At 67.2% G+C, this 57671-nt stretch carries 47 protein-coding genes (2 of these 47 only partly in view); 28 read left to right on the top strand and 19 right to left on the bottom strand.

What is annotated here, in order from left to right:
- From pks2 to IC40_RS0115465, 6 genes are all read left to right on the top strand, one after another.
- A protein-coding gene (gene pks2, locus IC40_RS0115490; protein WP_030135617.1) for a sulfolipid-1 biosynthesis phthioceranic/hydroxyphthioceranic acid synthase crosses the window boundary here: on the top strand, positions 1 to 633 show its 3' portion. The gene continues 5652 nt to the left of window position 1, outside the view; only the last 633 of its 6285 coding nucleotides appear in the window; its start codon lies off the left edge, out of view; its stop codon occupies positions 631 to 633.
- 61 nt (positions 634 to 694) lie between these two features.
- On the top strand, positions 695 to 2155 hold the full coding sequence (locus IC40_RS0115485; RefSeq protein ID WP_030135616.1) for a condensation domain-containing protein: 1461 nt from the start codon (positions 695 to 697) through the stop codon (positions 2153 to 2155).
- 31 nt (positions 2156 to 2186) lie between these two features.
- Positions 2187 to 3551 (top strand): condensation domain-containing protein, encoded by a 1365-nt coding sequence (locus IC40_RS0115480; protein ID WP_030135615.1) that lies wholly within the window; start codon positions 2187 to 2189, stop codon positions 3549 to 3551.
- Positions 3552 to 3565: 14 nt separating this feature from the next.
- Complete coding sequence (locus tag IC40_RS0115475) at positions 3566 to 4924, top strand: WS/DGAT/MGAT family O-acyltransferase (RefSeq protein ID WP_030135614.1); 1359 nt, start codon at positions 3566 to 3568, stop codon at positions 4922 to 4924.
- A gap of 50 nt (positions 4925 to 4974) precedes the next feature.
- A complete protein-coding gene (locus IC40_RS0115470) occupies positions 4975 to 6732 on the top strand; it encodes an AMP-binding protein (protein ID WP_030135613.1) in 1758 nt (585 codons plus the stop codon).
- 3 nt (positions 6733 to 6735) lie between these two features.
- On the top strand, positions 6736 to 8067 hold the full coding sequence (locus IC40_RS0115465) for a hypothetical protein (RefSeq protein ID WP_030135612.1): 1332 nt from the start codon (positions 6736 to 6738) through the stop codon (positions 8065 to 8067).
- Between the two features lie 12 nt (positions 8068 to 8079).
- Here the strand turns inward: IC40_RS0115465 and IC40_RS0115460 are convergent, their stop codons facing one another.
- Together IC40_RS0115460 and IC40_RS0115455 are read right to left on the bottom strand one after the other, a co-directional pair.
- The gene (locus tag IC40_RS0115460; protein ID WP_030135611.1) at positions 8080 to 8850 is read right to left on the bottom strand and encodes a GAP family protein; all 771 of its coding nucleotides are present in this window, start codon (positions 8848 to 8850) and stop codon (positions 8080 to 8082) included.
- Positions 8851 to 8893: 43 nt separating this feature from the next.
- Positions 8894 to 10165: a glycosyltransferase gene (locus tag IC40_RS0115455; RefSeq protein WP_030135610.1), complete on the bottom strand. Its 1272-nt coding sequence runs from the start codon at positions 10163 to 10165 to the stop codon at positions 8894 to 8896.
- A 108-nt stretch (positions 10166 to 10273) separates the two neighbouring features.
- Between IC40_RS0115455 and IC40_RS0115450 the strand changes: the two genes are divergently transcribed.
- Positions 10274 to 11509, top strand: coding sequence for an Rv1490 family membrane protein (locus IC40_RS0115450; RefSeq protein WP_030135609.1), 1236 nt, complete (start codon positions 10274 to 10276; stop codon positions 11507 to 11509).
- Positions 11510 to 11518: 9 nt separating this feature from the next.
- Here the strand turns inward: IC40_RS0115450 and IC40_RS0115445 are convergent, their stop codons facing one another.
- Complete coding sequence (locus IC40_RS0115445) at positions 11519 to 12253, bottom strand: hypothetical protein (protein ID WP_030135608.1); 735 nt, start codon at positions 12251 to 12253, stop codon at positions 11519 to 11521.
- An 88-nt stretch (positions 12254 to 12341) separates the two neighbouring features.
- Entirely contained in the window at positions 12342 to 12719 is a 378-nt protein-coding gene (locus IC40_RS0115440) for a hypothetical protein (RefSeq protein WP_030135607.1), read from the bottom strand.
- 134 nt (positions 12720 to 12853) lie between these two features.
- Here IC40_RS0115440 and IC40_RS0115435 point away from each other — a divergent pair, with 134 nt between their 5' ends.
- Both IC40_RS0115435 and ileS read left to right on the top strand, forming a co-directional pair.
- The gene (locus IC40_RS0115435) at positions 12854 to 13582 is read left to right on the top strand and encodes a hypothetical protein (protein WP_051644352.1); all 729 of its coding nucleotides are present in this window, start codon (positions 12854 to 12856) and stop codon (positions 13580 to 13582) included.
- Positions 13583 to 13813: 231 nt separating this feature from the next.
- Entirely contained in the window at positions 13814 to 16981 is a 3168-nt protein-coding gene (gene ileS / locus IC40_RS0115430; protein WP_030135605.1) for an isoleucine--tRNA ligase, read from the top strand.
- Between the two features lie 22 nt (positions 16982 to 17003).
- On the opposite strand, the gene IC40_RS0115425 is transcribed toward ileS, so the two are convergent.
- Complete coding sequence (locus IC40_RS0115425) at positions 17004 to 17216, bottom strand: RNA-binding S4 domain-containing protein (protein ID WP_030135604.1); 213 nt, start codon at positions 17214 to 17216, stop codon at positions 17004 to 17006.
- Between the two features lie 84 nt (positions 17217 to 17300).
- Between IC40_RS0115425 and IC40_RS0115420 the strand changes: the two genes are divergently transcribed.
- Entirely contained in the window at positions 17301 to 18614 is a 1314-nt protein-coding gene (locus IC40_RS0115420) for a DNA polymerase IV (RefSeq protein ID WP_030135603.1), read from the top strand.
- A gap of 3 nt (positions 18615 to 18617) precedes the next feature.
- Here IC40_RS0115420 and IC40_RS0115415 read toward each other — a convergent pair whose 3' ends face one another.
- Positions 18618 to 19541 (bottom strand): asparaginase, encoded by a 924-nt coding sequence (locus IC40_RS0115415; RefSeq protein WP_030135602.1) that lies wholly within the window; start codon positions 19539 to 19541, stop codon positions 18618 to 18620.
- A gap of 130 nt (positions 19542 to 19671) precedes the next feature.
- On the opposite strand from IC40_RS0115415, the gene lspA reads away from it, so the two are divergent.
- The 5 genes from lspA (at position 19672) to IC40_RS0115390 (ending at position 26896) form a co-directional block, all read left to right on the top strand.
- Positions 19672 to 20310: a signal peptidase II gene (lspA, locus tag IC40_RS0115410; protein ID WP_110783378.1), complete on the top strand. Its 639-nt coding sequence runs from the start codon at positions 19672 to 19674 to the stop codon at positions 20308 to 20310.
- Positions 20310 to 21239 (top strand): RluA family pseudouridine synthase, encoded by a 930-nt coding sequence (locus tag IC40_RS0115405; RefSeq protein WP_019513176.1) that lies wholly within the window; start codon positions 20310 to 20312, stop codon positions 21237 to 21239. The genes lspA and IC40_RS0115405 overlap by 1 nt, the downstream gene beginning before the upstream one ends.
- Entirely contained in the window at positions 21236 to 22213 is a 978-nt protein-coding gene (gene rarD / locus IC40_RS0115400; RefSeq protein WP_030135600.1) for an EamA family transporter RarD, read from the top strand. The genes IC40_RS0115405 and rarD overlap by 4 nt, the downstream gene beginning before the upstream one ends.
- A gap of 27 nt (positions 22214 to 22240) precedes the next feature.
- Positions 22241 to 25429: an MMPL/RND family transporter gene (locus tag IC40_RS0115395; RefSeq protein ID WP_234411583.1), complete on the top strand. Its 3189-nt coding sequence runs from the start codon at positions 22241 to 22243 to the stop codon at positions 25427 to 25429.
- A gap of 165 nt (positions 25430 to 25594) precedes the next feature.
- The gene (locus tag IC40_RS0115390; protein WP_030135598.1) at positions 25595 to 26896 is read left to right on the top strand and encodes a UDP-glucose dehydrogenase family protein; all 1302 of its coding nucleotides are present in this window, start codon (positions 25595 to 25597) and stop codon (positions 26894 to 26896) included.
- Here IC40_RS0115390 and IC40_RS0115385 read toward each other — a convergent pair.
- A complete protein-coding gene (locus IC40_RS0115385; RefSeq protein ID WP_030135597.1) occupies positions 26884 to 28182 on the bottom strand; it encodes a mannosyltransferase in 1299 nt (432 codons plus the stop codon). The two genes, IC40_RS0115390 and IC40_RS0115385, sit on opposite strands and share 13 nt — an antisense overlap.
- 277 nt (positions 28183 to 28459) lie before the next feature.
- On the opposite strand from IC40_RS0115385, the gene IC40_RS0115380 reads away from it, so the two are divergent.
- The gene (locus IC40_RS0115380) at positions 28460 to 29809 is read left to right on the top strand and encodes a mannosyltransferase (RefSeq protein ID WP_191293422.1); all 1350 of its coding nucleotides are present in this window, start codon (positions 28460 to 28462) and stop codon (positions 29807 to 29809) included.
- On the opposite strand, the gene IC40_RS0115375 is transcribed toward IC40_RS0115380, so the two are convergent.
- The 3 genes from IC40_RS0115375 to IC40_RS0115365 are packed head-to-tail and all read right to left on the bottom strand — an operon-like array spanning position 29699 to position 32171.
- Positions 29699 to 30508: an ABC transporter permease gene (locus tag IC40_RS0115375; RefSeq protein WP_030135595.1), complete on the bottom strand. Its 810-nt coding sequence runs from the start codon at positions 30506 to 30508 to the stop codon at positions 29699 to 29701. The genes IC40_RS0115380 and IC40_RS0115375 overlap by 111 nt on opposite strands.
- Positions 30505 to 31242, bottom strand: coding sequence for an ABC transporter permease (locus IC40_RS0115370; RefSeq protein WP_081843451.1), 738 nt, complete (start codon positions 31240 to 31242; stop codon positions 30505 to 30507). The genes IC40_RS0115375 and IC40_RS0115370 overlap by 4 nt, the downstream gene beginning before the upstream one ends.
- A complete protein-coding gene (locus tag IC40_RS0115365; protein ID WP_030135593.1) occupies positions 31239 to 32171 on the bottom strand; it encodes a daunorubicin resistance protein DrrA family ABC transporter ATP-binding protein in 933 nt (310 codons plus the stop codon). Before IC40_RS0115365 ends, IC40_RS0115370 begins: the two co-directional genes overlap by 4 nt.
- 131 nt (positions 32172 to 32302) lie before the next feature.
- Between IC40_RS0115365 and dnaE the strand changes: the two genes are divergently transcribed.
- Positions 32303 to 35845, top strand: coding sequence for a DNA polymerase III subunit alpha (gene dnaE / locus IC40_RS0115360; RefSeq protein WP_030135592.1), 3543 nt, complete (start codon positions 32303 to 32305; stop codon positions 35843 to 35845).
- Positions 35846 to 35869: 24 nt separating this feature from the next.
- Here dnaE and IC40_RS0115355 read toward each other — a convergent pair whose 3' ends face one another.
- Positions 35870 to 36313 carry a PPOX class F420-dependent oxidoreductase gene (locus IC40_RS0115355; RefSeq protein ID WP_036470082.1) on the bottom strand — a complete coding sequence of 148 codons (444 nt, stop codon included), beginning with the start codon at positions 36311 to 36313 and terminating at the stop codon, positions 35870 to 35872.
- A gap of 71 nt (positions 36314 to 36384) precedes the next feature.
- Between IC40_RS0115355 and IC40_RS0115350 the strand changes: the two genes are divergently transcribed.
- A complete protein-coding gene (locus tag IC40_RS0115350; protein ID WP_030135590.1) occupies positions 36385 to 36795 on the top strand; it encodes a MerR family transcriptional regulator in 411 nt (136 codons plus the stop codon).
- On the opposite strand, the gene IC40_RS0115345 is transcribed toward IC40_RS0115350, so the two are convergent.
- Positions 36792 to 36983: a hypothetical protein gene (locus IC40_RS0115345; RefSeq protein WP_030135589.1), complete on the bottom strand. Its 192-nt coding sequence runs from the start codon at positions 36981 to 36983 to the stop codon at positions 36792 to 36794. The genes IC40_RS0115350 and IC40_RS0115345 overlap by 4 nt on opposite strands.
- A gap of 113 nt (positions 36984 to 37096) precedes the next feature.
- On the opposite strand from IC40_RS0115345, the gene ilvA reads away from it, so the two are divergent.
- Positions 37097 to 38371 carry a threonine ammonia-lyase IlvA gene (gene ilvA / locus IC40_RS0115340; protein WP_030135588.1) on the top strand — a complete coding sequence of 425 codons (1275 nt, stop codon included), beginning with the start codon at positions 37097 to 37099 and terminating at the stop codon, positions 38369 to 38371.
- Here ilvA and treZ read toward each other — a convergent pair.
- The 4 genes from treZ to IC40_RS0115320 are packed head-to-tail and all read right to left on the bottom strand — an operon-like array spanning position 38359 to position 46669.
- Positions 38359 to 40092: a malto-oligosyltrehalose trehalohydrolase gene (treZ, locus tag IC40_RS0115335; protein WP_030135587.1), complete on the bottom strand. Its 1734-nt coding sequence runs from the start codon at positions 40090 to 40092 to the stop codon at positions 38359 to 38361. The genes ilvA and treZ overlap by 13 nt on opposite strands.
- On the bottom strand, positions 40089 to 42356 hold the full coding sequence (gene treY / locus IC40_RS0115330; RefSeq protein WP_030135586.1) for a malto-oligosyltrehalose synthase: 2268 nt from the start codon (positions 42354 to 42356) through the stop codon (positions 40089 to 40091). Before treY ends, treZ begins: the two co-directional genes overlap by 4 nt.
- Before the next feature lie 13 nt (positions 42357 to 42369).
- Positions 42370 to 44544 carry a glycogen debranching protein GlgX gene (glgX, locus tag IC40_RS0115325; RefSeq protein ID WP_042509705.1) on the bottom strand — a complete coding sequence of 725 codons (2175 nt, stop codon included), beginning with the start codon at positions 44542 to 44544 and terminating at the stop codon, positions 42370 to 42372.
- The gene (locus tag IC40_RS0115320; RefSeq protein WP_030135584.1) at positions 44501 to 46669 is read right to left on the bottom strand and encodes an acetyltransferase SucT; all 2169 of its coding nucleotides are present in this window, start codon (positions 46667 to 46669) and stop codon (positions 44501 to 44503) included. Before IC40_RS0115320 ends, glgX begins: the two co-directional genes overlap by 44 nt.
- A 91-nt stretch (positions 46670 to 46760) precedes the next feature.
- On the opposite strand from IC40_RS0115320, the gene IC40_RS0115315 reads away from it, so the two are divergent.
- The 4 genes from IC40_RS0115315 to IC40_RS0115300 are packed head-to-tail and all read left to right on the top strand — an operon-like array spanning position 46761 to position 50435.
- Positions 46761 to 48053, top strand: a complete 1293-nt coding sequence (locus tag IC40_RS0115315) for an adenosylmethionine--8-amino-7-oxononanoate transaminase (protein ID WP_030135583.1) — start codon at positions 46761 to 46763, stop codon at positions 48051 to 48053.
- Between the two features lie 29 nt (positions 48054 to 48082).
- Entirely contained in the window at positions 48083 to 49219 is a 1137-nt protein-coding gene (locus tag IC40_RS0115310) for an 8-amino-7-oxononanoate synthase (RefSeq protein WP_030135582.1), read from the top strand.
- Positions 49220 to 49229: 10 nt separating this feature from the next.
- Positions 49230 to 49907, top strand: a complete 678-nt coding sequence (gene bioD / locus IC40_RS0115305) for a dethiobiotin synthase (protein ID WP_030135581.1) — start codon at positions 49230 to 49232, stop codon at positions 49905 to 49907.
- A 3-nt stretch (positions 49908 to 49910) separates the two neighbouring features.
- The gene (locus IC40_RS0115300; protein ID WP_030135580.1) at positions 49911 to 50435 is read left to right on the top strand and encodes a 2'-5' RNA ligase family protein; all 525 of its coding nucleotides are present in this window, start codon (positions 49911 to 49913) and stop codon (positions 50433 to 50435) included.
- On the opposite strand, the gene IC40_RS0115295 is transcribed toward IC40_RS0115300, so the two are convergent.
- The gene (locus IC40_RS0115295; RefSeq protein WP_030135579.1) at positions 50425 to 51009 is read right to left on the bottom strand and encodes a TetR/AcrR family transcriptional regulator C-terminal domain-containing protein; all 585 of its coding nucleotides are present in this window, start codon (positions 51007 to 51009) and stop codon (positions 50425 to 50427) included. The two genes, IC40_RS0115300 and IC40_RS0115295, sit on opposite strands and share 11 nt — an antisense overlap.
- A gap of 70 nt (positions 51010 to 51079) precedes the next feature.
- Here IC40_RS0115295 and bioB point away from each other — a divergent pair, with 70 nt between their 5' ends.
- The 3 genes from bioB to IC40_RS0115280 are packed head-to-tail and all read left to right on the top strand — an operon-like array spanning position 51080 to position 53026.
- Positions 51080 to 52075, top strand: a complete 996-nt coding sequence (gene bioB / locus IC40_RS0115290; RefSeq protein WP_030135578.1) for a biotin synthase BioB — start codon at positions 51080 to 51082, stop codon at positions 52073 to 52075.
- A 25-nt stretch (positions 52076 to 52100) separates the two neighbouring features.
- Positions 52101 to 52349 (top strand): biotin synthase auxiliary protein BsaP, encoded by a 249-nt coding sequence (bsaP, locus tag IC40_RS0115285; RefSeq protein ID WP_396869476.1) that lies wholly within the window; start codon positions 52101 to 52103, stop codon positions 52347 to 52349.
- A 20-nt stretch (positions 52350 to 52369) separates the two neighbouring features.
- Entirely contained in the window at positions 52370 to 53026 is a 657-nt protein-coding gene (locus tag IC40_RS0115280) for a DUF2567 domain-containing protein (RefSeq protein ID WP_234797853.1), read from the top strand.
- Here the strand turns inward: IC40_RS0115280 and IC40_RS0115275 are convergent.
- Together IC40_RS0115275 and IC40_RS0115270 are read right to left on the bottom strand one after the other, a co-directional pair.
- On the bottom strand, positions 52962 to 54311 hold the full coding sequence (locus tag IC40_RS0115275; protein ID WP_030135575.1) for a lipase family protein: 1350 nt from the start codon (positions 54309 to 54311) through the stop codon (positions 52962 to 52964). The two genes, IC40_RS0115280 and IC40_RS0115275, sit on opposite strands and share 65 nt — an antisense overlap.
- Before the next feature lie 43 nt (positions 54312 to 54354).
- Positions 54355 to 55047: an NUDIX hydrolase gene (locus tag IC40_RS0115270; RefSeq protein ID WP_030135574.1), complete on the bottom strand. Its 693-nt coding sequence runs from the start codon at positions 55045 to 55047 to the stop codon at positions 54355 to 54357.
- Positions 55048 to 55094: 47 nt separating this feature from the next.
- Here IC40_RS0115270 and nadA point away from each other — a divergent pair, with 47 nt between their 5' ends.
- Positions 55095 to 56144 (top strand): quinolinate synthase NadA, encoded by a 1050-nt coding sequence (nadA, locus tag IC40_RS0115265; protein WP_030135573.1) that lies wholly within the window; start codon positions 55095 to 55097, stop codon positions 56142 to 56144.
- On the top strand, positions 56141 to 57671 hold the 5' portion of the coding sequence (locus IC40_RS0115260; RefSeq protein WP_030135572.1) for an L-aspartate oxidase. The gene runs 80 nt beyond the window's last position; the window shows 1531 of its 1611 coding nt (coding positions 1-1531); it begins with the start codon at positions 56141 to 56143; its stop codon lies beyond the right edge, outside the window. Before nadA ends, IC40_RS0115260 begins: the two co-directional genes overlap by 4 nt.

Raw genomic sequence — 57671 nt, 5'->3', positions numbered from 1 at the left:
GTGTTCTCGTCGGCGGCCGCGCTGGTCGGTTCGCCCGGCCAGGGCGCTTATGCCGCGGCCAACAGCTGGCTCGATGCCTTCACCCACTGGCGTCGCGGTCAGGGTCTGCCCGCGACATCGATCGCCTGGGGGCCCTGGTCGCAGATCGGTGCGGGCACGGCGCTGGCCGATTCGGGGGAGGCCGGGATCGATCCGGAGGAAGGCGCCTACGCGTTCGAGACGCTACTTCGCCACGATAGGCCTTACAGTGGTTATGCACCCGTGGTCGGCACCCCGTGGCTGGCGGCGTTCGCGCAGAGCAGCAAGTTCGCCGAAGCGTTCCAGTCGACGGGTCAGCGCAGTACCGGCAGCGCCTTCCTCGCGGAGCTGCACGAACTGCCGCGTGACGAGTGGCCGGCCCGGATGCGCCGCATGATCTCCGAGCAGATCAGCCTGATCTTGCGGCGGTCGGTGGATCCCGACCGGCCGCTTGCGGAGTACGGGCTGGACTCGCTGGGCACGCTCGAAGTACGGACCCGCATCGAGGCGGAGACAGGTATACGTATCGGATCCACAGATATTTCGACCATTCGGGTGCTCGCCGACCGTCTGTGTGACGTTCTTGCCCCCGAAGAAGTATCGGTTCCGTCATGATCGAAGGTCGTGCAACGTCGCTCGAACCCCGATCCGACGTCGTCGAAGCAGGAGACAGATTGTGGTAGCGATGAAACCGATCCATGACTGGGTCGGCGAACCAGGTGCCGTGATTTCCTGGCACCCCTCACGGTCGACCCTGGCCAAGGTCAAGGACGCCCCGGTCAGCGATGTCCCGGTCAGCTACCAGCAGGCACAGCACCTGCTGGCCTACCGCAAGCATTCCGCCGCGGGCACCGACATGGCCAGGCTGAACATCCCGTCCTGGGATATCCCAGGACGTTGTGACGTCCGTGCCATGACCCATGTCATCAACGCGTACCTGCGCAGGCACGACACGTTCCACAGCTGGTTCGAGTACCTTCCTGGACCGGACGGCGCCGCGGGCGAGATCGTGCGTCACACGCTCACCAATCCCCGCGATATCAAGTTCGTCGCCACCGAGCAGGGGGAGATGACGGCCCAGCAGTGGCGCGACCACATCCTGGCCACCGCCAGCCCGTGGGAATGGGACTGCTTCCACGTCGGCGTGATCCAGCGGGCCGACCACTTCACGGTGTACATCAGCGTCGACCATGTGCACACCGATGCCATGTTCATGGGTCTGGCCTTCGTCGAGATCCACATGATGTACAACGCCCTGGTCGAGGGCGCAGCGCCGCTCAAGCTGCCCGAGCCGGGCAGTTATGACACCTACTGCCGCGAACAGCACGAGTACGTCTCGGCGCTGACCACGGACTCGCCGGAGGTGGCCGGGTGGATCGACTTCCTGCAGAGCAGCGGCGGCTCGTTGCCGACGTTCCCGCTGCCGCTGGGTGACCCCTCGGTCGCCTACACCGGTGATGTCATCACGCTGAAGCTGCTGGACAAGGATCAGGGCGACCGGTTCGAGGCCATCTGCATCGCGGCCGGCGCGCGTTTCAGCGGCGGGGTGTTCGCCTGCGGTGCGATCGCACATGCCGCGCTGACCGGTGACGACGTCTACCGCGTCATCACCCCGACCACGACCCGGCGTACGCCCGCGGAGTTCATGACCACCGGCTGGTTCACCGGCCTGGTGCCGATCACGGTCCCGGTGGACACTGCGACCTTCGGTAACACCGCCCGCGCCGCGCAGGAGTCCTTCGACGGTGGTCTGGACCTGGCCCACGTGCCTGTCGAGCGGGTACTGGAGCTCGGTGCGGAATCGCACGGGCTGCGCGCTCCCAACGGTGGTGTGCCGATGCTGTCCTACCTCGACGTCGGCCTGCTCTCGCCCGGTGTGATCGCCGAGTGGCAGCGGCTCAACGGCACCATCTGGAGCGACTCGCGCGCCGCCTATCAGGTGGGGATGTGGGTCAACCGGGTCGAACACGAGACCACGGTGACCGCGGCGTTCCCGGCCAATCCGATCGCCCGCGAATCGGTCCTGCGCTATCTGGAGGCGATGAAGGCCGTGTACGTCAGCGTCGTCGAAGGCCGCGATCTCGCGGTCCTGCCGATCGGTGCCGACGCCGCGGGCCTGAATCTCAAGACGGCCTGATCGCCCTGTTCGCATCGGAGGTGTCGACGCGATGAGTCGTGCCGCCACACGGCCGGCGCAGCGGGACGACCGGATCGATTTCACCGATCAGGCGATGTTCCTCGGCCTGCGTGCCACCGGCCAGGAAGCCGTCATGCAGATCGTGTGGATCTACGAGCGTCCCGTCGATCTCGACGCCATCCGCGGGTTCCACCAACACATCGGGTACGGGCTGCTCGGCAGGCGGATCGAACGGTCCGCGCTGCCTTTCGGTCGGCACCGCTGGGTGTCGGCACTGGGCCCGCAGTCCGAGCTCGATTTCGCGGCACCGCGTCCGCGCGCCGAGCTCGGCCGCTGGATCGATGAGCGGTCGACCATGCCGCTGGATCCGGAGTACGGACCCGCCTGGCATGTCGGTGTGCTGCCCATGAGCGACGGGTCGACCGCGGTCAGCATCGTCATCTCGCACTGTGTCAGCGATGGTGGCGGTGCGCTGGCGGCCATGGTGAACGCGATTCATCGCCGTCGCCTGGATTTCGGCTACCCGCCACCGAAGTCGCGCACCCGGGCCGCGGCGTTGCGCGCCGATCTGCGCGACACCGTGCGCGGACTCCCCGAGGTGGGTCGCACGCTCGTCGAGGCCGCCCGCCAGGCGCTACGCCGACGCGACGAGCTGACCGCGTCCGGTGCCACCAAACCCGTGGTCACTGGCCCCGATCACCAGGTCTTCACCCCCTCGGCGACGGTCCGTGTCGCGCTCTCCGACTGGGACCGCCGCGCCGGCGAACTCGGTGGCAACGGTCATTCGCTGGTCGCCGGGTTCGTCGCCAAACTCGCCGAACAGATCGGTCGGGTGGGCCCCGACGGCATGGTGACCCTCAACATTCCGCAGGGTGACCGCAGGCCCGGTGACGACGACACGCGCGCCAACGCGGTGATCCTGGTCAACCTGGCCATCGACCCGGCCAAGGTCACCGTCGACCTCGCCGACGCGCGTGCGGCCCTGCGGGAGGGTCTGCGGGTGGCCCGTGAGGTGCCCAACGACGATCTCAAGCTGCTCCCGTTGACCCCGTTCATCCCGAAACGAGTGGTGCGCACGATGGCCGACGTGGCCTTCGGCTTCTCCACCGAACTTCCGGTGTCGTGCTCGAACATGGGTGATGTGCCCCCGGACCTGCCGAACATCGACGGCACCCCGGCCGATGTCGTCTTCCTGCGCGGTATCGACCGGGTGGCCACCCGGCACGCGTTGGAGCAGCGGTGTGGGCTGCTCACCGTGGTGGCCGGCCGGATCAACGGTGCCGAGGTGCTGACGTTCGCCGCGTACGCGCCGGGCGCACCGAACACCACCGCATGGTTGCGGACCGAATTGGACAAGACGCTGGCCGCATTCGAGCTGTCCGGTGTGATCGAGTAAAGAGGGGACAGTCTGTGGAGTTCACCAACGGCGACGCCGTGGGCAATCGGCTGACGCTGTGGGACGAGGCGATGGTGCGCGCCAACCGTGCGACCGGCCGGGTGCAGATGATCCAGGTGGTCTGGATCTACGAGCACCCGGTGAACATGGACCAGGTGCGCCGCTTCTACCGCAACTTCGGCTACGGGATGGCGGGCCGCCGGGTCGAACGTTCGCCGTTGCCGTTCGGCAGATACCGGTGGGTGGCGGCCCTCGGACCGGCCGCACCGCTGCACATCAACACCGATCCGCTGCCGCGCGCGGAGATCGGCGACTGGGCAGACCGGTGGGCCCAGGTCACGGTCGATCCGGAGCATGGACCTGGTTGGCAGATGGCCGTGCAGTCGTTCACCGATGGCGTGACAGCCATCTCGATGGTGGGTTCGCACTGCCTCGGCGACGGGGTGGCCGCGCTGCTGGCCGTCGGCACGGCGGTGGCCGGTGCCAACATCGACATCGGGTACCCGCCGCCGCTGTCGCGGCGGACCGGCCGTGCGATCGTCGAGGACCTGCGCGAGACCGTCCGGGAACTCCCGACCATCGCCCGCGCGGCGCGCAAGGCGGTCAAGGTGCTGCGCGCCGGCGCGCAGGAGGCCGGCCCGAAGGCCGCCCCCGTTCGCCGGGCGATCGCCGATCCGCACGAGCGCGTCATCGTGCCCGCCATCACCGCCTACGTCGATCTGGCGGAATGGGACGCCAAGGCCGAGTCCCTCGGCGGCAACGGCTATTCGATGCTGGCCGCGATCTGCGCCAAACTCGGGGAGCGGATGGGCAGGCGCAACCCGGACGGCAACATCTCGCTGCTGATCGCCATCAGCGACCGCACCGCCCAGACCGATGTCCGGGCCAACGCCATGTCGCTGGTGAACGCCAAGATCGATCCGACCGATCTGACCAAGGACCTCAGTGCCACACGCGCCACGCTGCGCACCGCCCTGAAGTCCGCCAAGGACCAGCCCGACGAGATCCTCGAGCTGATGCCGCTGACGCCGCTGGTTCCCAAGCGCCTGGTCAAGAAGGTCGCCGACATCATGATCGCCTCCGACGACAAGCCGGTGGTGTGCTCCAACATGGGTGATCTGCCGTCGATGCTGGCCAGCGTCGACGGCACCGAGGCCGAGTACACATCGTTCTTCGGCATCGACCAGGCCACCCCGCGCGGCGAGCTCGAAAGCGGCGACGGTCAGCTGGTCGTCGTGTCCGGTCGACTCAATGGCAAGGTCATCATCGGCATCGTCGCCTATGAGGCCGGGGCGGAGAACTCGAAGTCCCGGTTGCGCACGCTCACGACCGAGGCGCTCGCCGAATTCGACCTCACCGGCGTGTTCGTTTAATACTGCTTACCGATTGAGCTGGTTCTCGAAAGAGAATTGCCGAGAAAGGCATCACCGTGTCCGACACCAACCTCATCGGCGTGCTGCGCGAACGTGCCAGCCTGCAGCCTGAGGACATCGCGTACACCTTCATGGACTACGACCATGAGTGGGATGGCGTGGCCACCACCCTGACGTGGTCCCAGCTGTACCGCAGGGTCCGCAACCTGGCCTCCGAGATGCGCCAGATCGGTCAGCTCGGCGATCGCGCCGTCATCCTGGCGCCGCAGAGCCTGGAGTACGTGATCGGTTTCCTGGCCTCGTTGGAGGCGGGCATCATCGCGGTGCCGCTGTCGGTGCCGATGGTCGGCCAGCATGACGAGCGGGTGTCCGCCGTGATCAAGGACTCCGCGCCCACGATCATCCTGACCACCTCGTCGGTGGCAGGAGCCGTCGCGGAGTACGCCAAGACCGATGACGGGGCCGCCGCGGCGACGGTCATCGAGGTCGACACCTTGGATCTGGAGGCCCGGCGCAAATCGCTGTCCAGCCGCGAGCAGAAACCCGCGACCGCGTACCTGCAGTACACATCGGGCTCGACGCGCACCCCGGCCGGGGTGATGGTCACCAACCGCAACCTCACCTCGAACTTCGAGCAGATGATGTGTGCGTTCTTCCCCCACTTCGGCAAGGTGCCGCCCCCGGGCGCCCATGTGGTGTCGTGGTTGCCCTTCTACCACGACATGGGTCTGCTGCTCGGCATCGTCGCCCCTGTGCTGGGCGGGTGGAGCACCGTGTTCACCACCCCGCTGTCGTTCCTGGCCCGGCCCGCCCGCTGGATCCAGCTGATGGGCAGTTACCCGCGCGTCGTGACCGGGGGACCGAACTTCGCCTTCGAGCTGGCGGCCGGGCGGACCACCGATGAGGATCTCGACGGTATCGACCTCGGCGATGTGATCGCCGTCTACAGCGGGGCCGAGCGCGTGCACGAGGCCACCCTGAAGCGGTTCTCGCAGAGATTCGCCAAGTTCAACTTCGACGAGGGCGTCATCCGGCCCTCGTACGGCCTGGCCGAGGCGACGTTGTTCGTCGGCACCGGGGTGCCCGGTCCGCCCAGCGTGGTGGCCTTCGACCCGGAGAAGCTGTCCGCCGGGGTTGCCGAGCGAACCACCGACGGCAGCGGCACGAAACTGGTCGGCTACGGCCGTCCGGAGGATCCGGTGGTCCGCATCGTGGATGCGGAGACGCTGGTCGAGGTGCCCGCCGGCGGTATCGGCGAAATCTGGTCCTACGGTGAGAACAACTGCCTCGGCTATTGGGAGAAGCCCGAGCAGACGGCGCACACCTTCGGCGGGACGATCACCAACCCGTCCGAGGGCACTCCGGAGGGACCCTGGTTGCGAACCGGTGATCTCGGTTTCCTCTCCGACGGCGAGCTTTTCATCATCGGCCGGATCAAGGATCTGCTGATCGTGCGCGGCAGCAACCACTATCCCGACGATATCGAGGCCACCATCCAGGAGATCACCGGCGGCCGGGTGGCGGCGATCGCCGTCGACGGGGACCGCAGCGAAGAGCTCGTCGCGATCATCGAGGTCAAGAAGCGCGGTGACTCCGAAGCCGAGGTGGAGGAGAACCTCCTCAACATCAAGCGCTCCGTGGCATCGGCGGTATCGCAGACGCACGGTATTGCCGCAGCCGATCTGGTGCTGGTGCCGCGCGGGGCCATCCCGATCACCACCAGCGGCAAGATCCGCCGCCAATCCTGTGTGCAGAAGTACCGTGACGGCGAGTTCGCGCGCCTCGACGAAAACCTGCAAACGGTGTGACCGGTGGGTGACAACACCCTGGCCTATATCGACCAGGCCTCGTTCCTGGGGCTGCGTGCCCTCGGCCGCGGCCCGATCGTCCAGACGGTCTGGGTGTATGACCGGTCGGTCGACATCGACGGTCTGCGGCGGCTGCGCCGCGAACTGGGCCACGGTCTGCTGGGCAGGCGCATCGAACGATCGGTCCTGCCGTTCGGCAGACACCGGTGGGTGTCCGACACCAGCGCGCCGACGCTCGACCTCTCGGTGCAGGAGATATCCCGCAGCCAGGTGGGGGACTGGGCCAACAGCCGGCTGGCCGTGCCCATCGATCCCGAACGCGGCCCAGGGTGGCGGTTGGCGGTCCAGCCGTTGTCCGATGGTGGTGGCGCGGTCAGCCTGACCGCTTCGCATTCCCTCGTCGACGGGCTCGGGTTCATCGCCGCCGTCACCGATGCCGTCAACGGCGTGCGGCACGATCTGGGTTACCCACCACCCGGATCCCGGCCGCGCCGAAGGGCATTGGCGCAGGATGCCCGGCAGACGTTGGCCGCGATACCGGAGATGGCCGCAGCGGTGGTGGCCTCGGCCCGGGTCGCCAGGGCAGAGCGCGCGGATCTCACGACGTCGATCAAGGCGGCCGGGGACGTGCCGCCCGGTGACGACGTGCCGATGGTCCCGCCGTCGGTGATCACCTTCGTCGATATCGATCAATGGGATGCCTGCGCCAAACGGCTTGGTGGTAGCAGCAATTCGTTGTTCGCCGGACTCGCCACCCGCATCGGTGCCAGGTTGGGCCGGTTGAACCCGGATGGCCGGGCGAACCTGTCCTGGCCGGTGAGCGAGCGTACTGCCGGTGATACCAGGGCCAATGCGCTGGTGTCGGTGTCGATGACGGCCGACCCGGACGAGGTGCTCGGCGACCTGGGCGGGGTCCGTGCTGCCATGCGGCAGGCACTGGCCGAGTCGGAGCAGACCTCGGTGAAACTGACCGGGCCACTGCCGCTCACCCCGTTCACCCCCAAGATCGTCCTGCGGCGGCTGGAGGGCATGGTGCTCGCGGTCAACGATCCGATCGGCTGCTCGAATCTCGGCGAGCCCGAGGACGCGTTCAGCTGTCCCGACGGTACTCCCGCGGATTTCGTGTTGATGCGTGGTGTGGAGCCCAACGTGACCAGCAGGGAGCTCAACCGGATCGGTGGACAGCTCGTGTTGGGCGGAATCCGCGCCAGGGGACGGTTCGGCGTCTCGGTATCGGCCTGGTCGGTGCACGGACCCAATTCGAAAGCTGCGCTGCGCGAACTGGTCTCGGCGGCCTATGCCGACTTCGGACTCACCGGGCTCGTCGAACTCTAGCCGGTTCCGCAGTCACAGCCCGGTGATGCCGAGCCCGATCAGGATGACACCGACGACGGCCACGAAGATACCCGCCTGCTTGCGGGTTCGGCTGCGCACCCAGGCGTTCATCTGCTGCACCCATGTCCGGGTCTTTTCCGGCGCCACGATGAAGCTCAGCATCGGTACCGTCGCGGCCCAGCCGGCCAGCAGCAGGAAGGTCAGCAGCGCCAATCCCTGCTCCAGCGGCGGAGTTTGGGACGCGATGATGATGGCGAGCAGCGCGAAATAGTCGATACTCGGCATCGCCGTCGCGGCGCCGATGGAGGCGGCGAACACCGGTGACTCGCTCTTGAGGAACTGGCGGATCCGGGCCAGGAACCGCGTGCGTCGCCGCGGCGGTGTGGTTTCGGCGACCAGATCGGCGACGTGCTCCTCATGGCTTGCCGCGTGATCGGCTGTACCGTCGGCCGCGCCGGACTCGCCACCGCCGGCGGGGATCTTCTCCTTAGGCCGGAACCGGTCCAGCGGGATCTTCGAGGCCAGCAGGGCGCCGAGCAGTATCAGCACCGCACCGAAGGCGATCTGTAGCGGGGCCGGGTGAATATTGCTGTCGCCCAAGAAACTGCGGTGGAAGACGAACAGGACGGTCAGCCCGACGGTGAGGCTGATGGTCAGCCCGGTGCACTGGAAGACGATCAGGTGCCGAATGGGATGGCGCCTGGTCAGCAGCAGCGCGATCAACCCGAGGCGTGTGGGTTCGATGCTGACGGTGAGGCCGAGCAGCACGACGGTCGTCCACACGAGCGCAAACGGTACCGTTTGGGTTCGTCGTCGGCAACTTGCGTCACCTTCCGGCGCGCGCCTCCTGCTCGAGCAGGTCCGCGGCGGTGCCGACGCTCTCCGAAGCCGGACGCATCCGTCCGGCGAGCAAACGCGCGCGCTCGGCGACTCCCGGTGCCAGCACCGTGCGCAGGTCGGCGAGCAGGGTATCCCGGGTGCTGGCCGAGAAGCGGCGGTATGCGCCGACACCGAGGCGCTCGACCTGTTTGCCCCACAACGGTTGTTCGGCCGCGACCCACAGCACCAGGGTGGGTATCCCGGCGCGCAGGCCGGCCGACGTCGTCCCGGCACCTCCATGGTGGACGACGGCGCGACAGGACGGAAACACCACGGAATGGTTGACCGCGGGCACAACCTTGACCGCATCGGTCGACGTGGTCTCGTCGAACGCCGAGAAACCCGCGCAGATCAACGCGCGCTCGCCCAGTTCGCCGCATACATCACTGATCATGCGCACCGCGTCGGCGGGGGAGTCCAGCGGCATACTGCCGAATCCGAAGTAGACCGGCGGGCTGCCGTCGGCGATCCACGACATCACCTCGTGGTCCACCGCGGTGGTCTTCTGCAACGTCAGGGAGCCGACAAGGGGTCGACGCTCGCCCCATTCGGTTGCCAGCCCGGGAAAGAACACCGGATCGTAGGCCTGGATCTCCAGCGCTCCACCGGAGACGATCCGGGTCACCGGTGAGCTGGTGGCCCGCGGCAGGCCCAGCACCGCGCGCTGGCGTGCCTCCGCCGGTCGCAGCAGCTGCCAGTGCATCCAGGCTCCGGCCGAATACCCCGCGGTGACCACCGCCTTCGGGACCCGCGCCGGCAATAGTTGCCGGTTGGCGCGCACCGGGAAGTAGTGCACCTCGGCAAGCGGGAGACCACGGGCCTCAGCGATATTGCCTGCGATCTCCTGATAGGCGGTACCGGTGACGAGCAGATCCGCGTCGGTGGCCATGGCCAGCAGCAGCTCGCTCATCTCGTCCCAGCCGCGGGTGGCCGCAGCCCTGGCTCTGCGCACCGCGTCGAGCGGATTGCCCAGCCGCATCCAGTCCGCCGGTCCGGCTGCGGTGAGCGCGTCGGGGCGCTCGAAGACGTCGCCCTCGAGTTGCTGCTGGGAATCGGGGCCATAGCCGACGGCGGACAGGCCGACCGATTCGACGAAGTCGACCAAATTCGGTGGCACCGCCATCGGCACCTCATGCCCGCGGCGCTGGAGTTCAAGGGCCACGGCCGCACACGGTTCGACGTCGCCGCGGGTGCCGTGGATGGTGATCGCGATCTTCATCGGTCACCGTCGTCGAGCGGCGCACCGTGGCATCCGGCCGGCACGCCGACAGACTATATACTCGCCGCGTCAGGCGGCACGGGCCGCCACAATTTCAGAAGGGGCCAGATGACGAGCAGCGCGGTCAGCACGGGCCCCAGCCGCCGCTACTACGTGACATTCGGTGTTCTCCTGCTCGCCTGGGCCACCGTGCTGGTATTGGTCGCGGCGAGGTTCGTCCCGGACGGCTACTGGTACTCCTACTTCTCCGTCGACTACTCACAGGGCTTCATCCGGCGCGGTCTGGCCGGCGAGATCGTCAATCTCTTCCCCGACGAGCGGTACTTCGGTGCGCTGGCGGTGCTGCGCTGGATTCCGACGGTGCTCTTTGCCCTCGGTCTTGCCGCGGTCGCGTGGTTCGTCGCGGTGCGCAGCGGCCGATCGGATCGCAGGTGGTTGCTGGCGCTCCTGATTCCCGTGTTGCCCTTCGGTTTTGCCTTCGGGGTTTTCTCGGCGCGCACCGATCTGCTCGGTGCCGCGGCGCTGGCCCTGTTCGCGGTCGCCCTGGCTGTGGTCACCACCCGTCGCGCGGTGATCGTCATCTCGGCGCTGTACGGGGCGGTCACGGTGGTGCTGACGCTGATCCACGAGGCGACCGTGTTCCTGTTCGGGCTCGGTGCGATCGTGGCGCTGGTGGTGCTGGCCGGATCCCTCGGGAGCGGTGCGTTGCGGCTGTGTGCGGCGCTGGCCCTGGGGCCCGGCATCGTGACGGCGCTGGTGGTGTCGTTGTTCGGTGCCCGCGGACGATCGGCGGCGCTGTGCGAGGTGGTGCCGCACGGCGCGATGAACCATCCGCTGGCCGGGAATCCGACTCCCGGTCAGCTGCTGCGCGGGTTCCGCTACGAGGTCGACTATCACGACTGGATGTGCCGGGCCATCCTGCCGTTGTTCGACCAGAGCTTCGGTGACGCGCTCGGTTTCGTCGCCAGTATCGGCGTGGTTGCGCTGGTGGGGTCGACCATCTATGGCGTCGTGGTGCTGGCCGTGTCGATGGGTCTCATCGCCGAGGTGTCCGGCGTTTCGGTGGCGCGGTTCCGCGACGCCTTGTCGGGGCAGCGCGTCGCGGTCGCGGTCGGGCTCGTACTGATCCTGCCGGTGTTCCTCACCGGTGTGGACTGGATTCGCTGGTGGGTCATCATCGCCTACGACCTCGCCATCGTGTTCCTGCTGTTCGCGAGTCGCGGCGCAGAGATCGATCAGCCCCCGACGCCGCGTTCGGTGAAGGTGCTGACGGTGCTGGCTTTGGTCCTGGCGTTGGTGCCGATCGGCATCATCCCGGGGTTCGGTGCGCCGGTACCGATGTGAGGCCAGGCCTCAGCGGTTGGCCTTGCTGAACCATTTCGTCTTGATGCGCCAGGAATGTGCCGACGAGATCGCGAACCCGGCGCCGCATCCGCAGGCGAAGATCCACACCAGTACACCGCGTTCGAGATCGAGGGCCGCCGGCCAGATGGCGGTGGCGATGCGGATCATGCACGCGATGATTCCGCTGGCGCAGGCGGCCAGGTAGATGTTGGCGACGCGGCGCGAGCGCGGATCCTTGCGCAGCACCAGCAGTGCGCGCGCACCGTAGACCAGCAGGTAGATCAGCAGTCCGCAGAGCATCGTCCAGTACGCGGCCAGCCACCCGTCGGTGGGCGAGGCGAAGAAATCGCGGGCATAGACGTCGTGGGCGCTGCTCATGGCGAACGTGGCCAGCAACAGCGGGATGCAGAGCGTGGCGGGATATTCGACGTATTGCTTGAAGGCACGTTGCATGGAGTGGTCGTCCTGCAAACGGCCCAGCGCGTTGTAGACGATGGCCGATGCGGCCACGATGTACATATCGTGGCCGATGAAATCTTCCAGATTCCACATCCCGGTCCACGAGTGCAGGACCCTGCCGATGGTCTCGGAGGCCCACGGTGACATCAGCAGGATGGCGCCGCCCTGGAGTGCGATGTTGAGGGTGGCGGCCACCTCCCAGCGACACGACCAGGTGACGCGGCGAATCCACAGACTCCACGCGATACACATCAGCGTGATCGCGATCAGTGCGGTGATTTCCATCGTGGTGCGCCTTTACGGATGTAGAAAGCGGCCGTAGAAACCGGTATCGCGTGTGCGATACCGGATAACTGCCAGCAAATTCTAACCGTTAGAGGGGCGGCGCGTCGCTACGTGGCCGTAATTCGGAGATCTTTTTCGGGCGGGCGTGTTGCTGGGTGGCGGTCTGCTCACGGACGGACTCGGCCACCGCGGTGACGGTGAACGGCGTGGACTCGATGTAGTTCCACACCTCTTGCCTGCTCATCAGGCCGAAGCGGATCTGCAGGTCGGGATAACTCAGCGCAAACCGGTCGGCGATGCGCCGCAGTTCCTCGGCGTCGGGGTAGCTGGCCTCTTTGATCCGGCGGTAATAGGTGCTGCTGGAGATGTCCAATGCGTCATAGATGTCCTTGGCTTCGACATCCCCGTCCAGCAGGTAATCAAGCAGGGCTTTCAGTTGGCGGCCGTTCTCATCTGTACGGGGCACCCGTCGACAATAACCCTTTCCCATTGCTGAGGGCCAGCAACCGTTCGGTGGACATATGGCCACTAATTGACAGGGGTGTCAGACTTTCGGGAGTGATGTCCCATTTCTGGGAATTCGGCTGTAGTCTCTGCCACATGGTTGCTCCGCTGTTCCAGGACCGAGTTCACGCCGATGTTCTCGCCGCTGATGTTCTCGCTGCGCCCGCCGCATCAGGGTTCTCGACGTCGCTGCCCTCGCTGCCCTCGACGCCCGATATCTCCACCGCCGGTTTCGAACTGGTCGTCGGTCAGGCGCGCGATATCGCGGCGACGCTGACGCTGACGGACTATGACGCCGACGGACTGCCCGCCGAATCGGATCTTCACCGTGTCGGCCTGGAATTGCCGCCGGTGCTGAGCGCCGAACTCGACGGTGCCGCGGCCCACCTGGGCATCCTGAACGGCAAGATCCTGATCGCCGCCCTCGGCAGGGCCGTGGCGCGCACCATCGGGCGCGGTGTCCTGGCCGTGGACGTCGACGCGCACATCATCGCCCTCGATTGCGTGATGCCCGCGGAGTTGGATGCGACCGAGATGATCGCGCATGTCTGCTCGGCGCTGGTCGGTTCGACCGGGCGGCAGCACGAGCAGCCGCTGGCCGATCTGTCGTTCCGATGTGCCGGACCCGTCTCCGCCGACGAGCCGTTGGCCGGGCATGCGCTGGAACTGCGCGCCTATCGCTGCAACGGGCTGGTGCAGATCGACTTCTGGTACGACGCACGCCGCTTCGAGGCGTACACCATCGAAGAGCTGGCCGAGCAGTTCCCGCAGGCGCTCATCGAGATCACCTCGGAGGCGGTCCCGGAGGAGATCGACGCCGCCTGAGCGTTAGACTCCGTAGTCAACGACGCAGATCCGGCCATCACCGGGGAGTCTCCGGAAGAACGGGCAGGATCCACCGTGGTCCCGTCCCAGTAGAACCGGACGGTGGGGCCCGTCATCGCCCGTAGTTGAGCGGCAGATCCGCGTGGTCTGCAAGCGGGGTGGTACCGCGGGCTCGCGCACCGGCGCGATGTTCGTCCCCGTGCCTGAATCGTTGGGCACACAGGAGACGCAGTGACCGCTGACCCGAAATCGGCCGCTTACCCCAAGCCGGCCGCGGGAACCCCCAATTTCCCGGCGCTGGAAGCCGAGGTCCTCGATTACTGGGGTGCCGACGACACCTTCCGGGCCAGCATCGCGCGCCGGGACGGCGCCCCGGAGTACGTGTTCTACGACGGTCCGCCGTTCGCCAACGGCCTTCCGCATTACGGCCACCTGCTCACCGGCTACGTCAAGGACATCGTCCCGCGCTACCGCACCATGCGCGGATACAAGGTGGACCGGCGGTTCGGTTGGGACACCCACGGCCTACCCGCCGAGCTGGAGGTGCAGCGCCAGCTCGGGATCACCGACAAGAACCAGATCGAAGAGCTCGGCATCGAGAAGTTCAACGACGCCTGCCGCGCCTCGGTGATGAAGTACGCCGGCGAATGGCGCGCCTACGTCACCCGCCAGGCCCGCTGGGTCGACTTCGACAACGACTACAAGACGATGGATCTGGACTTCATGGAGTCCACCATCTGGGCGTTCAAACAGTTGTGGGACAAGGGTCTTGCCTATCAGGGCAACCGCGTGCTGCCGTACTGCTGGAACGACGAGACCCCGTTGTCCAACCACGAGCTGCGGATGGACGATGACGTCTACCAGAGTCGCCAGGACCCCGCGCTGACGGTGGGATTCAAGGCCGTCGACGGTCCGGCCGCCGGCGCCTACCTGCTGATCTGGACCACCACGCCGTGGACCCTGCCGTCGAACCAGGCGGTGGCGGTCAACCCGGGCGTCTCCTACGTGGTGGTCGACGGCCCCGACGGGCACCGTTTCGTCCTCGCCGAGGCCCGCCTCGGTGCCTATGCCCGGGAACTGGGTGAGGAACCGGTCGTGGTCGCGACCTACCTGGGCGAGCAGTTGCTGGGCACGCGCTACCTGCCCCCGTTCGCGTACTTCGCCGAATCCGAACAGGCGCGCAACTCCTTCCAGGTGCTCGGCGCCGAGTTCGTCAGCACCGAGGACGGCACCGGTCTGGTGCACATGGCGCCCGCCTACGGTGAGGACGACAAGGCGACCGCCGATACCGCCGATATCGTCGCGGTCACCCCGGTGGACTCCAAGGGGCGGTTCGATTCGACCGTGCCCGATTACGCGGGCCTGCAGGTCTTCGAGGCGAACCCGCAGATCATCAAGGATCTGAAGAACGGGACCGGACCGGCCGCGGTGAACGCGCCGGTGCTGCTGCGCCAGGAGACCTATGACCACTCGTACCCGCACTGCTGGCGCTGCCGTAATCCGCTGATCTACCGGGCGGTGTCGTCCTGGTTCGTCAAGGTGACGCAGTTCCGGGACCGGATGGTCGAGCTCAACCAGCAGATCACGTGGTATCCCGAACATGTCAAGGACGGTCAGTTCGGCAAGTGGCTGTCGAACGCCCGCGACTGGTCCATCTCGCGAAACCGCTACTGGGGCACACCGATCCCGGTGTGGGTATCCGACGACCCCGCCTATCCGCGCACCGACGTCTACGGCAGCCTCGACGAGCTCGAGCGCGATTTCGGGGTCCGGCCGGACAACCTGCACCGGCCGTTCATCGACGAGCTGACCCGCCCCAACCCCGATGACCCGACCGGGAAATCGACCATGCGACGTATCGAAGACGTCCTCGACGTCTGGTTCGACTCCGGATCGATGCCGTATGCCCAGGTGCACTACCCGTTCGAGAACCAGAAGTGGTTCGATGGCGTGAGCGGTCCGGACGGCACCGAAGATGCCCATTTCCCCGGCGATTTCATCGTCGAGTACATCGGGCAGACGCGTGGCTGGTTCTACACCATGCATGTGCTCTCCACCGCCCTCTTCGACAGGCCTGCGTTCAAAACCTGTGTCTCGCACGGCATCGTGCTGGGCAACGACGGTCAGAAGATGAGCAAGTCGCTACGCAACTACCCGGACGTGTCCGAGGTGTTCGACCGCGACGGCTCCGATGCCATGCGTTGGTTCCTGATGGCCTCGCCCATCCTGCGCGGCGGCAATCTGATCGTCACCGAGCAGGGCATCCGCGAGGGTGTGCGGCAGGTGCAGTTGCCGTTCTGGAACGCCTACACCTTCTTGACCCTGTACGCACCGGCCAAGGGCACCTGGCGGACCGATTCGACCCATGTGCTGGACCGTTACATCCTGGCCAAGCTCGCTGCCCTGCGCGACGAGTTGACCGCCTCGCTGGACGTCTGCGATATCTCCGGCGCATGTGACCAGCTCCGCCAATTCACCGAGGCGTTGACCAATTGGTATGTGCGACGGTCGCGTTCGCGATTCTGGGAGGAGGACGCCGACGCGATCGACACCCTGCACACGGTGCTGGAGGTGACGGGGCGGTTGGCCGCTCCGCTGTTGCCGCTGGTGTCGGAGGTCATCTGGCGCGGTGTGACGGGACAGCGGTCGGTGCATCTGACGGACTGGCCGTCGGCCGATGAGCTGCCCGCCGATCCCGATCTGGTGGCCGCCATGGACCAGGTGCGTGAGGTCTGCTCGACCGGCTCATCGCTGCGCAAGGCCAAGAAGCTGCGGGTGCGGCTGCCGCTGCCGAAACTGACCGTCGCGGTGCAGAATCCGGACAGCCTGCAGCCGTTCGCGGATCTGATCGCCGACGAGTTGAACGTCAAGGCCGTCGAGCTCAGCGATGAGATCGACACCTACGGCCGGTTCGAGCTGGCGGTCAACGCCCGCGCGGCGGGACCACGGATCGGCAAGGACGTGCAGGCGGCAATCAAGGCGGTCAAGGCCGGTGACGGTGTGCTCAACGCCGACGGCACGCTCACCGCCGGGCCCGCGACCCTGCTTCCGACCGAGTTCACCTCCAAACTCGTTGCCGCCGACGCGGAATGGACCGCGGCATTGCCCGACGGGGCCGGTCTGGTGGTGCTCGACGGAAACGTGACCCCGGAACTGGAAGCCGAAGGGTGGGCCAAGGACCGCATCCGTGAGCTGCAGGAGTTGCGCAAGACCACCGGTCTGGACGTCTCCGACCGCATCTCGGTGCGCATGTCGGTGCCTGCGCAGTTCACCGAATGGGCGGCCGCCCACCGCGATCTGATCGCCGGTGAGATCCTGGCAACAGACTTCGAGTTCGGCGACGTCGCCGACGGCCACGATGTGGGCGAGGGCGTGCTGGTGACCATCGCCAAGGCGTGAGCGTCCGAGCGGCGGGTGAGACTCAGTCCGTCGCGACCCGTGCCGACCTGTCGGCGAAGGACACCTCGTCACCGGGTCGCAGCTGACGGCCGCGGCGCAGATCGACCTCACCGTTGACCGTGACGAGGCCGTCGGCGATGACCGATTTGGCATCCGCGCCGCTGTCGATCAATCCGGCCAGCTTCAGGAACTGGCCCAATCGGATCGACTCGTCGCGGATCGGCACGTTGTCCATGCCGCCAGGGTAGTGGTGTGCGGTCGCACCGTCGGAGCGTGCGCCTAGCATCCAGGTGTGCATCGGTGGGTTCTGCATCTGGATATGGATGCGTTCTTCGCCTCGGTCGAACAATTGACAAGGCCCACCCTGCGGCATCGTCCGGTTCTGGTCGGCGGTCTCGGTGGCCGCGGCGTCGTGGCCGGTGCCAGCTACCAGGCACGCGTCTTCGGGGCGCGCTCGGCGATGCCCATGCATCAGGCACGCAGGCTGGTCGGCGCCGGCGCGGTGGTCCTGCCGCCCCGTGGTGCGGTGTACGGCACCGCCAGTCGGCGGGTCTTCGCCACCGTGCGGTCGGTGGTGCCGGTGCTCGAACAGCTGTCCTTCGACGAGGCGTTCGGCGAACCGGCCGAACTGGTCGGCGCGGCCGTGTCCGAGGTGGAGGAATTCTGCGAAGCGCTGCGATCCCGGGTGCTGGCCGAGACCGGATTGGTCGCGTCGGTGGGGGCGGGCTCGGGTAAACAGGTCGCCAAGATCGCCTCGGGGCTGGCAAAACCGGACGGTATCCGAATCATCGGGCGCGCCGACGAGCAGGCGTTGCTCTCGGCGCTGCCGGTCCGCAAACTCTGGGGGATCGGCCCGGTGGCCGAGGACCGCCTGCGCAGGCTCGGTATCGAGACCATCGGCGCCTTCGCCGCGCTCAGCGACGGCGAGGTCGCCGATGTGCTGGGTGCCACCGTCGGCCCGGCGCTGCACCGGTTGGCGCGCGGGATCGATGACCGACCGGTGGCCGAGAACGCCCCGGCCAAGCAAATCAGCGCCGAATCCACCTTCGCCGAGGATTTGCGCACCCTCGATCAACTCCGCGACGCGATCACCACGATCGGTGAGCACGCGCACCGTCGCCTGCTCAAGGACGGCCGGGGCGCGCGGACCGTGACGGTGAAGCTCAAGAAATCCGATATGGCGACCCTGACCCGGTCGGCGACGCTGCCGTATGCCAGCACCGACGCCGCGACCCTGGTGGCGACCGCCCGTCGGCTGCTGCTCGACCCGCTCGAGGTGGGGCCCATACGTCTTGTCGGCATCGGCTTTTCGGGCCTCTCCGATGTGCAGCAGGAGTCCCTGTTCCCCGATCTGGACCTCGTCGACGAGGACGTACCCGAAAGTCGCGCCCCGCTACCGGTGCGCACCGGGCCGGAGCTCTGGCGCGTCGGTGACGACGTACGGCACACCGAGCACGGTCACGGGTGGGTGCAGGGTGCCGGGCACGGGGTGATGACGGTGCGCTTCGAGACCCGGGCGTCAGGGCCGGGGGTCGCGCGGACGTTCCCGGCCGATCTGCCCGATCTCAGCCGCGCCGACCCGGTCGACAGCCTGGACTGGCGCGATTATCTGGACACCCTCGATCCGGCCTGATCATCAGCCCCAGCGGGCGAAGACATCGTCGACGGCTGCTCCGGCGGCCAGCGCGGCCATCAGCAGCACCCGCGCCTGGGCCGGGCGGATGCCCGGCACCGGTACGGCCCCGGCATCGATCAGCTCCCGGCCCGGCCCGTAGACCGGGCGTACCCGGCCACCGGGGACCCTGGTGCCGACGACGACGGCGACCCCGGCGCGCACCGCACGACGGACCCCGTCGAGCACGGCAGGACCGGCGTTGCCCGCGCCGAGGGCTTCCAGGACGATCCCGCGCGCTCCGGCCACCACACAGGCGTCGATGCCCACCGCATCCGCGCCCGGATAGGCCGCGACGATGTCCACCCGCGGCGCGGCGGCCGCGCTCAGCGCCGCGAACCGCGGGCCGCGCGGTGTCGTGGTGATCTGGACACATCCGTCACGCACGGAACCCACCGGGGTGCCGGTGAAGCCGGACAGGTCCTCGGTGGCGGCCTTGTACAACCCCAACGGTTGCCAGATGGTCCCCGCGAAGGCGACCAGCACGGTGGGGGCGCAGGTCCGGGCGACGGCGATGGCGTCGCGCAGGTTGGCCGGACCGTCGGGATCGGGGGCGTCGGCACTGCGCTGCGCGCCGGTCAACACCACCGGCACCGCGACGTCATGGGTCAGCTGCAGCCACAGCGCCGTCTCCTCCATGGTGTCGGTGCCGTGCGTGATGACGATGCCACCGCAGTCGGGCCGCCCGCCTTCGTCGCGGACCGCGGCGGCGATCCGATCCCAGTCGGCAGGTTCGAGCGCCGAGCTGTCCACGGCCATCAGCTCGCGCACCCGGACGTCGAGACCGGCTGTCAGGTCCGTGCCGCTGCGGGTAGGACGGGCGACCCCGTCGGACCCGGAGCTGGTGGCGATGGTGCCGCCGGTGCTGATGACGGTGATCGCGGGCATGGCAGCGATTGTCCACCATCATCGCCGCAGACCAGGACGGCATGGCGGCGTGGGCCCAACCGTTTGGGATGATGGTCCGGTGACCGAAGAATCGACGGGCGCCGTCCCACCGGCCAGCGCGCACGACGCAGTGCCACCGCCACCTCGCAAGCGGTTGCGCCTGCTGTTCGCCATCGCCGGTGTGGTGCTGATCCTCGATATCGTCACCAAGGTGCTGGCCGTTCGGCTGCTGGTACCCGGGCAGCCGGTGTCGATCATCGGCGACACCGTCACCTGGACGCTGGTGCGCAACTCCGGCGCGGCCTTCTCCATGGCCACCGGCTACACCTGGGTGTTGACGCTGGTCGCCACCGGGGTCGTCATCGGAATCGTCTGGATGGGCCGTCGGCTGGTGTCGCCCTGGTGGGCGCTCGGGTTGGGCATGATCCTCGGCGGTGCGCTGGGCAATCTGGTGGACCGGTTCTTCCGCTCTCCTGGTCCGCTGCGCGGGCACGTCGTCGACTTCCTGTCCATCGGTTGGTGGCCGGTGTTCAACGTCGCCGATCCCGCCGTGGTGGGCGGGGCGATCCTGCTGGTGGTGCTGTCGTTGTTCGGTTTCGACTACGACACGACCGGACGCCAGCGACCGGAGACCGATAAGGCCGAGCCCTTCCAGGAGAACCCGGTGCAGGAGAGCCCGGCGCAGCAGAACCCGGCGCCGGAGAACGAGTCGCCCGCCCCGGCGGCGGCGGTGGACAAGCCGAACGATTCATCGGACACGCCGAGCTGATGACCACTCGCTCGATGCCCGTCCCCGAAGGCCTGGCAGGCATGCGCGTCGACGCCGGCCTGGCTCGCCTGCTGGGCCTGTCCCGGACCGCGGCCGCCGCCATCGCCGAGGAGGGCGGTGTCGAACTGGACGGGACCGCTGCGGGCAAATCGGACAAACTCGTCGCCGGCGCCTGGCTGGAGGTGCGGCTACCCGAACCGCCTGCGCCGGTGGAGAACACACCCGTCGATATCGAGGGTATGTCGATTCTGTACTCCGATGCCGACATCGTCGTGGTCGACAAACCGGCCGGCGTCGCCGCCCACGCGTCGGTGGGGTGGACCGGGCCGACGGTGTTGGGTGGCTTGGCCGCGGCCGGATTCCGGATCACCACGTCCGGTGTGGCCGAGCGCAAGGGCATCGTGTCGCGGCTGGACGTCGGGACATCGGGTGTGATGGTGGTGGCGATCTCCGAGCGGGCCTACACGGTGCTCAAGCGGGCGTTCAAGGAGCGCACGGTGGAGAAGCGCTACCACGCGCTGGTACAGGGTCATCCCGATCCGTCCAGCGGAACCATCGACGCACCGATCGGCAGGCATCGGGGCCAGGATTGGAAGTTTGCGGTCACCGAGAGCGGCCGCGACAGCGTCACCCACTACGACACCATCGAGGCGCACGTCGCGGCCAGTCTGCTCGACATCCATCTGGAAACCGGGCGTACCCACCAGATCCGGGTCCATTTCGCGGCGCTGCACCATCCCTGCTGTGGTGACCTCACCTACGGGGCCGACCCGACCCTTGCCAAGAAGCTGGGATTGGAGCGGCAGTGGCTGCATGCCCGCTCGCTGGGGTTCGCACACCCGAGCGACGGACGATGGCTGGAGATCACCAGTCCCTACCCCGCGGATCTGCAGGCGGCACTGGACCGCGTGCGCGGCTACGACCGGTGACGGTGCGCGCCGCCGACCGGCAGCGCAGCGGGTGGGTGTTCGGTATCGGCGCCTACGGCATGTGGGGTCTGTTCCCGGCGTTTTTCCCGCTGCTCAAACCCGCGGGCGCGGTGGAGATCCTGGCGCATCGCATCGTCTGGAGCGCGGCGTTCCTGGCGATCGTCGTCGTGCTGGTGCGCCGGGTGGCGGATCTGCGCGCCATCACCGCCCGCACCTGGGGCCTGCTGGCGATCGCGTCGGCGCTGATCTCGGCCAACTGGGCGATATACGTGTACGCCGTGAACAACGGTCACGTCGTCGATGCGGCGCTGGGCTATTTCATCAATCCGCTGGTGACCGTCCTGCTGGGGCCGCTGGTGTTCCGGGAACGGCTCGCCGGGGCGCAGTGGGTGGCCTTAGCCGTCGCGGTCGGTGGGGTGGTGGTGCTGACCTGGCAGTTGGGCGCGCCGCCGTATATCGGGTTGGGGCTGGCGCTGTCCTTCGCGCTGTACGGCGCGGTCAAGAAGGTGGTGCCGGTCGACCCGCGGGTCAGCGTCGGTGTCGAGGCGGGTCTGGCCACCCCGTTCGCGCTGGGCTACCTGGGGTATCTGCAGCACGACGGCACCGGGACGTTCCTCGGGTCCGGCGCCGGGCACAGTGTGCTGTTGATCGTGGCAGGCGTGCTCACCGCCCTGCCGCTGCTGCTGTTCGCCGCGGCGGCCCAGCGGTTGGCCCTGGTGACCATGGGGCTGCTGTTCTACCTGACACCGGTGATGCAACTGTCCTGGGGTATCGCGGTGGGTGGCGAACCGATGCCACCGGCCCGCTGGGTCGGATTCGGGCTGATCTGGGTGGCGTTGGCCATTTTCACCGCCGATTCCGTGCTGCGGTCTCGTGCCCGCCGGAACGTCCGCCGGGACGTCCGCCGGGACGTCCACGGTGGCGCCCTGGACCAACCGGCCACCGTGCCGGATGATCGTGGCGGGACGTGTTAACAGCAACACCATGTAGCCTAGTCGCCAATGCCCAGACGTCCTAAGGTGACCATCCACGGTCTGCTTGCCGCCAACGGCAAGATGATCGTGCGTCATCCGGTACTCATGATCGCCACATGGCTGGTCATCGCCGGTTCCCTGTTCGCAGCCATCCCGCCGTTGGCGGTGGTTGCGCAGAAGAATCCGCCGGACTTCGTGCCTTCGGACTCACCTGTCGTCGTTGCCAACCAGCAAATGACAGAGGCCTTCACCAAGGAGGGTGAAGAGGGCAATGACATGGGCAACCTCATCGCGGTCGTCCTGGTCAACGAGGACGGGCTCACCGAAGCCGACGAACAGACCTACCGGCAGTTGGTGGCCAAGCTCGGCGCTTCCCCCGCGGTGTCGGCGACCCAGAACTTCGTCGAGATCCCCGAGCTGCGGGCCGGCATGGTCAGCAAGGACAACAAGGCCTTCAACCTGCCGGTGGGTCTCAACGGTGCGATGGGCGGCGCCGACGGCCTGGCCGCGTACCGCGAAGCGTTGGCCATCATCAACGAGACGACGGCCGGGACCACATTGGAGCCCGTCATCGTCGGTGCCGCGGCCACGATGGACGATGTCACCGACATCGCACTGCGCGATCAGTTCATCATCGAGGTCTCCACCGTGGTGACGGTGCTGCTGATCTTGATCATCGTCTATCGCAACATCGTCGCGATGCTCATCCCGCTGGTCAGCATCGGTATCTCGCTGGCTGTCGCCCAGCAGGTGGTGGCCGGGCTCGGACTGCTCGGGTTGGGTTTGGCGCCGCAGACGATCGTGCTGATCACCGGCATGATGATCGGCGCGGGCGTCGACTACGCCGTCTTCTATTTCAGTCGCTATCAAGAGCATCTGCGCGGCGGCATGAAGACCGATGCCGCGATCATCGCCTCGATGGTGTCGATCGGGGAGGTGATCGCCGGCTCGGCGGGCACGGTGGCCATCACCTTCCTGGGCCTGTCATTCGCCACGCTGAGTGTGTTCTCCAGCGTGGGACCGGCGCTGGCGGCGACCATCACCATCGGTTTCCTCGGATCGATCACGCTGCTACCCGCGTTCATCGTGCTGGCCGGGCGCCGCGGCTGGGTCAACCCGCGCAAGGACATCACCGGGCGGTTCTGGCGCCGCTCCGGGGTCAACGTGGTGCGTCGTCCCGTGTTGAACCTGACCGTCAGCCTGCTCCTTCTCGTCGGCCTGGCGGCATGCACGCTGCTCATCGACTTCAACTACGACGATCGACGAAATCTCCCCGAGGACTCGAACAGCAATCAGGCCTACGAGCGGATGAACGAGCATTTCCCGATCAGCAACTCGTTGCAGCAGTTCATCGTGATCCATTCGCCCACCCAGGATCTCCGTTCTCCGCGTGCGCTCGCCGATATGGAGCAGATGGCCTTCCGGATCAGCCAGATCCCCAACATCGACGCCATCCGCGGTATCACCCGACCCAACGGCGAGATGCTGGCCGAGGCGCGGGCGACCCATCAGGCCGGTGAGGTCGGTGACAAGCTCGGCGAGGCGACCAATCTCATCGATGAGAACGACTCCCGGCTGACCCAGCTGTCCGAGGGTGCACACGCGCTGGCCGACGCCCTGGACAAGATCCGTGACGAGGTGGTCGGGTCGGCGGGCCCGATCAAGACCATCCTGGTGTCGCTGGCACAGACACAGCAGGACTTCGGCGGGGTCGAGACGCTGCGCAGCATCGACGCCAGCGCCCGGATGATCGACCTGTTGCGCGGTGTCGGGCGCGCCATGGGCGGCGGTATCGAACAGGTTGTGCTGCATACGATCTGGCTCGGTCCGATGGTGGCGCTGCTGAACTCCAGCCCGCTGTGCACCATGGACCCGGTATGCCGCGCAGTGCGCTCGGATATGGGCGACATCATGGCCGCCTACGATGACGGCACCATCCAGCAGCTCTACGAGCTGTCCAAGCAGATGGAGAACACCCAGCCCGGTGACAGCCTGTCGAAGTCGGTCAGCGGCGTCACCGACAACCTCGAGCGGTCACTGACGGCCGTGGAGGATCTGGGGCTGGACAGCCCGGCGGCGGTGGAAAAGCAGGTCGACGAGTTGGTCGCCGGCATCAACAAACTGGCCGATTCCAGTGCTTTGCTGGCCCAGGGCGTGCAATTGCTGGTCGATCAGACCCGGCAGATGGGCGGGGGACTGACGCAGGCCTCGGACTTCCTGCTGGCGATGAAGCGCGATGCCGGCGACCCGTCGATGTCCGGCTTCTACATCCCGCCGCAGATCCTCACCCGCCCGGAGTTCGAGAAGGCCGCCCAGCTGTTCATCTCTCCCGACGGCCACACCGCGCGCTATCTCATCCAGACCGCCCTGGATCCGCTGAGCACCGATGCGATGGATCAGGTCGACGAGATCGTGGAGACGGCGCAGAACGCCCGGCCCAACACCACGTTGGAAGACGCCGATATCACCATGGTCGGCCTGAGCGCGGTGCAGAACGATGTCCGCGGCTATTACAACGGCGATTTCCAGTACATCGTGCTGGTCACCCTGATCGTGGTGTTCCTGATCCTCACGTTCCTGCTGAAGGCCATCGTCGCCCCGATCTACCTGGTGATCTCGGTGGTGTTGTCCTACGCCTCCGCGATCGGCATCGCGGTGATCTTCTTCCAGTTCATCCTCGGCCAGCCCATCTTCTGGAACATCCCCGGTATGACGTTCCTGGTGCTGGTCGCCGTCGGAGCCGATTACAACCTGCTGCTGATATCCCGGATCCGAGAGGAGGCGCACCGGGGCACCAAGGTCGCCATCATCCGCACCATCGGCGCGACCGGCGGTGTCATCACCTCCGCAGGCCTCATCTTCGCCGCCTCGATGCTGGCGCTCACCGTCAGCAGCATCGCGGCAATCGTGCAGACCGGTTTCATCATCGGTGTCGGGTTGTTGCTCGACACGTTTGTGGTGCGCACCATCACGGTGCCGGCGATCGCGGTGCTGCTGGGGGAGAAGAACTGGTGGCCCAACCGGGTGCCCAACGAGTTGCGCAGCCACCTCACGTTCCTGCAGAACCGCCGCGGCGTGGTCAAGGACGAGCCGGCGAAGACCACCCCGATAGCGTTCCCCGTCGATGATGACCCGGTCGATGACGACACCGATGTCGGCTACGGCGTCGCGGTCGCGAAGGCCTCCATGGTCACCGCTGCCTGGCGGGACCGTTAGCGGGCTCTGCCCAGCGCTGCGGCGTTTCTCGATGTTCATTTGTTCGCGGTATCCGTGGCGAGAGTGATCGCTTAGGATCGACGCAGCTATCCGGCATGTCGACGGGGGGTCGGTCAGCCGTCGGAGGATCCGGCGTGACCAGGTTGCGGCAGAGAGGTCATCGATGTGCGTCTGACGGTGTTCGGATTGGGATATCTCGGGCTCACCCATGCGGTGTGCATGGCCGAACTCGGTCACGACGTCCTCGGGGTGGAGACCGATCCGAAACGGATCGCCAAGTTGGTCAACGGTGAGGTGCCGTTCTACGAGCCGGGCGTTGCCGAACTGCTGCGCAAGCATCTGCAGACCGGCAAGTTGACCATCACCGCCGACTACGCAGACGCCGCCGAGTGGAGTGAGCTCTACTTCATCGCGGTCGGAACCCCGCAGAAGAAGGGCGAATCCGCAGCCGATCTGCGCTACGTGAACGCCGTCGTCGACACCCTCGTGCCGTTGTTGCGCCGCGATGTGGTCGTGCTGGGCAAGTCCACGGTGCCGGTGGGCACGTGTGCGAATCTGACAAGGCGCGCAACCGAATTGGCCGATGGCATCACCGTCGAGATCGCCTGGAATCCGGAATTCCTGCGCGAGGGTTATGCCGTGCAGGACACCATCACACCCGACCGCGTGGTCCTGGGTTGCCAGGACGGTGGGCGTGCCGAAGCTGTCACCCGTGAGGTGTACGCGCAGATCCTCGATCGTGAGACCCCGTTCATCCTGACCGATCCGGAGACCGCGGAGCTGGTCAAGGTTTCTGCGAATGCCTTTCTGGCAACCAAGATCTCGTTCATCAATGCGATCGCCGAGGTCTGCGATGCGGTTGGTGCCGATGTGGCCGCCGTCGCCGATGCGATCGGCTACGACGCGCGTATCGGTCGTCGCTTCCTCAACGCGGGTATCGGCTTCGGCGGGGGCTGCCTGCCCAAGGACATCCGGGCGTTCATGGCTCGGGCCGGCGAACTGGGCGCCTCGGAGGCGCTGACCTTCTTGCGCGAGGTCGACAACGTCAACATGCGCCGTCGCACCCGCATGGTGGAGGTGGCCCGCAAGGCATGTCCGGTCGGATTGCAGAGCGCCAACGTCGCCATCCTCGGTGCCGCCTTCAAACCGGATTCCGACGACGTCCGCGACTCGCCTGCGCTCAACGTGGCCGGGCAGCTCCAGCTGCAGGGTGCATCGGTGACGGTGTATGACCCCAAGGCGATCGAGAACGCCCGTGCGGTGTTCCCGACACTGTCCTACGCGGCATCGGTCGACGAGGCCTGCGAGAACGCCGATCTGGTCATGGTGTTGACGGAGTGGTCGGAGTTCGTCGGCATCAACCCGTCCGATCTCAGCGCGATCGTGCGGAACAAGACGGTGATCGACGGCAGGCTGTGCCTGGACAAAGAATGGTGGATCAAGTGCGGCTGGACCTACCTGGTCTGAGATACCGGTGAGCCGACCGGCCGGCTGACCGGCTGTGGCTCGACCGACGTCGGCACGGCCTGGACCACCGAAACCTCGGTGTCGACTTGGTGGGCAGCCGGACCAACAGGTTCCTGTCCGCGCTCGCGGGCGACGCGCCGGCCGGCGAAGATCATCCAGCCGAGCGTCGCCAGCGTCATCGGCACATATACGGCCGCACCCCACGCGAGGTACCACGGGCGTGAGATCGTCCACACGCTGGACTGCAACAGCGACAAGGCCGACGGTATCCCGATCAGCAACACCGCGAACCACACCCAGCCCAGGAGTCGGGCTCCGGGCTGGTCGCGCCATGGTCCGTTGATCAGCCAGACCATCAGTGGGATCAGCCAAACCCAGTGGTGGGTCCACGAGATCGGCGAGGCCAACAGACCGAACAACTGGACCACCAGCAGCGAACCCAGGGTGTCGCGGTTTCCGGTCTTGCCGAGCGCCCGCCAGGCGAACACGCAGAGCACGGCGGTGGCGGCGATGGCCAAGGGGACCAGTACGGTGCGTCCGGCGTCGTAGCCGACGATCCGCGACACCGTGCCCAGCAACGACTGGTTGTTGCTGGTGCCTGTCGATACCGGAACCCGGCTGAAGAGTGCGGTGAAGAACTCCCGGGTTTCGGCCGGCGCGATCAGCGCGGTGATCCCGACGGTGCCGAAGAATGCGGCGACGGCACATGCCGCGGCCACCCAACGGCGCATCGCCAGGAAGAACAGACCGGTGATCGCCGGGGTGATCTTGACCCCCGCGGCGAGGCCGACCAGCAAACCTGCCAGCCAGGACCGCGAGGTGAAGGCCGCGTACAGCACCGCGAAGGTGAGGAAGACGCCGACCTGTGAGTAGTTGAGCAGCAGGCGAATCGGTTCCAGCCAGATTGCTGCGGCGGTCCACAGCATGGCAATCCGGTGTCCGCCGCTGCCGATCATCCGTTGAGTGATTCGGACGATGCCGTAGAGGCAGGCAATGGTCGCGAACTGCCACAACCAGGCAACAACGAAAAATGGAAGCCATTGCAGCGGATAGAAAAGCATGGCCGCGAACGGCGGATAGATGAACGGCAGCTGTTCGCCGAGCAAATCGGTGTAACTGAGCTGATACAGCGTGCCCGGGTGATCCAGCGCGGCTCCACCCAGGATGTAGACGCGTAGATCGACGAACATGTCCGGGATGTTCGTCGTCGCAATCGATCGGATGGCGATGCTGGCGACGAGCAACCACGGCGCCAGCTGTATCGCGCGTTCCCCCAAACGCTTCACAGCACTCCAATCATCGATTTTCCGTCGGTCCACGACTGACACCGAGAATGCGGGCTCCTGGTGCATTCAACCCCGAAAACCACCCCGACGCAGCGTCAACCTAACGACGTCATCGCTGTCATACAAGCGCATCGGGGCGCACCTTTACTTGGATTCACCGGATTTCGTACCGGATCCACCTGATCCGTCGTCTGGTGGACCGGTCGGACCCGATGCCGAGGCCACCCGATGAGCGGTACCGCGCGATCTCCCTCGCGGCCCCGAGCACGGGCGGGGCGTGGTGACTTATAGTCGCCCGGTGAGTACGGATTCTGTTCCGTCGGCGCGGGATCGGTTCGCGCGTCTGAAAGCGCTGGCCCCGGTCATATTCGCGATCAGCGCGGTCCTGCGGGTGGCCTCGACGATGGGGTACTACCTCGTCGAGGGCGATGCCTTCTTCGATTTGCGTATCTACGTCCTCGGGGGCGCGGCGCTGAACAATCCGGGCACCCTCTACGAGTTCTTCTATACCGATCCGCTGAAGAACGAACAGCTTCCGTTCACCTATCCGCCGTTCGCCGCGATCCTGTTCTACCCGCTGCACCTGCTGCCGTTCGGCCTCACGGCTCTGCTGTGGCAACTGGCGCTGGTGGGTGCGGTGTACGCGACCGTGCGTCTGAGTCAGCGCTTCGTCGGTGGTGGGAGTCGGCGGATCGCCATGCTGTGGAGCGCGGTGGCGATCTGGATGGAGCCGCCCGGCGGCAGCATCCAGGTCGGCCAGATCGGCATCTTCCTCATGCTCGCGGTGCTCTACGCCGCCTACAGCACACGGTGGTGGTTGTCGGGCCTGTTGATCGGCGTGACGGCCGGTATCAAACTGACCCCGGCGATCACCGGGTTGTACTTCGTGGGCGTCCGCCGCTGGGGTACCGCCCTCTTCTCGGGAGTGGTGTTCTTCGCGACCGTCGGTATCGGGTACCTGCTGCTGCCCGATGAGACGCGACGCTACTTTCCCGGACGCATGAGTGAGGCCGGTCATGATCTTCCGGTCGGGTCGGTCTGGAATCAGTCCTGGCGCGGCGGCCTGTCCCGGATCATGGGCCACGACGTGGGGACCGGTGCGCTGCTCATCGGCGCGCTGATGCTCACCGCGCTGGTCGCGGTGTTGGCGTGGCGGTCGCTGGGATCGGTGGCCGGCGAACGGGACCGACTGGCGTCGCTGTTGGTGATCCAGATCTTCGGGCTGGTGGCCTCGCCGGTGGCATGGACCCACCACTGGGTATGGGTGGTGCCGCTGATGATCTGGTTGTTCCATGGGCCCTGGCGCGCGAAACCCGGTGCTCGCCTCCTGGGTTGGTTGTGGTTTGTCCTCATGGTGGTCAGCGTCCCGACGCTGCTGTCATCGGCGCAGCCCAGCATCCACGACATCAGCCAGCCCTGGTATCTGGCGTGGGCCGGACTGGTCTACATCGTGGCGGCCGTCGCGACCATGATCTGGATGATCGTGACGGGACGGCGCGCCGACTCGGCGGGTGATTCAGCCGCCGACGGGCCCGGACTCGGCCGCCCGCCGGTAACTGCGCACCGCCGCGGGACCGAAGATGCTCCCGAGCAGGATGACCCAGACCGCGGTGACGGCCAGCGGTAGCCCGATGTTCGCGTCGCCCACCGACAGCAGTCGCATCGTCTCGACAGCCGCGGCGACCGGTTGGTACTCGGCCAACAGGCGCAGCGCAGCAGGGGTCTTGTCGACGGGGACGACAGCGGCGAAAGCCAGTCCGACGCTCAACGTGCCGAACCAGGCCAGGATGGTCCGGCCTTCACCGTGCAGCCCGAGGATGATGACGATCATCGTGTACACCGCCACGATCACGCTGGGGATGATCAGATAGCCCGACAGCGCCACGATGTTGCCGTGGAAGCGGAATCCGAGACCGTAGCCGATCGCGGCGACCAGTGCGGTGCCCGACAACGTGCGAAGGGCCTCGGCCACAACGATGCCGGCAAGGGCACTACCGCGGCGTACCGGCATCATCCACAGGCGGGTGAGCAACCCGCTCTCGCGGTCATGGGACATCATCGACCCCGACGCCGCCGACCCCGACATGGCGCCGACCAGCGCGCATACCGGGATGAGCAGGTCGAGTCCGCTGTTGCCGGTGATCCGGGTCATCGACTTGCCCACCAGCACGCTGTAGGTGAGCAGCAGGACGGCGGGGAACAACAACGCCTGCAGCGGCACCGTGGGATGGCGGCACCATTGCACGAGCAACCTGCTGGCGAACACCCAGACCTCGGTGGCCACCTTCTTCGCCCCGCCGCGGTGCCGGGGCTGTGATCGGGTCATCGGATCCGTCGCTGTTCTCGCAGGGCGGCGTAGCCGAACAGGCAGAGGAACAGCAGGCACCAGCCCAGGCTGGCCACCGCATTGGGCGTATCGACCCGGCCGCCGGTGAAATCGCGCAGGGCCTCGGTGATCTGGGAGACAGGCTGGCTCGCCACGAACGGCTGCAACGCCGTGGGGAAGGAATCCGTCGGCGCCAACCCGGTCGACAACAACACGAGCAGCAACTGCGGGATCAGCAGAAGTTGGCCGGCGACCTCGCTGCGTTTCGCCCGCGCACCCACGGCGTCGGCGCCCAGCGACAGTGCCAGGGTCAACAACAGGGCGAGGGCGAAAAACGCTGCAGCATAACCGAGTCCGCCGGTGAATCGGAATCCGAACAGCAGTGCGCCAAGGGTCGCGGCCACGACGGCGAGCAGACCGCGGACCAGGCAGTAATACATGCGCGCCGTCAACGGCGCGTACCGCGAGATCGGCAAGGTCTGCAGCCGCCTGCTCATCCCGTCGACATTGTCCGCCGCCGCGCGGTCGGTGGTGGTCAGCGCGCCGAAGAACATCGCCTGCACGACCACGGCCGGGAGTACGTACTGCGCGTAGGTCATCCCGTCGGTCACGATGACGTCCTGCAGCAGGAACACCAGCCCGATGATGCCGACAAGGGGAGCGACCACAGCGAACGCCAAATCCACCCGATTGCGTCGCATCAGGCGCGCGGTCAGGATGACCGGCGCGCTCACGATGCGGCGGAGGGGGCGGTCAGGTGCAGGAACACCTCGTCGAGCGTCGGGCGTCGCAGTGAGATGTCGAGGAGTTCGACGCCGATGTCCTCCAGGCGTCGGAACACCTCCGACAGCGTCACCGTGCCGCGCGCGGCAGGAACCGAGACGCGCATGGCCTTGGCGTCCACCTCGACCTCGTCGAAATCGGCGAGCGCCGCGGCGATGCGGGGCAGATCCTCGGCATGCATCGCCGTCATCTGGCAGTAGCCGGGCCCGGCTCGGCGCTTCAGTTCGTCGGCCGTGCCGCTGGCGACCACGCGTCCTGAATCCAGAATCACGACGGAGTCGCTGAGCACATCCGCCTCCTCCAGATACTGGGTGGTCAGCAGCACGGTGATGTCCTGGGCCGACAGTGCCGACACCAGGTCCCACACGTCCCGCCGGCTGCGCGGGTCCAGTCCGGTCGTCGGCTCGTCGAGGAACAGCACGGTGGGCTGCACCACCAGCGACACGGCGATGTCGATGCGGCGGCGCATTCCACCGGAGTATCCGCTCACCGGCCGGTCGGCGGCCCCGCGCATGTCGAATTGGGCGATGAGCTCGTCGGCCCTGGTCCGGGCGCGGCTCTTCGGCAACCCGCGCAGGCGGGCGAACAGCACCAGGTTCTCCCGGCCGGTCAGCCGGAGGTCCAGCGCCGCGTCCTGGCCGGTGACCCCGATGGCATGGCGCACCTGCGCGGCTTCGGTGACCACGTCATGGCCCGCGACCTTTGCCGAGCCCGCCGATGGCCGCACCAGTGTCGAGAGGATGTTGACCACGGTGGTCTTGCCTGCGCCGTTGTGGCCGAGCAGGGCGCATACCGAACCGGTGGGGACCGCGAAGCTCACGTCCCGCAGAGCGGTGATGCCGCCGCCGAACGTCTTGGCGACACCGTTGAGCTCGATCACAAAATCCCACGATACAACCGGCGTCTCGGGGTCGGCGCCCGCCGATCGGGACGGTCCGGCCGGCGGTGTGCCAGACACGTCCCCGCGACACGCCCGGGGATGTCGGTCGGCACCCATAGAATCGTCGTCCTATGGGCTCCTCGTTCGTGCATCTGCATAACCACACCGAATATTCGATGCTCGACGGCGCGGCCAAGGTCAAGCCGATGGTCGCCGAGGCCCAGCGCCTGGAGATGCCTGCCATCGGAATGACCGACCACGGCAACATGTTCGGGGCCAGCGAGTTCTACAACGTGGCCACCGCCGCCGGTATCAAACCGATCATCGGTATCGAGGCGTACATCGCCCCCGGTTCTCGGTTCGATACCAAGCGCGTGCAGTGGGGTGATCGCAGCCAGAAGGGTGACGACGTCTCGGGTAGCGGCGCCTACACCCACATGACGATGGTCGCCGAGAACGCCACCGGTCTGCGCAACCTGTTCAAGCTGTCCTCGCTGGCCTCGTTCGAGGGCCAGCTGGGCAAGTGGTCACGCATGGACGCCGAACTGATCGCCGAGCATGCCGAGGGCATCATCGCCACGACCGGATGTCCGTCGGGGGAGGTGCAGACCCGGCTTCGGCTCGGGCATGAGCGGGAGGCGCTGGAAGCCGCCGCGAAATGGCAGGACATCTTCGGCAAGGAGAACTTCTTCCTGGAGCTGATGGACCACGGCATCGAGATCGAGCGCCGGGTCCGCGACGGTCTGCTCGAGGTGGGCCGCAAGCTCGGCATCCCGCCGCTGGCCACCAATGACTGCCACTACGTCACCCGCGAGGCCTCGCAGACACACGAGGCGCTGCTGTGCGTGCAGACCGGCAAGACGCTGTCCGATCCGACCCGGTTCAAGTTCGACGGTGACGGCTACTACCTGAAGTCCGCCGCCGACATGCGGGCACTGTGGGACCCGCAGGTGCCCGGTGCCTGTGATTCCACCCTGCTGATCGGCGAACGCGTGCAGTCCTACGCCGACGTGTGGACCCCGCGCGACCGGATGCCGGTCTTCCCCGTGCCCGACGGCCATGATCAGCAGTCCTGGCTGACCCATGAGGTGATGACCGGGCTGGCGGAGCGGCGTTTCCCGGGTACGCAGGTTCCGCAGGAGTACATCGACCGCGCCAACTACGAGATCAAGGTCATCTGTGACAAGGGTTTCCCGGCGTACTTCTTGATCGTCGCCGACCTGATCAACTACGCCCGCTCGGTGAACATCCGGGTCGGCCCGGGTCGTGGGTCCGCGGCCGGTTCGCTGGTGGCCTACGCCATGGGCATCACCAACATCGATCCGATCCCGCACGGTCTGCTGTTCGAGCGGTTCCTCAACCCCGAGCGTCCGTCGGCACCCGATATCGATATCGACTTCGACGACCGCCGCCGCGGTGAGATGGTGCGCTACGCCTCGGACAAATGGGGCAGCGACCGGGTCGCCCAGGTCATCACCTTCGGCACCATCAAGACCAAGGCCGCGCTGAAGGACTCTGCCCGGGTCAACTACGGCCAGCCCGGTTTCGCCATCGCCGACCGCATCACCAAGGCGCTGCCACCGCCGATCATGGCCAAGGACATCCCGCTGTCGGGTATCACCGACCCCAAGCACGAGCGGTACAAGGAAGCCGCCGAGGTCCGGGGACTGATCGACACCGATCCCGATGTGCGCACCATCTACGAGACCGCGCGCGGCCTGGAGGGCCTGGTCCGCAACGCCGGCGTGCACGCGTGCGCGGTGATCATGAGCTCCGAACCTCTCGTCGACGCGATCCCGCTGTGGAAGCGCCCGCAGGACGGCGCGATCATCACCGGCTGGGACTACCCGTCGTGTGAGTCCATCGGCCTGCTGAAGATGGACTTCCTCGGCCTGCGCAACCTCACCGTCATCGGTGACGCGCTGGAGAACATCAAGGCCAACCGCGGTATCGATCTGGACATGGATCATCTCCCGCTCGATGATCCGGCGACCTATGAGCTGCTGTCCCGCGGTGACACCCTCGGGGTGTTCCAGCTCGACGGCGGGCCGATGCGCGACCTGCTGCGCCGCATGCAGCCGACCGGATTCAACGACATCGTGGCCGTGCTGGCGCTGTACCGGCCGGGCCCGATGGGCATGAACGCGCACAACGACTATGCCGACCGCAAGAACGGTCGCCAGCCGATCAAGCCGATCCACCCCGAGCTCGAAGAGCCGCTCAAGGAGATCCTCGCCGAGACCTACGGCCTGATCGTCTACCAAGAGCAGATCATGTTCATCGCGCAAAAGGTCGCGTCCTACACCATGGGCAAGGCCGATGCGCTGCGAAAAGCCATGGGCAAGAAGAAGCTTGAGGTGCTCGAGGCCGAGTACAAGGGCTTCAAGGAGGGCATGACGGCCAACGGGTTCTCCGAGGCCGCGGTGAAGGCGCTGTGGGACACCATCCTGCCCTTCGCCGGGTACGCGTTCAACAAATCGCACGCCGCCGGCTACGGGCTGGTGTCGTTCTGGACGGCCTATCTCAAGGCCAACTACCAGGCCGAGTACATGGCAGGTCTGCTGACCTCGGTCGGTGACGACAAGGACAAGGCCGCCATCTATCTTTCGGACTGCCGTCGGCTCGGCATCACCGTGCTACCGCCCGATGTCAACGAGTCGGTGCACAACTTCGCCTCGGTCGGCGACGATATCCGCTACGGTCTCGGCGGGGTGCGCAATGTCGGCGCCAACGTGGTCCAGTCGATCATCAACGGCCGCAACGAGAAGGGTAAGTACACCGACTTCTCCGATTATCTGAACAAGATCGACATCACGGCATGCAACAAGAAGGTGACCGAGTCGCTGATCAAGGCGGGCGCCTTCGACTCGCTGGGGCATCCCCGCAAGGGCCTGTTCCTGGTGCACGCCGATGCGGTCGATTCGGTGCTCGGGACCAAGAAGGCCGAGGCCATCGGCCAGTTCGACCTGTTCGGCGGCGGGGACGCCGACACCGGGATGGAGTCGGTGTTCACCATCCCGGTGCCCGAGGGTGAGTGGGAGGACAAGCACAAGCTGGCCCTGGAACGAGAGATGTTGGGTCTCTACGTGTCCGGCCACCCCCTCGACGGTGTCGCCCATCTGCTCGCCGCGCATGTCGACACCCAGATCCCGGCGATCCTGGAAGGTGATATCGCCAACGACACCCAGGTACGAATCGGCGGAATCCTCGCCTCGGTGAACCGTCGGGTCAACAAGAACGGTCTGCCGTGGGCCTCGGCGCAGGTGGAGGACCTGACCGGCGGTATCGAGGTGCTGTTCTTCCCGCAGACCTACTCGGCGTTCGGTGCCGATATCGCCGATGACGCGGTGGTCATCGTCGGGGCGAAGGTGGCAATCCGCGACGACCGGATCTCGCTGATCGCCAACGACCTTGTGGTGCCGGACTTCTCGAATGCCCAGGGGGACCGGCCGGTCGCGGTCAGCTTGCCGACGCGGCAGTGCACGGTGGACAAGGTGACCGCGCTCAAGCAGGTGCTCGCGCGGCACCCCGGCACCTCGCAGGTGCATCTGCGGCTGATCAGCGGTGAACGCATCACCACCCTGGAGCTCGACCAGTCGCTGCGGGTCACCCCGTCCTCGGCGTTGATGGGCGATCTGAAGGCCCTGCTCGGCCCCGGTTGTCTGGGCGGCTGAGCCCACCTGCGCCGGCGATCGGTTCTACAGTTCGATGGCCACCATCGCGCTGTCGGGCCACAGCGTGCGATGCGTTGCCCGGCAGAGCTTTTCGCGCAGCGGGAGGTCGCGGTGCACGCTGGTGACACCGGGGATCCTCACCATCGGCAGGATGTTGTACTGCCACCCGTAGCGACGGTGTAGCGCGGTGTTGGCCCGCTCGGCCGCCTCGCCGGTGAGCAACCGGGCCCGGCCGGGACGGAAGGTGCCCACCCGTTCGCCGCGGTGATCGCAGATCGCCACCTCGACGTCGGAATGTGCCTGCAGTCGACGGGTCTTGGGTCCGATCTTGGTGCGTAGCAACATGGTCCGTCCACTCAGTGTGAACCACATCGGTGTGTCGACGGGCGTGCCGTCACGTCGGTAGGTGCGCAACATGGCGTACCGGGATCGGCTGAGAGTGGTCAGGTCGGTGTCTGTTTCTGGCATGACGCCAGTGAACAACTTAGAGTTGGCTCTAAGTCAAGCGATATGCGTGGCACGTCGAGAAGGAGGCGGCAATGACGGGGTCATTGACGGGCGCGTTGACCATCGGCGAGGTGTCGCGCCGCACCGGGATTGCCCAGACCACCCTGCGGTACTACGAGCAAATCGGGCTGTTGCCCGCCCCGGACCGGGTGGGCGGTCAACGCCGTTATCAGGGGGCGGTGCTGGTCCGACTGGAGATCATTCGCGCATGCAAGACGGCGGGGTTTGCACTCGAGGACATCGCGGTGCTGATCGGCGACGACACACCGGGTCGACCCGCCTCCCGGGCGTTGGCGCAGGCGAAGCTGGCCGAGATCGACGTCACGATCGCCTCGCTGCTGCGCGCCAAGGAGACCATCCGCCGAGGTATGGAATGCCAGTGCCCGTCGATCGACGCGTGCGCGTGCGGGATCGATCTGCAACCGGTGTCGGTCGTTACCTAGCGGCGCGCGGCCATGCTGCCGGCCACCCAGATGACGGTGGCGATACCGGCGGCGGTGAGGACCGCGGTGCCCATGCTCGCGGTCACCACGCCGATGAGCGCCAGGACCAGCACGCCCACGATCAGCGCAAGCAGCTTGTGCATCGGCCAGGGCACCCCGGCGATGGCGAATTCGGTCTGGGTCGTCACGCCACCACGATAACTCGCAACCCAGAGTTCGGGCAACCGAAACTCTGTATTGGGCGTGTCACGTCCGGTTGTCAATTTTCACGGACGGCCCAGGTGGTGGCACCATTGTCGGGGTGTCCACCGATCTGAACCAGAGCACCTCGCCGCTGACCGCCACCGATGTGGACGAGGCCGCCGAGCGAATTTCGGGTGTGGTCACGGTGAGTCCACTGCAGTTCAGCGATCGGCTGTCCCAGATCACCGGTGCGCAGGTCTATCTCAAGCGCGAGGATCTGCAGGCGGTGCGCTCCTACAAGCTGCGCGGCGCCTACAACATGCTGATGCAGCTGACCGCCGAGGAACTCGCCGCCGGGGTGGTGTGCTCCTCGGCGGGCAACCATGCCCAGGGCTTCGCGTTGGCCTGCCGGTCGATGGGCGTGCACGGACGCGTCTACGTGCCGGCCAAGACGCCCAAACAGAAACGCGACCGGATCCGTTACCACGGCGGCGAGTTCATCGAACTGATCGTCGGCGGCAAGACCTATGACATGGCCGCCCAGGCTGCGCTCGACGATGTGGCCCGCACCGGAGCCACGCTGGTGCCGCCCTATGACGACCCGCGCACCATGGCCGGCCAGGGCACCATCGCCGTCGAACTGCTCGACCAGCTGCCCGGTGAACCAGACCTGGTGATCGTCCCCATCGGGGGCGGCGGATGCATCGCCGGGATCACCACCTACCTTGCCGAGCGCACCACCGGCACGGCAGTACTCGGTGCCGAACCGGCCGGGGCCGCCTCGATGCTGGCCGCGCTGGCGGCGGGCGCACCGGTGACGCTGGAGCATGTCGATCAGTTCGTCGACGGGGCGGCGGTGGCCCGCGCGGGTATGCACACCTACGCCGCCTTGGCCGCCGCCGGTGACATGGTGTCGGTGACCGCGGTCGACGAGGGCGCGGTCTGCTCGGCGATGCTCGACCTGTACCAGAACGAGGGCATCATCGCCGAGCCCGCGGGCGCGCTGTCGGTGGCCGCGCTGCTGGAGGCCGATATCACCCCCGGTGCGACGGTGGTGTGCATCATCTCCGGCGGCAACAACGATGTGTCGCGCTACGGGGAGATCCTGGAACGCTCCCTGGTGCACCGTGGGCTCAAGCACTATTTCCTCGTCGACTTCCCGCAGGAGCCCGGCGCGCTGCGCGGCTTCCTGGACACCGTGCTGGGGCCCAACGACGACATCACGCTCTTCGAGTACGTCAAGCGCAACAACCGGGAGACGGGCGAAGCCCTCGTCGGCATCGAGATGGGTTCGGCCGGCGACCTGGACGGGCTGTTGGCGCGCATGCAAGCCTCCGATGCCCACGTCGAACTGCTCGAGCCGGGTTCTCCGACGTACCGCTACCTGACCTGAGCGGTCTGCACATCCCGCAGCACCGCGAACGACTGCGCGGGGATCTGGGTACCGCAGTCTGCCGGTGACGGCGGCTCCCAGGCCAGCGCAACCTCGCCGCTCACCGGCACCGTGACCGGAACCTCGCCGAGGTTACAGATCACCGCAAAGCTGCCGCGGTGCATGATGATCCAGCGTGCCGACTCGTCGTAGTCGATACGCAGCCGGCTCAGCCACGGATCGGCGAAGTCGGGCTCGTTGTGCCGCAACGCGATCAGGGCGCGGTAGGTCTCGTACAGGCGAGCGTGCGCACCCTGGTCGACCTCGTTCCACCTCAGCTTGGACCGCTCGAAGGTTGCGGGGTCCTGTGGATCCGGGATCTCGTCGGCATCCCATCCGTGCGCGGCGAACTCGGCCTTGCGGCCCTCGGCGGTGGCACGGGCCAGTTCCGGTTCGGGATGGGAGCTGAAGAACTGGAAGGGGCTGCTTGCACCCCATTCCTCGCCCATGAACAGCATGGCGGTGTACGGCGATCCCAGCGCAAGCGCGGCCTTGACCGCGAGCTGTCCTGGCGTCAGATTCTGCGAGGGTCGATCGCCGACCGCGCGGTTGCCGACCTGATCGTGGGTCAGTGTGTAGGCCACCAGTCGCGTCGCGGGGATCGCGGCGATGTCCAGCGGGCGGCCGTGTCTCCGGCCGCGGAACGACGAATAGGTGCCCGCATGGAAGAAGCCGTGCGCCAGTGTCTGCGCCAGGGTCTGCAGTGAGCCGAAATCGGCGTAGTAGCCCTGCCGTTCGCCGGAGACCGCGGTGTGGATGGCGTGGTGGATATCGTCGTCCCACTGGGCCGTCATTCCGAGCCCGCCTCGATCACGTGGCGTGATGGTGCGCGGATCGTTCATGTCGCTCTCGGCGATCAGCGCCAGTGGCCGCCCCAATTGCGTTGCCAGCTTCTCGGTTTCGGCAGAAAGCTCCTCCAGGATGTGAATGGCCGTGGTGTCCACCAGCGCATGCACGGCGTCCAGACGTAAACCGTCGGCACCGAACTCGCGCATCCAGCGCAGCGCACAGTCGATGATGTAGCGGCGCACCTCATCGGCACCATCGTCGGCGATGTTGATCGATTCGCCCCACGGGTTGCTGCCGCTGGACAGATACGGACCGAAGCGCGGCAGGTAGTTCCCGGACGGTCCGAGGTGGTTGAACACGGCGTCGATCAGCACACCGAGGCCTCGGGCATGGCAGGTATCGATGAAGCGCAACAGTGCGTCCGGCCCACCGTAGGGTTCGTGCACGGCGTACCAGAGCACACCGTCATATCCCCAGCCGTGGCTTCCGCTGAATGCGTTCACGGGCATCAGCTCGACGAAGTCGACGCCCAGATCGACCAGGTGATCGAGCTTTTCGGCGGCCGCGTCGAGGGTGCCCGCCGTGGTGAAGGTCCCGATATGGAGCTCGTAGATGGTGGCGCCCTCGATCGAGCGGCCGGCCCACGGTGTGGGCGGAGCCGGGGGCTGCCACCGTTGTGAGGCGCCGTGCACCCCGTCGGGTTGCCGCGGCGAGCGCGGGTCGGGCAGCACCGTGTCCTCGTCATCGAGCACGTATCCGTACCGGCTGTCCGGACGGGCGTCGACGTCGGCATGCCACCAGTTCGCCTCGTCGCGAACCATCGGGTACCGCACACCGTCGAGCTCCAAGGTCACCCGGTCGGGCCGGGGCGCCCACACGTCGAACGTCGTCATGACGCACGCTCCAGCAGTACGCCGGGAAGCTCGGCGAACAGCTCGGCGGCATCGGCGACGCCGGCGAACGTGCGACCGGTCAACCGATCGATCCAAGTGCCCTCGGGCAGCGTCAATATCGTCTCCCCCCAACCGGTGTCCTCAAGCCGGGCGGTCCATCGGCTGACCGCCACCACGACGTCGGCATCCCTGGCGTAGGCGAGGACGTGATCGGCGGCCGGACCGCCTGGCAGCAATGGATGGTATCCGCCGCTCAGGTAGGTCTCGGGACGTTCACGTCGTGATCGCAACGCGGCGTTGACGATCCGGATCTTCGGGTCGGACAGCTCGGTGAGCGCCTTACGACGAACCAGGTAGTCGACCGGTCGCCGGTTGTCCGGGTCGACCAGGCTGTCGTCGAGAAGCTCGGTGCCCTGGTAGACGTCGGGAACGCCGGGCACGGTGAGTGCGAGCAGCTTCTGGCCGACGGCATCGTTGAGGGCATGCGGCTGAAGCTGGCCGACCAGCGCGGTGAGTTCCGTGCCCACCGGCCCGTCGAGCACGGCGTCCAGCCAGTCGTGCACCGCCGCTTCGAAGTCGGCGTCCGGGTCGTTCCAGGTGGTGTGCACACCGGCTTCGCGGATCGCTTTCTCGGCATAGGCATGCAGCCGGGTGCGCAGCTCGTCGGTCACCTCGCCATCCACCGGCCAGACGCCGAAGATGTTCTGCCAGAGGAACAGTGCGGTATCGGCATCGGGTGCGATCACCACCTGGGACCAGCGTGCCACCCGGTCGGCCCAGAGCGCGGGCACCTGGGACAACACGCCGATGCGCGCCCGGACGTCTTCGCTGCGCTTGGTGTCGTGGGTGGAGGTGGTCACCATCGCGTGCGGCCACAGCGCCGCCCTGGTGGCATTGCGCGCATGGAATTCGGCGGCGCTGACCCCGAACAGGTCGGGTTCGCCACCCACTTCGTTGAGCGTCACCAAGCGGGCATCCCGGTAGAACTGGCAATCTTCGACGGCCTTGGCCGTGACCGCACCACACAGTTGTTGGATGCGTTTGGCCGATTCGCCGGCTCCGGCAAGCGCCGTCGCGACGATCTGTAGGGGGGCTGCGAGATCCGGACGAGCGGAGATGGTTTCGGCGATCGCCACCGGGCCCAGCGCGGCAAGGGCGGGATAGTCGAACCGGTACACGCCGATATGGGTCAGCAGTGCGGTGATCGATTCGGGCAGTTGTGGGTGGTCGGTCCCGGTCTCGGCGACGATGGTCCGGCGCACGCGGGCCAGCTCGCTGGCCAGGGTCACCGTCGCCGCCGTCGTCTTGAGCTCGGCGATCTGGGCCGCGTACCCGGCGGTACCGCCGTAAAGCCCGTCCAGGTCGGACTGGGCGGCGGGGTCGAGGAAGACACCCCCCACTTCACGCAACGCGTCGTAACCGGTTGCGCCGTCTACCGGCAGCGCGGTGTCCAGGGCCTCGTCGGGGGCCAGGATCTTCTCGATCACGATCCAGGCGTCCTGGCCCACGAGCTCGCGGAGCCGCGCCAGGTAATCGGCGGGGTCGGTCAACCCGTCGGGATGGTCGATGCGCAATCCGTCGACCAGTCCCTCGGCGAACCAGCGGGCCACTTCGGCATGCGATGCATCGAACACCTCGGGATCTTCCTGGCGCAGCCCGGCCAATGAGGTGATCGAGAAGAAGCGGCGGTACCCGCACACGTTGTTGCGCCAGCCGATCAGCTTGTAGTGCTGGCGCTCGTAGACCTGCTCGGCGGTGCCGGTCCCGGTGCCCGGTGCGATCGGCCACGTCCGGTCGCCGAGGCGCAACACGTCGCCATCGACGGTGAGCCCGGCGATGTCATCGTCAGAACCCAGCACCGGCAACACGATTCGCCCGTCGGCCAGATCCCAGTCGATATCGAAGTACGCGCCGTACGCCGAATCCCTGCCGTGGGTGAGCACATCCCACCACCAGGGATTGGCGCGGGGATCCTCCACGCCGACGTGATTGGGCACGATGTCCACGATCACGCCGAGACCCCGCTCACGCGCCGCGGCCGACAGCGCGGCAAACCCGTCGGGACCGCCGAGTGCGGCCGACACCGTGGTGGGATCGGTGACGTCGTAGCCGTGCGTCGATCCGTGTGCGGCGGTCAGGATGGGGGACAGGTACAGGTGGCTGACCCCCAGCTCGTCCAGGTAGTCGAGCAGGGCGAGTGCATCGGCGAAAGTGAACGCGTCCCCGCGCATCTGCAGTCGATATGTGGAGACCGGGACACCCATCAGCCGTTACCGCCTAGGTCGTTTTCTTGAGCACCCGAAGTGATCGCGGCTGCAGCGAGATCTTCTCGCCGGCAGATATGGTCACCTCGTTGGCACCGGCGGGGTCGCCGGTGTTCAACGCGGTTACCCACTTTTCGGCGTAATCATCGGGCGGCAACACGAAATCGAGTTCCTCGTCGTGTGCGTTGAAGCACAGCAGGAACGAATCGTCGCGCACCCGCTCACCGCGCGCGTTGGGCTCGGGGATGGCGTCGCCGTTCAGGAAGACCGCGATGCTCTTACCGAACCCTGATCCCCAGTCCTCCGGCGTCATCTCCGCACCGGCGGGGGTCAGCCACGCGATATCGCGTACCTGCTCACCGCTGCGGATCGGGTTGCCGGCCAGGAACCGCCGCCGTCGGAACACCGGGTGCTTCTTGCGCAGGGCCACCGCCTTGCGGGTGAACTCGAGCAGTTCGGCGTTCTCGTCGAGTTTGGACCAATCCACCCACGCAACCGGCGAGTCCTGGCAGTAGGCATTGTTGTTGCCGCCCTGGGTGCGGCCGATCTCGTCGCCGTGGCTGATCATGGGGGTGCCCTGGGACACCATCAGGGTGGCGATCATGTTGCGCATCTGCCGGGACCGCAGGCTGACGATGGCGGGGTCATCGGTCGGACCTTCCACACCGCAGTTCCACGACCGGTTGTGGCTCTCGCCGTCCCGGTTGTCCTCACCGTTGGCCTCGTTGTGCTTCTCGTTGTAGGAGACCAGGTCGGCGAGGGTGAACCCGTCGTGGCAGGTGACGAAGTTGATGCTCGCACCGGGCCGGCGCCCGGTGTGCTCGTAGAGATCCGAGGAGCCGGTCAGCCGGGATGCGAACTCCCCGAGGGTGGCCGGTTCGCCGCGCCAATAGTCGCGCACCGTATCGCGATACTTGCCGTTCCATTCGGTCCACAGACCGGGGAAGTTCCCGACCTGATAACCGCCCTCGCCGACATCCCACGGTTCGGCGATCAGCTTGACCTGACTGATCACGGGATCCTGCTGTACCAGATCGAAGAACGCCGAAAGCCGGTCCACATCGTAGAACTCGCGCGCCAGCGTGGAGGCCAGGTCGAAACGGAAACCGTCCACGTGCATCTCCAGCACCCAGTACCGCAGCGAGTCCATGATCAGCTGCAGTGTGTGCGGATGTCTGGCGTTGAGGCTGTTACCGGTGCCGGTGAAGTCCTTGTAGAACTGCTCCTCACCGTCGAGTAGCCGGTAGTAGGCCGCGTTGTCTATCCCGCGGAAGTTCAGGGTCGGACCGAGATGGTTGCCCTCGGCGGTGTGGTTGTAGACCACGTCGAGGATCACCTCGATACCCGCCGCATGGAAGGAACGCACCATCGCCTTGAACTCGGCGACGGCGCCACCGGCGTGGCGGTTCGACGCGTATTCCGAGTGTGGCGCGAAGAAACCGAACGTGTTGTAGCCCCAGTAATTCCGCAATCCGAGATCGAGCAGCCGATGGTCGTGCAGGAATTGGTGCACCGGCATCAGTTCGATGGCGGTCACGTTGAGCGCCTTGAGGTGCTCGATGATCGCCGGGTGCGCGAGACCGGCATAGGTGCCGCGCAGATCCTCGGGAATGTCGGGATGGCATTGGGTCAGGCCCTTGACATGAGCCTCGTAGATGACCGTCTCGTGGTAAGGGGTCTTGGGAGCCCGGTCCGATCCCCAGTCGAAGAACGGGTTGATCACCACGCTGGTCATGGTGTGGCCGAGGGAGTCCACCGCGGGGGCGGCAGGCGTGACGGCCGGATGGTCGGACTCCAGGTCGTAGGAGAACAGCGCCTGACCGAACGTGAAGTTGCCGTAGAAGGCCTTACCGTAGGGATCGAGCAACAGCTTGCTCGGATCGCAGCGCTGCCCGATGCTGGGATCCCACGGTCCGTGCACGCGGAAGCCGTAGCGCTGGCCGGGACTCACCGTCGGCAGGTACGCGTGCCAGACGTAGCCGTCGACCTCGTCGAGCGGAATCCGTTGTTCGGTGCCGTCCTTGGCGATCAGGCAGAGTTCGACCAGCGTGGCGACCTCGGAAAACAACGAAAAGTTGGTTCCCGCACCGTCATAGGTGGCGCCCAGCGGGTAGGGGGTACCGGGCCAGACCGTCGTGGCCACGTCACCACCAGCCGGTTGCGGCCGCGAGCTGCCGCCCGAGTTCATTGGTCATGGAACGCACGTAGGTCGTCGACAGATGGTGAGAGTCGTGATACATCAACACATTTCCCTCCACTACCCGGCAGAAGTCCGGTCGGCACACGGCGTCGGTCATATCGAGCGGCTTGAGGTTGGGGAACCGTTCCAGATAGTCGAGTGTGGGGTTGGTGTCGGACAGTACCTCAGCCCGATCGATACCGCAGGAGATGGCGTCACCACCACTGGCCAGGCAATCGGCCGGAAAGTAGGGCTTGTTGTTACGCGTCAGCCACGGGGTGTCACGCATGGCCAGCACGTCGATACCCGCGTCCAGGAACTCCTGCCAGATGCCGAGATATTGGCTGGGCATCACATCGCCGGGTTTGATGTTCCACGGTCGAGTCGAGGTGGTGAAGACATAATCGGGTTTGTCGGCCAGCAGCTTGGGCATGACCTTCTCGTTCCACTCCCGGCACTTCGGGTATGGGCGGTTGTCTCCCATCACCAGCGGCTTCTGCTCGGTGGTCAGCGGGCAGCCCATCTTGAGATAGGTGACGACCTTGAAATCGTGGAGCCTGCCCAGCAGGTCGAGCGCGGTGATCCAGTGTTCGGCATGTGAGCCGCCCGCCAGGGCGATCGTGCGGGAGGAATCCTTGTCTCCGTAGGTGCAATTGATGACGTCGACGTTGTCGAAATCGCTGATACACCCGGCCGGGGTCGATTCGGGGATGTCGTTCTTGGCTTCCAGCACCGTCGGGCGCATCGGGAGCTTGGGAACCTTGGCGTGGTTGATCAGCGCCCGTGCCCCGGGGTAGTCCCTGGCAGAGAGTCCAGACAGCTCCTTGCCGCTGGCCCGCTCGACGGTCACGTGCTCACGCCAGGTGAACGATGTCGCGGTCAGCGTGACGCCCAGCAGCGTCACGAAGGAGCCCAGCACGATCGTCGGGCGCCGCAACCGCGTGCGCCACGGGATCGTCGCCGCGGCGGTCGATCGGGCCGGTGCCCGATAGCGCAGCGGGGTCTCGACATAGCGCATCGTCAGCCAGGCCAGCACGCCGGAGACCAACAGCACCGCGGCGCCGTCGACGAAGTCGACGTGTTCCTTACCGCTGTAGGCCAGCCAGAAGATCAGCAACGGCCAGTGCCACAGGTACAGCGAGTAGGCGATCGAGCCCAGCCAGACGAACGGCCGGGTCGCCAGCAACCGGTTCGGGGCGGGCAACGCGCCGTCGGTGCGCGGGTCGGCCGCGCGATTGGCCGCCGACAGGATGAACAGGATGGTCGCGCCGACCGGCACCAGCGTCCACGGTCCGGGGAACTCGCGGACACCGTCGATGAGCCAGCCGCAGGACAGGATCGCCGCCAGTGCGATGGTTGCGATGATGGTCCGCAACCACATCGGCCAGCGCACGTAGGGGACCAGGGCGCCGACCAGCGCCCCGAGCGTCAGCTCCCACGCCCTGGCGAAACTGTCGTAGTAGGCGATGGCCTGATCGGTGTTGTGAGCGTGGATCGCGTAGACGAATGAGGCGATGGTGACGGCGGTGAGCACCACGATGAACACGGTCCGTAGGTGCCTGCCAAGCCTGCCGCGCAGCGTGTAGGCCAGCACCAGGATCAGGGCCAGGAAGGCGAGGTAGAACTGGCCCTGGACCGACATCGACCAGATGTGCTGCAGCGGGCTGACGGTCTCACCCGCGCGCAGGTAGTCGGCGGCGGTGTTGGCCAGTTCCCAGTTCTGGTAGTACCCCAGGCTGGCCAGGCTCTGGTCGGCGAATGTCTCCCAGCGCGTCTCGGGTTGGATCAGGATGGTCAACACCGCGGCGGCGGCCAGCACCACGATCAGGGCGGGCAACAGCCGTCGCACCAGTCGGATGACCTCGGACACCGGCCTGATGGCGGTCGCCTCGTCCAGTGCCGAGCGCAACAGTCGCCCACCGAAGAAGAAGCCCGACAGCGCCAGGAAGACGTCCACGCCGCCGGAGACCCGTCCGAACCAGACATGGAACACCGCGACGAGTGCGATGGCGACACCGCGAAGTCCGTCGAGGTCATGCCGATAGAAGCCCGAGGTGCGGGTTCCGGTCGTGGTGGCGGTCGTGGACACCGGGCCATCGGTACGCGCAGGTCGGGCTGGAGCGAGGGTCATCATGGTCGGGGAGTCAATCTACCCAATTATCCTGGGTGCCTCAGGCCGCGGGCGTGGCGTCACACCGGCCGGGCGGGCGATAGTGTCCGGAGCCATGCCCGCGTTGACGCCGGCCGAGATCGGCGCGATCGACTCCGCACACATCTGGCACCCCTACAGCACCATGGGTCCCGCAGCGCTGCCGCCGGTGGTGGCCACTGCCGCGCGCGGCGCCTGGCTCGAACTGCATCACCGCGGACGTCGCATCGACGCGCTGGACGCGATGAGCTCATGGTGGACCGCGGTGCACGGGCACGGACACCCCCGTCTGGACGCCGCGTTGCGCGCTCAGCTGGCGACCATGAACCACGTCATGTTCGGTGGACTGACCCATGAGCCCGCCGCGCGGCTGGCCCGATTGCTCGTCGACATCACCCCGGCCGGGCTGGAGACGGTGTTCTTCAGCGATTCCGGTTCGGTCTCGGTGGAAGTGGCGGCCAAGATGGCGTTGCAGTACTGGCGCAGCCGAGGACGGCCCGGCAAGCACCGGCTGATGACGTGGCGGGGCGGGTATCACGGGGATACCTTCACGCCGATGAGTGTGTGCGATCCGGACGGCGGAATGCACTCGATCTGGAGCGATGTGCTGGTGCGGCAGGTTTTCGCGCCCGCGGTGCCCGGCCCGTTCGACACCGACTATGTCGCCGCGTTCGAGGCGCAGTTGACCGAACATGCCGACGAGCTCGCCGCGGTGATCGTCGAACCGGTGGTGCAGGGCGCCGGCGGGATGCGCTTTCACGATCCGCGGTACCTGGTCGAGCTGCGCCGGATCTGCGATCGTCACGACGTCCTGCTGATCTTCGACGAGGTCGCCACCGGTTTCGGCCGCACCGGGGAGTTGTTCGCCGCCGATCATGCCGGTGTCAGCCCCGACATCATGTGTGTGGGCAAGGCGTTGACCGGTGGTTATGTCACCTTGGCTGCGACGTTGTGCACCGCGCAGATCGCGACGACGATCAGCAGCGGTGACCCGGGCGCGTTGATGCACGGCCCGACCTTCATGGCCAATGCCCTGGCCTGTGCGGTGTCGGTGGCCGCCGTGGAGCTGCTGTTGGAAGGGGACTGGCGCGGTGCGGTCGGGGGTATCGAGGCAGGCCTGCGGGCCGGACTGGAACCGGCGCGCGAGCTGGCCTCGGTGGCTGATGTGCGCGTGCTGGGTGGTATCGGTGTCATCGAGATGACCGACCCGGTCGATATGGCGGTGGCCACCGAGACCGCGCTGGAGCACGGATTGTGGTTGCGGCCGTTCGGCAAGCTGGTCTATGCCATGCCGCCGTTCATCTGTACGTCGGACGAGGTGAGTCAGATCGGTGCGGGCATGGTGGCGGTCGCGCGTGCATTAACCTGAACGGTGTTCAAGTGTCGAAAGGACGTCCAGTGACACGCACCGGTCTTTCCCCACTGGCCTGGCTGGCCGGTGTCGAGGAGCGCCGCCGCGCCCAGGGGCTGCGTCGCACGTTGCGGGCCCGCCCGCCCGTCGGCACCGAGCTCGATCTGGCCTCCAACGACTATCTCGGGCTCTCCCAGCACCCCGATGTGCTGGCCGGCGGCGTGCAGGCGCTGCGCACCTGGGGTGCCGGCGCCGGCGGCTCGCGCCTGGTCACCGGCAACACCGAACTGCACGAGCAGTTCGAGGCCGCGCTCGCCGAGTTCGCCGGATTCGAGTCGGCGCTGGTGTTCTCCTCGGGCTACACGGCGAACATCGGAGCGCTGGTATCCCTGACCGGTGCCGGCTCGCTGCTGGTGTCCGACGCGTTGACCCATGCCTCGATCGTCGACGCGTGCCGGCTGTCGCGGGCCCGCATCGCGGTGACCCCGCACCGCGATATCGAAGCGGTTGCCGATGCGCTGTCGGCCCGGTCCGAGGAGCGTGCCGTCGTGGTCACCGAGTCGGTGTTCAGCACCGACGGGGTGTTGGCCCCGCTGCGCGAACTGCACGAGGTGTGCCGCCGATTCGGTGCGCTGCTGGTGGTCGACGAGGCGCACGGTCTCGGGGTGCGCGGCGCGGGCGGGCAGGGTCTGCTGCACGAGGTCGGGTTGGCGGGTGCGCCGGATGTCGTGATGACCACGACCCTGTCCAAGGCGCTCGGCAGCCAGGGCGGCGCGGTGCTCGGCCCGGCCGCCGTGCGGGCCCACCTCATCGACACCGCACGCACCTTCATCTTCGACACCGGGCTGGCCCCGGCCGCCGTCGGTGCGGCTCTCGCTGCGCTGCAGGTGCTGGTCGCGCAGCCCCAGCTGGCGGGTGCGGTGCTGACCAGGGCGGCCGAGCTGGCCCGGATATGCGATGTCGTCGAGGAACCCACCTCGGCCGTCGTCTCGGTCATCCTCGGTGACCCCGAGGTCGCCGTCGCCGCGGCGGCGGCATGCCTGGATCGTGGCGTGCGGGTCGGGTGCTTCCGTCCGCCGACGGTGCCTGCCGGGACATCGCGGTTGCGGCTGACGGCTCGGGCCGCCCTCACCGCCGAGGAGATGGCGCTGGCCCGTGAGGTGCTGACCGAGGTTCTCGGGTGAGCGAGATCGCATGAGCATCGTCATGGTCACCGGCACCGACACCGGGGTCGGCAAGACGGTCACCACCGCGGCGTTGGCGTGTGCGGCGCGGTTGGCCGGCCTCGATGTGGCGGTGTGCAAACCGGTGCAGACCGGAACCGTCGACGGCGACGACGACCTCGGTGAGGTCGGCAGGCTCGCCGGTATCACGGCGCTGCACGGCGGTTGGCGCTATCCCGAACCGCTGGCCCCGGTCGCGGCGGCGAACCGGGCCGGGCTGGCACTGCCGACCGCGCCCGAATTGCTCGACGCGGTGCGGACCGCCGATGCTCCCGGCCGGCTGACCATCGTGGAAGGCGCCGGCGGTCTGTTGGTCGAACTGGGTGCCGACGGCGTGACGCTGCGCGATCTGGCTGCAGAGCTGGGCGCTCCGGTGCTGGTGGTCGTCGCGCCCAGCCTCGGCACCCTCAACCACACCGCGCTGACCCTGGAGGCCCTCGCCGGGCGCGGGCTGGACAGTGCCGGATTGGTCGTCGGGTCGTGGCCGTCGCAGCCCGGTATCGCCGAGCAGGGGAACCGGGCCGCGCTGGCAGAACTCGGGGAGATCCGGGCGGTGCTGCCGGCCGGCGCCGGGGCTGTGACTCCGCGGGAGTTCGAGACCCTCGCCGCGCAGTCCTTCGACCGTCCCTGGCTCGCGGGACTGGCCTAGCGCGTGGTGCATTCGGTGGAGTTGACACTCGACGACGCCGGTGATGCCGCGGTGCGCCGGATCTGGACCGGGCTGCAGGATGCCGGCCTGCCCAGTCAGGCCGATCACACCGGCGCGAGCAACCGACCGCACACGACGCTGACCGTTGCCGAGGACATCTCGCGCGCGGCCGATACCGATCTGGTCGCGGCGCTGCCGCGCCTCCCGATGCCGTGTCGGCTCGGTGCGCCGGTGGTGTTCGGTCACGGTCGCTACACGGTGGCGCTGCTGGTCGTGCCCTCCGCCCAACTGCTGGACCTGCATGCGCAGGTGCATCGAATCTGCTTGCCGCACATGACGTCCGGTGCGTTACCGCATACCGGTCCCGGTAGCTGGACGCCGCATGTGACGGTGGCCCGTCGGGTCGCGGCCGAGCAGCTGGCCGCGGTGTGCGAGATCGCCGCGGCGGGGCGGGAGATCGAGGGCGGGTTCGCCGGCCTGCGTCATTGGGACGGTAATGCCCGCATCGTCCAGCCGATCACCGGCTGAGGGACCTGTAGGCCGCCATCCCGTCGATCAGCAGGGTCAGGCCGAATCCGAAGCGCTGGCCGGCATCACCGGCAAGCGCGGACTGGCTTTCGGGAAGGTCGGCGCCCGCGGCGTCCCACTGCAGGCGGGACTGTTCGTCGACGGTGAATCCCAGCACGTAGTAGACGACGGTGCGGGCGGCGAGTTCGGCATGTGCGCCCGCCACGCCGGCCTCGGTTGCCGCCGTGCTCAGCCAGGTGACGATCTCTGCCATCGCCGTCGATTGACCTGCCGCAAAACTGGCCGAGACCAGTTCGGCGCCGTCGGTATGTGACAGCAGGGCGTCGCGCAGTCGGCGGCACGCCGTGTCCAGCTGTTCGCGCCAGGTGCCGGTCGTCGGTTGTTCCAGCGCCGGTTGCAGGATCCGGTCGGCGACCGCGCCGAGCAGTTCCTGCTTGTTGGCGAAATGCCAGTACAGCGCGCCGGGGCTGACGTTGAGCTCGCGGGCCAGCCTGCGCATGGTCAGGTCGGCGATGCCGAAGTCGTCCAGCAGTGCTGTCGCCGCGTCGACCACATCCCGTTTGTGGAGCTGCACCCGCTTACCTTAACCTGAACACCGTTCAAGCTTGAACGGTGTTCAAGGCATCCACGACGGAGGTTCACTGATGACCGACATTCTGGCGGCAGCGCGCGAGCAGGTACTCGATCGCGGCGTCGGTCTCGACCAGGAACAGACCCTGCAGGTGCTGCAGCTGCCCGACGATCGACTCGACGATCTGCTCGAGCTGGCGCACGAGGTCCGGATGAAGTGGTGCGGCCCGGACGTCGAGGTCGAGGGCATCATCAGCCTCAAGACCGGCGGTTGCCCCGAGGACTGCCACTTCTGTTCGCAGTCCGGGCTTTTCGCGTCCCCGGTGCGCAGCGCGTGGCTGGATATCCCGAGCCTGGTGGAGGCGGCCAAGCAGACCGCCAAGACCGGGGCCACCGAATTCTGCATCGTCGCCGCCGTGCGCGGCCCCGACGAGCGGCTGCTCGCCCAGGTCGCCGCCGGTATCGAGGCCATCCGCAACGAGGTCGACATCCAGATCGCGTGCTCGCTGGGCATGCTGACCGAGGAACAGGTGCAACGCCTGGCCGATATGGGTGTGCACCGCTACAACCACAACCTGGAAACCGCCCGTTCGTTCTTCACCAACGTGGTGACCACCCACAGCTGGGAAGAGCGGTGGGACACCCTGCGGATGGTGCGCGAGGCCGGTATGGAGGTCTGCTGCGGCGGCATCCTCGGGATGGGCGAGACGCTGGAACAGCGCGCCGAGTTCGCCGCCAACCTCGCCGAGCTCGACCCACACGAGGTGCCGCTGAACTTCCTGAACCCGCGGCCGGGCACGCCGTTCGGTGATCTGGAGGTGCTGCCCGCCGCCGAGGCGCTCAAGGCCGTCGCCGCGTTCCGGCTCGCGTTGCCCCGCACCATGTTGCGGTTTGCCGGCGGACGGGAGATCACCCTCGGTGACCTCGGCGCCAAGCAGGGCATCCTCGGCGGCATCAACGCCGTCATCGTCGGCAACTACCTCACGACACTGGGTCGGCCGGCCGAGGCCGACCTGGAACTGCTCGACGATCTGCAGATGCCCATCAAGGCTCTCAACGCGACGCTCTAGGGCGCGCTGTAGAACTGACAGGGTGATGATCGACGAATCCCAGGCGCTGCCGGCCCCGGTGGCCGCCGGTGTCTACAACACCTTCACCGGCGCCGAACTCGGCGACCAGGCAGGCACGGCCATCCCGACGGCCGCCGCGTTGGGCCTGGAACCGCCGCGGTTCTGCGCCGCGTGTGGGCGCCGGATGATCGTTCAGGTCCGCCCCACCGGCTGGTCGGCCAAATGCTCGCGGCACGGCGTGGTCGATTCCGTCGATCTCGACGCGCGCCGATGATCATCGCCGAACCAGCGACAATGCCGCGCACCACGCGGCCGACCGCCGCATTGCGGGTGTTCCTCGCGCTGCTGGTGACCGGCGTGCCGGTCGGTGCGCTGTGGGCATGGCTGGCACCACCCGCTCGCGGCATCGTCGCGCTCACCCGCTCCGGCGACCGGGTCAAGGCCTACCTGGGCAACGATTCCGACCAGCTCTTCCTCGGGGCGTTCCTGCTCGTCGGCTTCGCGGGCGTGGTCGCCGTCGTCGCCGCCGTGGCGGTCTGGCAATGGCGGGCCCATCGCGGTCCGGTGCTGCTGGCCGCGCTGTCGGCCGGCGCGGCGGGCGCGGCGGGGGTCGCGGCCGGACTCGGTGCGGCGCTGGTCCATTGGCGCTACGGCAGCATCGACGTGAACACCGCCCCGGTCACCGAGACCGACCGTGTCCATTACGTGTCGGAGGCACCCGCGGTGTTCTTCGGGCACGGCCCGCTCATCGTGGCCGCCACGTTCCTGCTGCCGGCCGCGGTGGCAGCGATGACATATGCGTTGCTGGCCGTATCGGCCTCTCGTGACGATCTCGGTGCGTGGCCGCCCGTGCACTACACCGGGATCTACCCGCCGGTCGTGCCGGTCAGCGATCCAGGACCGACAGCGGCAGCCGGCGAAGGCGCCGTCCGGTCAGCACCTTCGCCGTGATGACCGCCAACCGCGCCATACCGCGGTAGGTCGACGGGTTGAACAGCGTCGGCCAGGTGGTGCGCGCCAGGTTGGCGCCGAGTGGTCGGCCCGCGAAGCGATCGGACAGCCAGCGCAACGCCATCGGGGCGGACATCGGGTGCAGCAGCAGATGCTCGCTGAACATGTCCCGGTGGTAGGTCACGTGTGCACCGCCCGAGGAGTAGGTGTCGGCCAACTCGTCGATACCGTCCACCGAGATGATCTCGTCGTGCACGGCCTGGATGATCAGCACCGGTGGCGTCGGCACCGCGGCGCCGAGTTTGATGTCGTCGAAGACGTGCTGCACTTCGGGAGTGGACAGGATCTGCTCCAGCGGTTGATCCAGCAGATCGCCCATATCGGTGCGCCAGAACCGCACGATGGCTTCCACCGTCGTCATGTGGTGCAGCCGGTCCAGCAGGTCACGGCCGTACTCGCTGGTGTGCTCGGCGATGATCCGCTGCAGACCGGGGTAGACATCGGCCAGCGCGGCGACGACCAGCGCGGGCAGGGCCGCGGCGAAGGTGCCGTTGAGCTTGCGGAACGTGCGGCCCAGATCGCCGACCGGGGAGCCCAGGACGGCACCGACGATGTTCAGCTCGGGCGCGTAACTTCCGCTCATCTCGGCGGCCCAGGCACTGGCGAGTCCGCCACCGGAGTAGCCCCACAGGCCGATCGGCGCCTCGGGGGAGAGTGCGAGCTGTTCGGAGCCCAGGGCCGCCCGCAGCCCGTCCAGCACACGGTAGCCGGGCTCGTACGGGGTGCCCCAGCTGCCGTTGACGCCTTCGTGGTCGGGCACCGAGACCGCCCAGCCTTCGGCGATCGCGGCGGCCACCAGCAGCATCTCGAACTGCGGCACCGAACCGGGCGCCATGGCGTGGCGACGCAGGGCGTAGGACGGGAAGCATCGCGAGGTGATCGCGTCGATCGCGCACTGGTAGGAGACCAGCGGGCAGACCTGCTCGGGTCCGCGCTCTGCCGGGACGACGATCGTCGTGGCGGCGGCCTCGGGCCTGCCGTTCATATCGGTGGTTCGGTACAACAGTTGCACGGCCCGGATCTGCTGCGGGATCAGGCCGAGGAAGGCCAGCTCGACGTCTCGGCTGCGCAGCACGGTGCCCGGGGTGGCGTGCTGGAAACCCTCGGGAGCCACATAGAACGGATCGTCCTCGGGCAGCTGCGGGCGAGCGCGTCGATCGAGCGCCTCATGCGGGACGGCGCCGATCCATTCGGCATCCGATACGGCGGAGCTGCCAAAGTCCATCCGGGCATTGTTACTTAAGAACCGTCTAAGAATCCAGTCCGACTCACCCCGGTGGCCGTAACGCTGCGAACTCGTCGGTCACCCGATACCTGTCCTCGGTGAACCGGTAGAGCGCCGCGGGCCGCCCGCCGCTGCGGCCGGAACGCGCCGTGGTGCCCGTCCTGGTGATCACCTGCCGCCGCTCCAGCACCCGCTGCAGATTGGTCACGTCCACCGGGTGTCCCAGTGCCGCGCTGTAGATGTCCCGCAAGGTCGACAACGCGAATTCCCTTGGCGCCAAGGCGAAACCGATATTGGTATAGGACAGCTTGGCGATCAACCGAGCACATGCGTTCTCGACCATGGTGCGGTGGTCGAAGGCCATCGGTGGCAGGTTCGACACCGGGTGCCAGCGGGTGTCCGGTGGTAGCGCGGGGGTGGCGGGGGAGGGCACGAGTCCGAGGAAGGTCGATGCGATGGTGCGCGCCCCCGGCACCCGGGCCGGGTCGGAGAACACCGCGAGCTGCTCCAGGTGGGTCAGCTCGCGCAGGTCGACCTTCTCGGCGAGCTGGCGCCGAACTGAACTGATCATGTCCTCGTCATGGCGCAGGCGGCCGCCGGGCAGTGCCCAGGCGCCGCGTTCGGGATCCATCGCACGTTCCCATAACAGCACGCTGAGCTGGGGGTTCTTGGTGTCCAGGCGGCGAACCTGGAGCACGACGGCGAGTACCTCGTGCTCGGTGCTACGATGAGCCATGTTTTCGATCATAAGTCGAAAACCTCGGTAGGCAAAAGGAGACTGCCATGACGGTCCTGGATCGCACCGGCGCACTCAACAGCGTGCTGGCTGCACGCATCGTCGACGGCCCCGGCGGATACGGCGGCATCGTGCCCGACGGGCAGTGGGCCGCCGAGGTGCGCAGGCTCGCCGATCTGCGGAACGCGACGCTGCTGGCGCACAACTACCAGTTACCGGCCATCCAGGATGTCGCCGACCACGTCGGCGACTCGCTGGCACTGTCGCGCATCGCGGCCGAGGCATCCGAGGACACCATCGTCTTCTGCGGCGTGCACTTCATGGCCGAGACGGCGAAGATCCTCAGCCCGGACAAGACGGTGCTCATTCCGGATCAGCGCGCCGGCTGCTCGCTGGCCGACTCCATCACCGCCGAAGAACTGCGGGCCTGGAAGGACGAGTACCCCGACGCCGTCGTGGTGTCCTATGTGAACACCACCGCCGCGGTCAAGGCGCTCACCGACATCTGCTGCACCTCGTCGAACGCGGTCGAGGTCGTCGCCTCCATCCCCGAAGACCGCACGGTGCTGTTCTGCCCGGATCAGTTCCTGGGTGCGCACGTCCGCCGTGTCACCGGCCGCAAGAATCTGCACGTCTGGGCCGGTGAATGCCATGTGCATGCCGGTATCAACGGCGACGAACTGGCCGCGCAGGCCCGCTCGCACCCGGATGCCGAGTTGTTCGTGCATCCCGAGTGCGGTTGTGCCACCTCGGCGTTGTACCTCGCCGGTGAGGGTGCCGTACCCGAGGAGCGGGTGAAGATCCTGTCCACCGGTGGCATGCTCGATGCTGCACGCGAGACCCGCGCCCGCCAGGTGCTGGTCGCCACCGAGGTCGGCATGCTGCATCAGTTGCGCAGGGCTGCACCGGAAGTCGACTTCCTCGCGGTCAACGACCGGGCATCGTGCAGCTATATGAAGATGATCACCCCGGCCGCGTTGCTGCGGTGCCTGGTCGAGGGCGCCGATGAGGTGCACGTCGATGCCGACGTCGCCGCGGCCGGACGTAAGAGTGTCCAGCGCATGATCGAGATCGGGCAGCCCGGCGGCGGGGAATGAGCGCCCCCGGGGGCGGGAGCGCAGCGACCCGGGGGACCAGCTCGTGCGGTGGTGCCGGCTTCTGGCAGCAGCGCGCTGACGTCGTCGTCATCGGGACCGGGGTCGCCGGATTGGTCGCGGCCCTGGCGGCGGCGCGGGCGGGCCGAAAGGTCGTGGTGCTCAGCAAGGTCGGCGAGACGGCCACCTTCTATGCCCAGGGCGGGATCGCCGTGGTCCTGCCGAGCACCCAGGATTCGGTGCAGGCGCATGTGGCCGACACGGTGGCCGCCGGTGGTGGGTTGTGCGATGCCGACGCCGTGCGATCCATCGTCGCCTACGGATACGCGGCGGTGTCGGAGCTGGTAGCCGATGGGGCCCGGTTCGACGAATCCCGGCCCGGGCAGTGGTCGCTGACCCGCGAGGGTGGTCACACCCGTCGCCGCATCATCCACGCCGGCGGTGATGCCACCGGAGCCGAGGTGCAGCGCGCCCTCGATGCGGCTGCGGCGCAGCTGGATATCCGCCATCACCATGTGGCGGTGCAGATCTGCCGGGACGGCGCCGGTGTCACCGGTGTGCTGGTGCACAGCGAGGCCGGCCCGGGACTGTTGCATGCGCCATCGGTCATCCTGGCCACCGGCGGGTTGGGCCATCTGTATGCCGCCACCACCAACCCGGTGGGTTCCACCGGCGATGGTGTGGCCCTGGCATTGCGGGCCGGCGTCGGGGTCGGTGATATCGAATTCGTCCAGTTCCACCCGACGATGCTGTTCACCGGCACGGCCGGTGGGCGCCGACCGCTGGTCACCGAGGCCCTGCGCGGTGAGGGGGCGATTCTCGTCGACCGTCACGGTGATTCGGTGACCGCGGGTGTGCATCCACTCGGCGACCTCGCGCCACGGGATGTGGTCGCCGCCGCGATCGATGCGCGCCTGCGCGCCACCGGGGACGCCTGCGTCTACCTAGATGCGACCCGCGTGCCCGATGTCGCCGAACGCTTTCCGACCGTCACCGCCGCCTGTCGGGCCGCCGGCATCGACCCGGTCCGCCAACCGATCCCGGTGGTGCCCGGTGCACATTACAGCTGTGGGGGAGTGCACACCGATGTGCACGGCCGTACCGAACTGGCAGGCTTGTTCGCCGCGGGCGAGGTGGCCCGCACCGGCATGCACGGCGCCAACAGGCTGGCCTCCAACAGTCTGCTGGAAGGCCTTGTCGTCGGCGGACGCGCGGGCCGGGCCGCGGCCGCGCACGCCGAGCAGGCGGGAGCCACCCATGCGGTGTTCGACGGCCCGCCACGCGCGCCGATGCTGGAGCGCAGCACGCTGCAGCACGCCATGAGTCGCGATGCCTCGGTCGTTCGCGATGCCGCCGGGCTGGACCAGCTGACCGCGGTGCTCACCGGTGCCGTCGAGCGTCCGCTGACCGACCGGGAGCGTGTCGAGGATGCGGCGCTTACCCTGACGGCACGAGCCGTGGCCGCGGCGGCGTTGGCGCGCAACGAATCCCGCGGTTGTCACCACCGCGCGGACCATCCCGACAGCGATG

Origin of the sequence: Mycolicibacterium neoaurum ATCC 25795 (assembly GCF_000691525.1) — a bacterium.
GTDB classification, from domain to species: Bacteria; Actinomycetota; Actinomycetes; order Mycobacteriales; family Mycobacteriaceae; genus Mycobacterium; species Mycobacterium neoaurum.
The sequence above is the reverse complement of the archived record's forward strand: the minus strand, read 5'-3'. Positions and strand labels throughout refer to the sequence as shown.

Bases quoted from the DNA above. Each gene is read 5' to 3' on its own strand.
- nadA (WP_030135573.1), top strand. From the start codon at position 55,095: ATGACGGTCCTGGATCGCACCGGCGCACTCAACAGCGTGCTGGCTGCA.
- IC40_RS0115350 (WP_030135590.1), top strand. From the start codon at position 36,385: ATGACGGGGTCATTGACGGGCGCGTTGACCATCGGCGAGGTGTCGCGC.
- IC40_RS0115455 (WP_030135610.1), bottom strand. From the start codon at position 10,165: ATGAAGATCGCGATCACCATCCACGGCACCCGCGGCGACGTCGAACCG.
- IC40_RS0115355 (WP_036470082.1), bottom strand. From the start codon at position 36,313: ATGCCAGAAACAGACACCGACCTGACCACTCTCAGCCGATCCCGGTAC.
- IC40_RS0115280 (WP_234797853.1), top strand. From the start codon at position 52,370: ATGCCGCGCACCACGCGGCCGACCGCCGCATTGCGGGTGTTCCTCGCG.
- IC40_RS0115315 (WP_030135583.1), top strand. From the start codon at position 46,761: ATGCCCGCGTTGACGCCGGCCGAGATCGGCGCGATCGACTCCGCACAC.
- dnaE (WP_030135592.1), top strand. From the start codon at position 32,303: ATGGGCTCCTCGTTCGTGCATCTGCATAACCACACCGAATATTCGATG.
- IC40_RS0115445 (WP_030135608.1), bottom strand. From the start codon at position 12,253: ATGGAAATCACCGCACTGATCGCGATCACGCTGATGTGTATCGCGTGG.
- IC40_RS0115435 (WP_051644352.1), top strand. From the start codon at position 12,854: ATGGTTGCTCCGCTGTTCCAGGACCGAGTTCACGCCGATGTTCTCGCC.
- treZ (WP_030135587.1), bottom strand. From the start codon at position 40,092: ATGACGACGTTCGACGTGTGGGCGCCCCGGCCCGACCGGGTGACCTTG.
- IC40_RS0115405 (WP_019513176.1), top strand. From the start codon at position 20,310: ATGACCACTCGCTCGATGCCCGTCCCCGAAGGCCTGGCAGGCATGCGC.
- IC40_RS0115275 (WP_030135575.1), bottom strand. From the start codon at position 54,311: ATGGACTTTGGCAGCTCCGCCGTATCGGATGCCGAATGGATCGGCGCC.
- bioB (WP_030135578.1), top strand. From the start codon at position 51,080: ATGACCGACATTCTGGCGGCAGCGCGCGAGCAGGTACTCGATCGCGGC.
- IC40_RS0115320 (WP_030135584.1), bottom strand. From the start codon at position 46,669: ATGATGACCCTCGCTCCAGCCCGACCTGCGCGTACCGATGGCCCGGTG.
- IC40_RS0115415 (WP_030135602.1), bottom strand. From the start codon at position 19,541: ATGCCCGCGATCACCGTCATCAGCACCGGCGGCACCATCGCCACCAGC.
- glgX (WP_042509705.1), bottom strand. From the start codon at position 44,544: ATGAACTCGGGCGGCAGCTCGCGGCCGCAACCGGCTGGTGGTGACGTG.
- bsaP (WP_396869476.1), top strand. From the start codon at position 52,101: ATGATCGACGAATCCCAGGCGCTGCCGGCCCCGGTGGCCGCCGGTGTC.
- IC40_RS0115425 (WP_030135604.1), bottom strand. From the start codon at position 17,216: ATGGACAACGTGCCGATCCGCGACGAGTCGATCCGATTGGGCCAGTTC.
- treY (WP_030135586.1), bottom strand. From the start codon at position 42,356: ATGGGTGTCCCGGTCTCCACATATCGACTGCAGATGCGCGGGGACGCG.
- bioD (WP_030135581.1), top strand. From the start codon at position 49,230: ATGAGCATCGTCATGGTCACCGGCACCGACACCGGGGTCGGCAAGACG.
- IC40_RS0115270 (WP_030135574.1), bottom strand. From the start codon at position 55,047: ATGGCTCATCGTAGCACCGAGCACGAGGTACTCGCCGTCGTGCTCCAG.
- IC40_RS0115420 (WP_030135603.1), top strand. From the start codon at position 17,301: ATGGATGCGTTCTTCGCCTCGGTCGAACAATTGACAAGGCCCACCCTG.
- IC40_RS0115480 (WP_030135615.1), top strand. From the start codon at position 2,187: ATGAGTCGTGCCGCCACACGGCCGGCGCAGCGGGACGACCGGATCGAT.
- IC40_RS0115450 (WP_030135609.1), top strand. From the start codon at position 10,274: ATGACGAGCAGCGCGGTCAGCACGGGCCCCAGCCGCCGCTACTACGTG.
- IC40_RS0115395 (WP_234411583.1), top strand. From the start codon at position 22,241: ATGCCCAGACGTCCTAAGGTGACCATCCACGGTCTGCTTGCCGCCAAC.
- IC40_RS0115375 (WP_030135595.1), bottom strand. From the start codon at position 30,508: ATGACCCGATCACAGCCCCGGCACCGCGGCGGGGCGAAGAAGGTGGCC.